The sequence below is a fragment of the Pseudomonas sp. GM_Psu_1 genome (assembly GCF_026544185.1).
GTDB lineage: Bacteria > Pseudomonadota > Gammaproteobacteria > Pseudomonadales > Pseudomonadaceae > Chryseomonas > Chryseomonas oryzihabitans.
Genome location: NZ_JALNUX010000006.1, coordinates 225,117 through 280,771, shown reverse-complemented (window position 1 = coordinate 280,771; position 55,655 = coordinate 225,117). Strand labels below are relative to the sequence as shown.

The 55,655-nt window shown below is 67.9% G+C and carries 50 protein-coding genes (3 of these 50 running past the window's edge); 18 read left to right on the top strand and 32 right to left on the bottom strand.

Translation table 11 applies throughout. The annotated features are described in order from the left end of the window. From OXS31_RS13010 to secA, 4 genes are all read right to left on the bottom strand, one after another. A protein-coding gene (locus OXS31_RS13010) for a Nudix family hydrolase (protein ID WP_267399394.1) crosses the window boundary here: on the bottom strand, positions 1 to 525 show its 5' portion. Its footprint begins 423 nt before the window's first position; the window shows 525 of its 948 coding nt (coding positions 1-525); its start codon is at positions 523 to 525; its stop codon lies beyond the left edge, outside the window. Then, the gene (locus OXS31_RS13005) at positions 522 to 1,160 is read right to left on the bottom strand and encodes a glutathione S-transferase family protein (protein ID WP_027598473.1); all 639 of its coding nucleotides are present in this window, start codon (positions 1,158 to 1,160) and stop codon (positions 522 to 524) included. Before OXS31_RS13005 ends, OXS31_RS13010 begins: the two co-directional genes overlap by 4 nt. 82 nt (positions 1,161 to 1,242) lie before the next feature. Continuing rightward, complete coding sequence (gene argJ, locus OXS31_RS13000) at positions 1,243 to 2,460, bottom strand: bifunctional glutamate N-acetyltransferase/amino-acid acetyltransferase ArgJ (protein ID WP_027602979.1); 1,218 nt, start codon at positions 2,458 to 2,460, stop codon at positions 1,243 to 1,245. A gap of 188 nt (positions 2,461 to 2,648) precedes the next feature. After that, positions 2,649 to 5,390, bottom strand: a complete 2,742-nt coding sequence (secA, locus tag OXS31_RS12995; protein ID WP_267399393.1) for a preprotein translocase subunit SecA — start codon at positions 5,388 to 5,390, stop codon at positions 2,649 to 2,651. A 234-nt stretch (positions 5,391 to 5,624) separates the two neighbouring features. On the opposite strand from secA, the gene OXS31_RS12990 reads away from it, so the two are divergent. Next, on the top strand, positions 5,625 to 6,101 hold the full coding sequence (locus OXS31_RS12990) for a DciA family protein (RefSeq protein WP_044341909.1): 477 nt from the start codon (positions 5,625 to 5,627) through the stop codon (positions 6,099 to 6,101). Here OXS31_RS12990 and OXS31_RS12985 read toward each other — a convergent pair. The 4 genes from OXS31_RS12985 to OXS31_RS12970 all read right to left on the bottom strand — a co-directional run bounded on the left by OXS31_RS12985 (position 6,098) and on the right by OXS31_RS12970 (position 9,812). Then, positions 6,098 to 6,277 carry a hypothetical protein gene (locus OXS31_RS12985; RefSeq protein WP_042136758.1) on the bottom strand — a complete coding sequence of 60 codons (180 nt, stop codon included), beginning with the start codon at positions 6,275 to 6,277 and terminating at the stop codon, positions 6,098 to 6,100. The two genes, OXS31_RS12990 and OXS31_RS12985, sit on opposite strands and share 4 nt — an antisense overlap. A 211-nt stretch (positions 6,278 to 6,488) precedes the next feature. Beyond that, a complete protein-coding gene (gene yjiA / locus OXS31_RS12980) occupies positions 6,489 to 7,481 on the bottom strand; it encodes a GTPase (RefSeq protein ID WP_267399391.1) in 993 nt (330 codons plus the stop codon). Between the two features lie 57 nt (positions 7,482 to 7,538). After that, complete coding sequence (locus tag OXS31_RS12975) at positions 7,539 to 7,742, bottom strand: YbdD/YjiX family protein (RefSeq protein WP_007162682.1); 204 nt, start codon at positions 7,740 to 7,742, stop codon at positions 7,539 to 7,541. Positions 7,743 to 7,754: 12 nt separating this feature from the next. After that, on the bottom strand, positions 7,755 to 9,812 hold the full coding sequence (locus OXS31_RS12970) for a carbon starvation CstA family protein (protein WP_027602975.1): 2,058 nt from the start codon (positions 9,810 to 9,812) through the stop codon (positions 7,755 to 7,757). Between the two features lie 165 nt (positions 9,813 to 9,977). Here OXS31_RS12970 and OXS31_RS12965 point away from each other — a divergent pair, with 165 nt between their 5' ends. The 3 genes from OXS31_RS12965 to OXS31_RS12955 all read left to right on the top strand — a co-directional run bounded on the left by OXS31_RS12965 (position 9,978) and on the right by OXS31_RS12955 (position 12,499). After that, positions 9,978 to 11,351, top strand: coding sequence for a cache domain-containing protein (locus OXS31_RS12965; protein ID WP_042136754.1), 1,374 nt, complete (start codon positions 9,978 to 9,980; stop codon positions 11,349 to 11,351). Then, positions 11,348 to 11,986, top strand: coding sequence for a response regulator transcription factor (locus tag OXS31_RS12960; RefSeq protein ID WP_027602973.1), 639 nt, complete (start codon positions 11,348 to 11,350; stop codon positions 11,984 to 11,986). Before OXS31_RS12965 ends, OXS31_RS12960 begins: the two co-directional genes overlap by 4 nt. A 147-nt stretch (positions 11,987 to 12,133) precedes the next feature. Next, positions 12,134 to 12,499 carry a PilZ domain-containing protein gene (locus OXS31_RS12955; protein WP_267399390.1) on the top strand — a complete coding sequence of 122 codons (366 nt, stop codon included), beginning with the start codon at positions 12,134 to 12,136 and terminating at the stop codon, positions 12,497 to 12,499. 409 nt (positions 12,500 to 12,908) lie between these two features. On the opposite strand, the gene OXS31_RS12950 is transcribed toward OXS31_RS12955, so the two are convergent. The 5 genes from OXS31_RS12950 to OXS31_RS12930 all read right to left on the bottom strand — a co-directional run bounded on the left by OXS31_RS12950 (position 12,909) and on the right by OXS31_RS12930 (position 16,148). Then, positions 12,909 to 13,619 (bottom strand): copper resistance protein B, encoded by a 711-nt coding sequence (locus OXS31_RS12950; protein ID WP_027602972.1) that lies wholly within the window; start codon positions 13,617 to 13,619, stop codon positions 12,909 to 12,911. Positions 13,620 to 13,705: 86 nt separating this feature from the next. Then, positions 13,706 to 15,067 carry a DNA repair protein RadA gene (gene radA / locus OXS31_RS12945; protein ID WP_027598463.1) on the bottom strand — a complete coding sequence of 454 codons (1,362 nt, stop codon included), beginning with the start codon at positions 15,065 to 15,067 and terminating at the stop codon, positions 13,706 to 13,708. Between the two features lie 119 nt (positions 15,068 to 15,186). Continuing rightward, positions 15,187 to 15,456, bottom strand: a complete 270-nt coding sequence (locus OXS31_RS12940; protein ID WP_007162689.1) for a hypothetical protein — start codon at positions 15,454 to 15,456, stop codon at positions 15,187 to 15,189. A 148-nt stretch (positions 15,457 to 15,604) separates the two neighbouring features. Then, the gene (locus OXS31_RS12935; RefSeq protein ID WP_058792900.1) at positions 15,605 to 15,814 is read right to left on the bottom strand and encodes a hypothetical protein; all 210 of its coding nucleotides are present in this window, start codon (positions 15,812 to 15,814) and stop codon (positions 15,605 to 15,607) included. A 94-nt stretch (positions 15,815 to 15,908) separates the two neighbouring features. Next, positions 15,909 to 16,148 carry a DUF465 domain-containing protein gene (locus tag OXS31_RS12930; protein ID WP_007162691.1) on the bottom strand — a complete coding sequence of 80 codons (240 nt, stop codon included), beginning with the start codon at positions 16,146 to 16,148 and terminating at the stop codon, positions 15,909 to 15,911. Between the two features lie 226 nt (positions 16,149 to 16,374). Between OXS31_RS12930 and mscL the strand changes: the two genes are divergently transcribed. After that, positions 16,375 to 16,824 carry a large-conductance mechanosensitive channel protein MscL gene (gene mscL / locus OXS31_RS12925; protein WP_108582976.1) on the top strand — a complete coding sequence of 150 codons (450 nt, stop codon included), beginning with the start codon at positions 16,375 to 16,377 and terminating at the stop codon, positions 16,822 to 16,824. 153 nt (positions 16,825 to 16,977) lie between these two features. Here mscL and OXS31_RS12920 read toward each other — a convergent pair whose 3' ends face one another. Together OXS31_RS12920 and OXS31_RS12915 are read right to left on the bottom strand one after the other, a co-directional pair. Next, the gene (locus OXS31_RS12920) at positions 16,978 to 18,531 is read right to left on the bottom strand and encodes a TerC family protein (RefSeq protein ID WP_027598462.1); all 1,554 of its coding nucleotides are present in this window, start codon (positions 18,529 to 18,531) and stop codon (positions 16,978 to 16,980) included. Between the two features lie 232 nt (positions 18,532 to 18,763). Then, the gene (locus tag OXS31_RS12915) at positions 18,764 to 19,540 is read right to left on the bottom strand and encodes a ferredoxin--NADP reductase (protein ID WP_027598461.1); all 777 of its coding nucleotides are present in this window, start codon (positions 19,538 to 19,540) and stop codon (positions 18,764 to 18,766) included. A gap of 72 nt (positions 19,541 to 19,612) precedes the next feature. Between OXS31_RS12915 and OXS31_RS12910 the strand changes: the two genes are divergently transcribed. The 3 genes from OXS31_RS12910 (at position 19,613) to OXS31_RS12900 (ending at position 23,178) form a co-directional block, all read left to right on the top strand. Continuing rightward, positions 19,613 to 20,743, top strand: coding sequence for a class I SAM-dependent methyltransferase (locus OXS31_RS12910; protein WP_267399380.1), 1,131 nt, complete (start codon positions 19,613 to 19,615; stop codon positions 20,741 to 20,743). A 28-nt stretch (positions 20,744 to 20,771) separates the two neighbouring features. Next, positions 20,772 to 22,211, top strand: coding sequence for a cardiolipin synthase (gene cls, locus OXS31_RS12905; protein WP_007162696.1), 1,440 nt, complete (start codon positions 20,772 to 20,774; stop codon positions 22,209 to 22,211). Between the two features lie 82 nt (positions 22,212 to 22,293). Then, positions 22,294 to 23,178, top strand: a complete 885-nt coding sequence (locus tag OXS31_RS12900) for a hypothetical protein (protein ID WP_267399378.1) — start codon at positions 22,294 to 22,296, stop codon at positions 23,176 to 23,178. Here the strand turns inward: OXS31_RS12900 and glsB are convergent. Genes glsB through OXS31_RS12885 form a run of 3 tightly spaced genes read right to left on the bottom strand, consistent with a single transcriptional unit; the run spans position 23,175 to position 26,175 of the window. Beyond that, positions 23,175 to 24,116: a glutaminase B gene (gene glsB, locus OXS31_RS12895; RefSeq protein ID WP_267399377.1), complete on the bottom strand. Its 942-nt coding sequence runs from the start codon at positions 24,114 to 24,116 to the stop codon at positions 23,175 to 23,177. The genes OXS31_RS12900 and glsB overlap by 4 nt on opposite strands. A 49-nt stretch (positions 24,117 to 24,165) precedes the next feature. Then, positions 24,166 to 25,482, bottom strand: coding sequence for an ATP-binding protein (locus OXS31_RS12890; protein ID WP_150340637.1), 1,317 nt, complete (start codon positions 25,480 to 25,482; stop codon positions 24,166 to 24,168). After that, complete coding sequence (locus OXS31_RS12885; RefSeq protein ID WP_267399557.1) at positions 25,483 to 26,175, bottom strand: response regulator transcription factor; 693 nt, start codon at positions 26,173 to 26,175, stop codon at positions 25,483 to 25,485. 153 nt (positions 26,176 to 26,328) lie between these two features. On the opposite strand from OXS31_RS12885, the gene OXS31_RS12880 reads away from it, so the two are divergent. After that, positions 26,329 to 27,471 carry an efflux RND transporter periplasmic adaptor subunit gene (locus tag OXS31_RS12880; protein ID WP_042136738.1) on the top strand — a complete coding sequence of 381 codons (1,143 nt, stop codon included), beginning with the start codon at positions 26,329 to 26,331 and terminating at the stop codon, positions 27,469 to 27,471. Continuing rightward, positions 27,471 to 30,569 (top strand): multidrug efflux RND transporter permease subunit, encoded by a 3,099-nt coding sequence (locus OXS31_RS12875; RefSeq protein ID WP_267399375.1) that lies wholly within the window; start codon positions 27,471 to 27,473, stop codon positions 30,567 to 30,569. The genes OXS31_RS12880 and OXS31_RS12875 overlap by 1 nt, the downstream gene beginning before the upstream one ends. Positions 30,570 to 30,571: 2 nt before the next feature. Here the strand turns inward: OXS31_RS12875 and OXS31_RS12870 are convergent, their stop codons facing one another. The 6 genes from OXS31_RS12870 to OXS31_RS12845 form a co-directional block, all read right to left on the bottom strand. Next, positions 30,572 to 31,957: an MFS transporter gene (locus OXS31_RS12870; protein WP_145250341.1), complete on the bottom strand. Its 1,386-nt coding sequence runs from the start codon at positions 31,955 to 31,957 to the stop codon at positions 30,572 to 30,574. Between the two features lie 77 nt (positions 31,958 to 32,034). After that, positions 32,035 to 32,961, bottom strand: coding sequence for a hydroxymethylglutaryl-CoA lyase (locus OXS31_RS12865; protein ID WP_027598452.1), 927 nt, complete (start codon positions 32,959 to 32,961; stop codon positions 32,035 to 32,037). Beyond that, complete coding sequence (locus OXS31_RS12860; protein WP_074584105.1) at positions 32,958 to 34,148, bottom strand: CaiB/BaiF CoA-transferase family protein; 1,191 nt, start codon at positions 34,146 to 34,148, stop codon at positions 32,958 to 32,960. Before OXS31_RS12860 ends, OXS31_RS12865 begins: the two co-directional genes overlap by 4 nt. Positions 34,149 to 34,258: 110 nt before the next feature. After that, on the bottom strand, positions 34,259 to 35,164 hold the full coding sequence (locus OXS31_RS12855) for a LysR family transcriptional regulator (protein ID WP_027602961.1): 906 nt from the start codon (positions 35,162 to 35,164) through the stop codon (positions 34,259 to 34,261). 72 nt (positions 35,165 to 35,236) lie between these two features. After that, entirely contained in the window at positions 35,237 to 35,707 is a 471-nt protein-coding gene (locus OXS31_RS12850) for a nuclear transport factor 2 family protein (protein WP_027598449.1), read from the bottom strand. 88 nt (positions 35,708 to 35,795) lie between these two features. Further along, positions 35,796 to 36,560, bottom strand: coding sequence for a LuxR family transcriptional regulator (locus OXS31_RS12845; protein WP_027602960.1), 765 nt, complete (start codon positions 36,558 to 36,560; stop codon positions 35,796 to 35,798). Between the two features lie 154 nt (positions 36,561 to 36,714). Between OXS31_RS12845 and OXS31_RS12840 the strand changes: the two genes are divergently transcribed. Beyond that, positions 36,715 to 38,097, top strand: coding sequence for an APC family permease (locus tag OXS31_RS12840; protein ID WP_144947485.1), 1,383 nt, complete (start codon positions 36,715 to 36,717; stop codon positions 38,095 to 38,097). Between the two features lie 26 nt (positions 38,098 to 38,123). Further along, complete coding sequence (locus OXS31_RS12835; protein WP_077171006.1) at positions 38,124 to 39,056, top strand: acetamidase/formamidase family protein; 933 nt, start codon at positions 38,124 to 38,126, stop codon at positions 39,054 to 39,056. Here the strand turns inward: OXS31_RS12835 and OXS31_RS12830 are convergent. Further along, positions 39,022 to 39,939, bottom strand: a complete 918-nt coding sequence (locus OXS31_RS12830; protein ID WP_077171007.1) for a DMT family transporter — start codon at positions 39,937 to 39,939, stop codon at positions 39,022 to 39,024. The two genes, OXS31_RS12835 and OXS31_RS12830, sit on opposite strands and share 35 nt — an antisense overlap. Before the next feature lie 138 nt (positions 39,940 to 40,077). Between OXS31_RS12830 and OXS31_RS12825 the strand changes: the two genes are divergently transcribed. Next, positions 40,078 to 41,004: a LysR family transcriptional regulator gene (locus OXS31_RS12825; RefSeq protein WP_267399368.1), complete on the top strand. Its 927-nt coding sequence runs from the start codon at positions 40,078 to 40,080 to the stop codon at positions 41,002 to 41,004. On the opposite strand, the gene modC is transcribed toward OXS31_RS12825, so the two are convergent. The 4 genes from modC to ettA all read right to left on the bottom strand — a co-directional run bounded on the left by modC (position 40,996) and on the right by ettA (position 45,291). After that, positions 40,996 to 42,072 (bottom strand): molybdenum ABC transporter ATP-binding protein, encoded by a 1,077-nt coding sequence (modC, locus tag OXS31_RS12820; protein ID WP_267399367.1) that lies wholly within the window; start codon positions 42,070 to 42,072, stop codon positions 40,996 to 40,998. The two genes, OXS31_RS12825 and modC, sit on opposite strands and share 9 nt — an antisense overlap. Positions 42,073 to 42,074: 2 nt before the next feature. Further along, positions 42,075 to 42,752, bottom strand: coding sequence for a molybdate ABC transporter permease subunit (gene modB / locus OXS31_RS12815; RefSeq protein WP_144956162.1), 678 nt, complete (start codon positions 42,750 to 42,752; stop codon positions 42,075 to 42,077). 4 nt (positions 42,753 to 42,756) lie between these two features. Then, the gene (modA, locus tag OXS31_RS12810) at positions 42,757 to 43,512 is read right to left on the bottom strand and encodes a molybdate ABC transporter substrate-binding protein (RefSeq protein WP_267399366.1); all 756 of its coding nucleotides are present in this window, start codon (positions 43,510 to 43,512) and stop codon (positions 42,757 to 42,759) included. A gap of 114 nt (positions 43,513 to 43,626) precedes the next feature. After that, positions 43,627 to 45,291, bottom strand: a complete 1,665-nt coding sequence (gene ettA, locus OXS31_RS12805) for an energy-dependent translational throttle protein EttA (RefSeq protein ID WP_007162716.1) — start codon at positions 45,289 to 45,291, stop codon at positions 43,627 to 43,629. 211 nt (positions 45,292 to 45,502) lie between these two features. Between ettA and OXS31_RS12800 the strand changes: the two genes are divergently transcribed. Next, complete coding sequence (locus OXS31_RS12800; protein WP_115946696.1) at positions 45,503 to 49,696, top strand: EAL domain-containing protein; 4,194 nt, start codon at positions 45,503 to 45,505, stop codon at positions 49,694 to 49,696. Positions 49,697 to 49,819: 123 nt separating this feature from the next. Then, the gene (glyA, locus tag OXS31_RS12795) at positions 49,820 to 51,073 is read left to right on the top strand and encodes a serine hydroxymethyltransferase (protein ID WP_027602952.1); all 1,254 of its coding nucleotides are present in this window, start codon (positions 49,820 to 49,822) and stop codon (positions 51,071 to 51,073) included. Positions 51,074 to 51,283: 210 nt separating this feature from the next. On the opposite strand, the gene trxB is transcribed toward glyA, so the two are convergent. Next, entirely contained in the window at positions 51,284 to 52,258 is a 975-nt protein-coding gene (gene trxB, locus OXS31_RS12790; RefSeq protein WP_267399356.1) for a thioredoxin-disulfide reductase, read from the bottom strand. 299 nt (positions 52,259 to 52,557) lie between these two features. On the opposite strand from trxB, the gene cysZ reads away from it, so the two are divergent. After that, complete coding sequence (gene cysZ / locus OXS31_RS12785) at positions 52,558 to 53,310, top strand: sulfate transporter CysZ (RefSeq protein WP_181086067.1); 753 nt, start codon at positions 52,558 to 52,560, stop codon at positions 53,308 to 53,310. 129 nt (positions 53,311 to 53,439) lie between these two features. On the opposite strand, the gene OXS31_RS12780 is transcribed toward cysZ, so the two are convergent. After that, the gene (locus tag OXS31_RS12780) at positions 53,440 to 53,925 is read right to left on the bottom strand and encodes a peptidylprolyl isomerase (protein WP_027598438.1); all 486 of its coding nucleotides are present in this window, start codon (positions 53,923 to 53,925) and stop codon (positions 53,440 to 53,442) included. Positions 53,926 to 54,150: 225 nt separating this feature from the next. Here OXS31_RS12780 and OXS31_RS12775 point away from each other — a divergent pair, with 225 nt between their 5' ends. Together OXS31_RS12775 and OXS31_RS12770 are read left to right on the top strand one after the other, a co-directional pair. Further along, a complete protein-coding gene (locus OXS31_RS12775; RefSeq protein WP_007162722.1) occupies positions 54,151 to 54,879 on the top strand; it encodes a GNAT family N-acyltransferase in 729 nt (242 codons plus the stop codon). Next, positions 54,876 to 55,655: the 5' portion of a lysophospholipid acyltransferase family protein gene (locus tag OXS31_RS12770; protein ID WP_074584094.1), read on the top strand. It continues 18 nt past the right edge of the window; only the first 780 of its 798 coding nucleotides appear in the window; its start codon is at positions 54,876 to 54,878; its stop codon lies beyond the right edge, outside the window. The genes OXS31_RS12775 and OXS31_RS12770 overlap by 4 nt, the downstream gene beginning before the upstream one ends. Beyond that, positions 55,616 to 55,655, bottom strand: the 3' portion of a protein-coding gene (locus OXS31_RS12765; RefSeq protein ID WP_044341930.1) for an ACP phosphodiesterase. It continues 548 nt past the right edge of the window; 40 of the gene's 588 nt are visible here — the last part of the coding sequence; its start codon lies off the right edge, out of view; it ends in the stop codon at positions 55,616 to 55,618. The genes OXS31_RS12770 and OXS31_RS12765 overlap by 58 nt on opposite strands.

The window sequence follows — 55,655 nt, the reverse complement described above, 5'->3', positions numbered from 1 at the left end:
GGCCAGATCGCGGTACTGGGGATCGAAGTTGTCCGGCGTGCGCAGCTGGACCAGGCGGATGCCGCTGTCCAGCGCCCGGTGCAGGCCATTGAGCAATTCCGCGGTGGTCAGCTCGCCGGGGGTGATGAGGTAGCGCTCGGGCAGCCGCGCCGCCTGGACGATGGGCCGGTTGGCCGCCGGGAAGTCGTAGTCGGCCAGTTCGCGAGGCGAGACCCAGGCCAAGGGCTGGCCTTCGGCGCCATGGGCGTCACCGGTGAAGGCGTCCACCTGCCAGACATCCAGCAGCACCGCCTGGTCGGGATAGTCGTGGCGCACCTGCAGCAGCGGCCGCGCCCTTGTCACCTGGATGCCCAGTTCCTCGGCCAGTTCGCGGGCGAGGGCCACGGCCGGAGCCTCACCGGCCTCGACCTTGCCTCCGGGGAATTCCCAGAGACCACCCTGGTGCTTGTGCGCCGGGCGCTGGGCGATGAGGATCCGGCCCTGGGGGTCGCGGATCACCGCGGCGACGACATGCAGACGAGTCATGCGCTCTGCTCCTCGGTTTCGGCCTCCGCCAGCCAGCGCTGGAAGGCCGGCCAGGCGTAGATGGTTTCGACATAGGCGGCCGCCTCGGCCGACAGTTCCACCCCGTAGCTGCGGAAGCGACTGGCGACCGGGGCATAGAAGGCATCGGCGATGGTCGGCGTACCGAACAGATAGGGACCCTGCTGGCCGTAGCGTTCGCGGCATTCGCGCCACAGGCGCTGGATGCGCTGGATGTCTTCCACCGCCTCGGCGGTGGTCGACTTCAACCGCTGCCGGCGACGCAGATCCATGGGCAGTTCGCGGCGCAGGGCCAGGAAGCCGCTGTGCATCTCGGCGCACAGCGCCCGGGCATGGGCGCGGGCCAGGGTCTCGGCGGGCCACAGCCCGGCGTCGGGATAGGCCTCGGCGAGGTATTCGACGATGGCCAGGGAATCCCAGATGGTGCCCTCGGCCAGCTTGAGCACCGGCACCTTGCCGGTGGGCGACTGGGCCTTGAGCAAGGCGCGGCTGTTGGGCGCATAGAGCGGGATCGACACCTCTTCAAAGGCGGCGCCGCTGAGCTCCATGGCCAGCCAGGCCCGCAACGACCAGGAGGAGAAATTCTTGTTGCCGATCACGAGTTGCAGCTGGGACATGCGGGGATTCCTCGAAACGATGCGGCCCGCGAGGACCGCCGCAGGCGCCCGCCGGAGCGGACGCCAAGGCGTCGGGTAGCCGTCAGGTACGGTACTCGGCGTTGATCTTCACATAGTCGTGGGAGAGGTCGGTGGTCCAGATGGTCTCGCTGTGGCTGCCGCGACCCAGCTCGATGCGGATCTCGATCTCGGCCTGGGCCATGACCCGCGCGCCCTGCTCTTCCGTATAGGTGGCCGCGCGACCGCCCTGCTGGCAGATCTGCACGCCACCCAGGAAGACGTCGATCAGGCTGACGTCCAGCTGGGGCACGCCGGCCCGGCCGACGGCGGCGAGGATGCGCCCCCAGTTGGGATCGGAGGCGAACAGCGCGGTCTTGATCAGCGGCGAATGGGCCACGGCGTAGCCGACGTCCAGGCATTCCTGGGCATTGCCGCCACCATTGACCTGCACGGTGACGAACTTGGTGGCACCCTCGCCGTCACGCACGATGGCCTGGGCCAGTTCGGCGAACACCGCGAACACCGCCTCGCGCAGCTGCTCGAAGGCCGCGCCGCTGGGCTGGGTGATCTCCGCCATGGCCGCCTGACCGGTGGCCACCAGCATGCAGCAGTCGTTGGTGGAGGTGTCGCCGTCGATGGTGATGCGGTTGAAGGAGCGATTGGCGGCGTCGGCCAGCAGATCCTGCAAGAGACCGCGCGCGACCTTGGCGTCGGTGGCCACGTAGCCGAGCATGGTCGCCATGTTCGGCTTGATCATGCCGGCGCCCTTGCTGATGCCGGTCACGGTGACGGTGGTGCCGTCCACCTGGAACTGGCGGCTGGCGCCCTTGGGCAGGGTATCGGTGGTCATGATGCCGGTGGCGGCGGCGGCCCAGTTGTCCTCGGCCAGGTCGGCCAGGGCGGCCGGCAGCGCGGCTTCGATCTTTTCCACCGGCAGCGGTTCGCCGATCACGCCGGTGGAGAACGGCAGTACCGCCTCTTCGCCGACGCTGGCCAGGGTGGCCAGGGTCTTGGTGGTGCGTTCGGCCGCGGCCAGGCCGGGCTGTCCGGTGCCGGCGTTGGCATTGCCGGTGTTGGTCAACAGGTAACGCACGGGGCCGGCGAAGCGCTGACGGGCAATGATCACCGGGGCCGCGCAGAAGGCGTTCAGGGTAAAGACCCCGGCCACGCTGGAGCCTTCGGCACAGCGCATCACCACCACATCCTTGCGCCCGGGGCGCTTGATGCCGGCGGAGGCGATACCGAGTTCGAAACCGGGAACCGGGTGCAGCGTGGAGAGCGGACCGAGACCGACAGCCATGGGAAAACTCCAGTGAAAGAAAAGGAAACGCCGCGAGCGGAAAACCGGTCGCGGCGTGGAAAGCAGCCTTCCAGCGCCCGCCTCGCCCAGCCGGGGCAAGGGGCGCAAACAGCCTAGCGAGTGGAGTTTACAACCTGTCGGCGGCTATGCCGACAGGTTGCCGTCGCCTCGACTGCCTGGGCAGGCCCTCAATCGAGCTTGCCGTGGCACTGCTTGTACTTCTTGCCGGAACCACAGGGGCACGGCTCGTTGCGACCGATCTTCTGGTCATTGCGCTGGGGCTGCAGGGGCACCACGGTGTCTTCGCCCTGCTCGTCCTCGAGCACCTCGGGGTCGACCAGCGACGGCGCCTCGGCATGCTGGAACTGCATGCGCTCGGCCATGGCCTCGGCCTCGCGGCGCATGCGCTCCTCTTCCTCGGCCGGATCCTCGCGACGCACCTGGACATGGGACAGGACGCGGATGGTGTCGCGCTTGATGCTGTCCAGCAGCTCCTGGAACAGGGTGAAGGACTCGCGCTTGTATTCCTGCTTGGGGTTCTTCTGGGCGTAGCCGCGCAGATGGATACCGTGGCGCAGGTGGTCCATGGTGGTGAGGTGGTCCTTCCAGAGGTCGTCGACCACCCGCAGCAGCATCTGCTTCTCGAAGTTGCGCAGGGCCTCACGACCGGCGAGGTCTTCCTTTTCCATGTAGGCGGCTTCGAGCTGCTCGAGGATCTTCACCCGCAGGGTGTCCTCGTACAGCTTGTCGTCTTCGTCCAGCCACTGGCCGATGGGCAGTTGCAGACCGAAGACGCTGTACAGCTCGGCTTCCAGGCCGGGGATGTCCCACTGCTCGGGCAGCGATTGCGGCGGGATGTGCTCGTTGATCACCTGGGTCAGGGTTTCCTCGCGGAAGCCCTTGATGGTGTCGCCGACGTCTTCGTTGGCCAGCAGGGTGTCGCGCATGTGATAGATCACCTTGCGCTGCTCGTTGGCCACGTCATCGTATTCCAGCAACTGCTTGCGGATGTCGAAGTTGCGGCCTTCGACCTTGCGCTGCGCCTTTTCGATGGCGTTGGTGACCATGCGGTGCTCGATGGCCTCGCCGCCCTGCATGCCCAGGGCCTTCATGAAGTTCTTCACCCGGTCGGAGGCGAAGATGCGCATCAGGCTGTCTTCCAGCGACAGGTAGAAGCGGCTGGAACCCGGGTCGCCCTGGCGCCCGGCACGGCCGCGCAGCTGGTTGTCGATCCGGCGGGATTCGTGGCGCTCGGAGGCGATCACGTGCAGGCCGCCGGCGTCGATGACCTGCTTGTGGCGCGCCTGCCAGGCGGCCTTGATCGCGGCGATCTGCTCCTCGGAAGGATTCTCCAGGGCCGCGACTTCCACTTCCCAGTTGCCGCCGAGCAGGATGTCGGTACCGCGACCGGCCATGTTGGTGGCGATGGTCACGGCGCCCGGACGCCCGGCCTGGGCGATGATCTCGGCTTCGCGTTCGTGGTACTTGGCGTTGAGCACCTTGTGCTCGATGCCGGCCTGGGTCAGCAGCTGGTCGACGTACTCGGAGCTCTCGATGGAGGCGGTACCCACCAGCACCGGGCGGCCTTCGGCCTGGCACTGCTTCACGTCCTCGATGATGGCCTGGTACTTCTCGGCCTGGGTCAGGTAGACCAGGTCGTTGAAGTCCTTACGGGCGATCTCGCGGTGGGTCGGGATGACCAGCACGTCGAGGTTGTAGATCTGGCGGAATTCGAAGGCCTCGGTGTCGGCGGTGCCGGTCATGCCACCGAGCTTGTTGTAGAGGCGGAAGTAGTTCTGGAAGGTGGTCGAGGCCAGGGTCTGGCTCTCGGGCTGGATCGGCAGTCCTTCCTTGGCCTCGATGGCCTGGTGCAGGCCTTCGGAAAGGCGGCGACCCGGCATGGTCCGGCCGGTGTGCTCGTCGATCAGCAGCACCTGGTCCTGCTGGACGATGTACTCGACGTTGCGATGGAACAGGGTGTGGGCGCGCAGACCGGCGAACACGTGGGTCAGCAGGCCCAGGTTGTGCGCCGAGTAGAGGCTCTCGCCCTCGGCCAGCAGCCCGGCCTCGGTGAGCATCTCCTCAATGTACTGGTGACCCAGCTCGGTGATCTCCACCTGGCGGGTCTTTTCATCGATGGTGTAGTGGCCGACCTGGGTCGGATTGCCTTCCTCTTCCTCGATGTGCTGCTGCAGACGCGGGATCAGCTGGTTGATCTTCTGATAGAGCTCGGAGCTGTCTTCGGCCTGGCCGGAGATGATCAGTGGGGTCCGGGCTTCGTCGATGAGGATGGAGTCCACCTCGTCGACCACCGCGAAGTTCAGCTCGCGCTGGTACTTCTCGGCCATGCTGAAGGCCATGTTGTCGCGCAGGTAGTCGAAGCCGAATTCGTTGTTGGTGCCGTAGGTGATGTCCGAGGCGTAGGCGGCGCGTTTCTCTTCCGGCGGCTGGAACGGCAGGATGATGCCCACCGACAGGCCGAGGAATTCGTACAGCGGCCGCATCCAGTTGGCGTCGCGGCGGGCCAGGTAGTCGTTCACCGTGACCACGTGGACGCCCTTGCCGGACAGCGCATTGAGGTAGACCGGCAGGGTACCCACCAGGGTCTTGCCCTCACCGGTGCGCATCTCGGCGATCTTGCCTTCGTGCAGCGCCGCGCCACCGATCAGCTGGACGTCGAAATGGCGCATGCCCATGACGCGCTTGCCGGCCTCGCGGACCACGGCGAAGGCTTCCGGCATCAGGGCATCGAGGGACTCGCCCCTGGCCACGCGCTGCTTGAATTCCTCGGTCTTGGCGCGCAGTTGCTCGTCGCTCAAGGAGGCAATCTGGGATTCCAACGCATTGGTGGCCACCACGACCTTGCCTAGGCGTTTGACATCTCGTTCGTTCTTGCTTCCAAAGAATTTCTTCAACAAAGGCGCAAACATATCGACTGGAATTCTTCCGCTGGAATGAGGGGAGCGAAACGGGCGGCAAGGCCTCTGCAGAGCCTGGCCAGACGCCTGGGCGCGGGGGTTGAGACCCGCGGTGTCCCGCGATGGTAATCGGGCATTCTACTCGGAAATGCCGATGAGGAAAGAACGACGGGCCCCCAGCCGCCAGGACGCCAGAGCGATCTGTTACCATCGGCGTCTTCTCTTCGCCCATCGCGAGTCCTGCGCATGGCCTTTCGCCCTCTCTCCGCCGTCGCTCCCGCTGCCCTGCTGCGCCAGGCCAAACCGCTCAAGTCGCTGTTTCGCGAAGCCGAGCGACTGGGGCGCCTGCAACAGTTGCTGGAAGAACAGCTGCAACCGGCTGCCCGCCCCCACTGCCGGGTGGCCAGCTGGCGCGAGGGCACCCTGCTGCTGGTGGTCAACGATGCCCACTGGGCGACGCGGCTGCGCTATCAGCAGCGCCGCCTGCTCAGACTGCTGCAGCAGGCGCCGGAATTCGCCGGCCTGATGCGCCTGCAATTCAAGATGCAGCCGAGTCCCGGCGTCGCCACCCGGGTCCGACCGGTGCGCCAGGTCAGTCAGGTGGGCGCCGACAGCCTGCGCGACGTGGCCGCCGGCATCCGCGACCCCAAGCTCAAGGCGGCCCTGGAACGCCTGGCCAGTCGCGCCGCGCCCAAGGCGCCTGCCGCGGACGACAACGCCTAGGGCCAGCCCACCAACAGCCGTCCAGCGATGCCGGCCAGACTGCCCATGACGACCAGGGCGATACGCCGCGCCCAGCGGCGCGCGCGTGTCTCCCGGTGCGGCAACAGGTGATCGATCAGCAAGGCGCCCAGCAGGATCAGGCCACCGGTGGCCAGGGCTTGCCATAGCAGGAGCATGCAGAGCGTCCTCGGTGAGGGATATTTCGTTCGGTGGCGCTACGCCTCGTCCGGCGTCATCGACCGGGTTGCCGCCACCCCATTGGCGCCGACACCGCGCTCAGGCATGGCCGGACACCCGGATCGCTGCAGCCCGTATCGAAGGCGCCTTGGGATTCTGCGCCCCGCGGCGCTATCCGTCCTGATTTTGTTGCTAACGATCCAGCCCGTCTCAGGTGCGTGCCACCGCCCGCTCGAAGGCGGCGCGGATGCGCTCCTCCGGCAGGTCCATGCCGATCAGCACCACGCGACTCTCGCGCTCCTCGTCGGCCAGCCAGTCACGCTCCCAGTCGGCGGCATAGATCTGCTGCACGCCTTGGAACAGCAGGCGGCGCTCCTCGCCGGCGATATTGAGCAGCCCCTTGTAGCGCAGCAGGTCGCAGCCGAGGGTGTCGAGCAGCATCTCCATGACCTTGCCGATCTTGTCCTGATCGTAGGGGCGCGACTCGCGGATGGCGATGGACTGGATGCGCTCGGTGAGGCTGACGGCTTCCGACACCGGGCGCAGCGGGCGAAACAGCGTGGGCGGCGCCAGGTCTTCGTCGTGCAGGTTGAAACCGCGGATGTCCAGCAATTCGGCCAGCTCGATGCGGCCATGATCGACATGGCGGATGGGCGCACGGCGATTGATGCGCTGCAGGCGATTCTCCAGCGCCTCGACGGCGGCCGGCTCGGCCATATCGAGCTTGGTCAGTAGCAGGCGATCGGCGAAACCGATCTGCGCCTGCAGCAGCGGATCGCTCAGTTGCTCGCTGGCGTGGACGGCGTCCACCAGGGTCAGTACCCCGTCGAGCAGATAGCGCTCGCGCAGCAGGTCGTCGGTAAAGAAGGTCTGGGCCACCGGACCGGGATCGGCGAGACCGGTGCATTCCACCACCAGGCGCTCGAAATCCAGTTCGCCGCTGTCCAGCCGCTCCAGCAGCACGGTCAGGGCATAGGCCAGGTCCTTGCTGCCGGTGCAGCAGACGCAGCCGTTGGCGACCTTCATCAGTTGTACGGCGCCAGCGTCTTCCAGCAATTCGCCGTCGACGTCGAGGGCGCTGAATTCGTTTTCGATCACGGCGATCCTGAGGCCGTGCTCGGCCTGCAGGATGTGCTTGAGCAAGGTGGTCTTGCCGGCGCCGAGAAAGCCGGTCAGGACGGTGACGGGGATGGGTTCGTGCATGGCAACTCCAGACAGAAAGAGGCCGGGCTCGAGGCCCGGCCTGGAGGAGACCCTGGGTCAGCAGCAGCGTATGGCGCCGGACTTGCCGCCACCGTAACGCGCTTCCTGGCGCTCGCGGAAGAAGGCTTCGTAGCTCATCACCGGCTGGTCCGGGTGCTTGCCGCGCATGTGCTCGACATAGGTGTCGTAGTCGGGCATGCCCACCAGCATCTTGGCGGCCTGCCCCAGATACTTACCCATGCGACCCAGGTCATTGAACATAGGGATTCTCCTTTAAACGCCCGCGGCCGGCTGGAACGGGGTCTCGCGATCGCTGCGCTCGGGCTTGGCCAGGGCGGCGCGACCGACCTTGATGGAAAAGAACAGGATGCTCATCACCACCACCAGGAACAGCACCGAGAGGGTGGCGTTGGTGTAGGCGTTGAAGACGATGTGCTGCATCTGCTCCATGCTCTTGGCCGGGGCGATCACCTGGCCCTGGGCCATGGCAGTGCTGTACTTCTTGGCCAGGGCCAGGAAGCCGACCGCCGGATTGGAATCGAACAGCTTGATCAGGCTGGCGGTGGTGGTGCAGATCAGCAGCCACACCGCCGGCACCAGGGTCACCCAGACATAGCGCTGGCGCTTCATCTTGATCAGCACCACCGAGCCCAGCATCAGGGCGATACCGGCGAGCATCTGGTTGGAGATGCCGAACAACGGCCAGAGGGTGTTGATGCCGCCCAGCGGATCGACCACGCCCTGGTACAGCAGCCAGCCCCAGAGGGCGACGCAACCGGCGGTGCCGATGACGTTGGCGGTCCAGGAGTCGGTGCGCTTCAGCGCCGGTACGAAGCTGCCCAGCAGGTCCTGCAGCATGAAGCGTCCGGCGCGGGTGCCGGCGTCCACCGCGGTGAGGATGAACAGCGCCTCGAACAGGATGGCGAAGTGGTACCAGAAGGCCATGGTGTTCTCGCCCGGCAGCACGTTGTGCATGATCTGGGCGATGCCCACCGCCAGGGTCGGCGCACCACCGGCACGGGCCAGGATGGTGTGCTCGCCGATCTCGGCGGCGGTGGCCTGCAGCATCTCGGGCGTCACCACGAAGCCCCAGGTGCTGATCTTGGCGGCCACCGACACCACGTCGGCGCCGACCACGGCGGCCGGGCTGTTCATGGCGAAGTAGACGCCCGGCTCGATCACCGAGGCGGCGACCATGGCCATGATGGCGACAAAGGACTCCATCAGCATGGCGCCGTAGCCGATGTAGCGGGCATGGGTTTCCTTGGCGATCAGCTTGGGGGTGGTGCCCGAGCTGATCAGGGCATGGAAGCCGGACACCGCGCCGCAGGCGATGGTGATGAACAGGAAGGGGAACAGGGTACCCTTCCACACCGGACCGGTGCCGTCGACGAACTGGGTCAGGGCCGGCATCTTCAGCATCGGCATGGTCACCAGGATGCCGATGGCCAGGGCGATGATGGTGCCGATCTTGAGGAAGGTGGACAGGTAGTCACGCGGGGCCAGCACCAGCCAGACCGGCAGCACGGCGGCGACGAAGCCGTAGCCGATCAGCATCCAGGTGATCTGCACGCCGGTGAAGGTGAAGGCCGGGCCCCAGACCGGATCGGCGGCGACCAGGCCACCCACCCAGATGGAGGCCAGCAGCAGCACCACGCCGATCAGCGAGATCTCGCCGATGCGCCCGGGGCGGATGTATCTCATGTAGACGCCCATGAACATGGCGATCGGCAGGGTGGCGATCACGGTGAACATGCCCCAGGGACTCTCGGCCAGGGCCTTGACCACGATCAGCGCCAGCACCGCGAGGATGATGATCATGATCAGGAAGCAGCCGAACAGGGCGATGGTGCCGGGGATGCGCCCCATTTCCTCGCGCACCATGTCGCCCAGGGAGCGGCCGTTGCGGCGGGTGGAGAGGAACAGGATCATGAAGTCCTGCACCGCGCCGGCAAAGACCACCCCGGCGATCAGCCAGAGGGTGCCGGGCAGATAGCCCATCTGGGCGGCGAGCACCGGGCCTACCAGCGGACCGGCGCCGGCGATGGCGGCGAAGTGGTGGCCGAAGAGGATGTGCTTGTTGGTGGGGACGTAGTCCAGGCCGTCGTTGTTGAGCACGGCGGGCGTGGCTCTTTTGGCGTCCAGGCCCATCACCTTGGTGGCGATGAACAGGCTGTAGTAGCGGTAGGCAACGAGGTAGATCGCCACGGCGGCGACCACGATCCAGAGGGCGTTGATCGCTTCGCCTCGACTCAGCGCCACGGTACCCAGCGCGAAGGCGCCCAGTACGGCAACGGCGAACCAGGCAAGATGGCTGGCCATTCGGGTCATGCTTGTTCTCCTGCCGCGCACCGGTGGCCGCGGCGATACTTGTTATTGTGAGAGCCCACAGCGGAGCCATATTACTATCGGCGGCTCGACGCGACAGCGAAATTCGCAGAACTACCCAAGGCCCGCTACGTAGTTCTACGTAGCCGCCAGCCCGGACAGGTGCCGATGCAGCTCAAATACAAGATGGTCGCCCTCGGACTGCTGCCGCTGCTGCTGGCGGTGGCCGCGGTCTGCCTGGTGGTCCTGGAACAGAGCCAGCGCCTGGGCGAGCAGCAGGCACGGCTGCTCGAACACAGCATCCTCGGCAGCAAGAAGACCGAGTTGCGCAACTATGTGGAGATGGGCGTCAGTGCCATCCAGCCGCTGTACGGTAGCGGTCGCGACGACGAGGAGACCAAGGCCAGGGTACTGGCGCTGCTGGCCAGCCTGAATTTTGGCAGCGACGGCTACTTCTTCGTCTACGACCAGCATGGCCGCAATCTCATGCACCCGCGCCAGCCCGAGCTGGTCGGCCAGGATCTCTGGCAACTCACCGACGGCAACGGCCTGCTGGTGATCCAGGCGCTGCTGCGCAGTGCCAGCCAGGGCGACGGCTTCCAGCGCTATGGCTGGCAGAAGCCCTCCAGCGGCCAGATGGCGGAAAAGCTCGCCTACGTGACCCAGCTGCAGCGCTGGGGCTGGGTGCTGGGCACCGGCCTCTATCTGGACGACGTGGACGCCGCCCTCGCCCAGGTGCGCCACGACGTGGCCGCTGGCATCCGCACCACCCTGCTGGCCAGCGCCGGGGTGGCCCTGGTGGCGGTGCTGCTGGTGTTCGCCGGCGGCCTGACGCTCAATGTCAGCGAGCACCGCCTGGCCGATCGCAAGCTCAAGCAGCTGACCCAGAGACTCATCACCTCCCAGGAAGAGGAAAGATCGCGGCTGTCGCGGGAATTGCACGACGGCATCAGCCAGCTGCTGGTGTCCATCAAGTTCCAGTTCGAACTGGCCAGCCGCGAACTGGGGACCGGCAAGCCCAGCGCCGGCGAGACCCTGCGCGAAGGCACCCAGCGCCTGGCCGCCGCCATCGGCGAGATCCGCCGCATTTCCCACGACCTGCACCCTTCGCTGCTGGATACCCTCGGCCTGCCCGCAGCGCTCGGCCAGCTGGTGGAGGAATTCCGCCAGCGCAGCGGCCTGGACGTGGACTATCGGCAGACCCTGGACGACAGCACCGCCGGCGGCGACATGGACGTCGCCCTGTTCCGCATCGTCCAGGAGGCCCTGACCAACATCGAGCGCCACGCGGCGGCGCGCAAGGTCGTCATCGACCTGCAGCGCCGCGGGCGCTGGATCTGCCTGACCGTGCACGACGACGGTCGGGGCTTCGATACCGGCCAGGTGGAACATCTCAGCGGCGGCATCGGCCTGCGCAACATCCGCGAGCGGGTGGAGCTGTTCGGCGGTCGCTGCGCCATCCAGTCCGGCCCCGGCGGCACGACCCTGGACGTGGTTCTGCTACGCTCGGACCTCCCGGCCGACGAGGAAAGCCCGACATGACGCCCATCCGCATCCTCCTGGTCGACGACCATGCCCTGGTCCGCGCCGGGGTGCGGGCGCTGCTGGGCACCATCGAGCGCTTCGTCGTGGTCGGCGAGGCCGGCAGTGGTGCGGAAGCCCTCGACCTGCTGGCGCGGCTCGATCCGGACATCCTGCTGGTGGACATCGGCCTCAAGGACATCAATGGCCTGGAGCTGACCGCCCTGATCGCCGAACGTGCCCCGCGCGCCCGGGTGCTGATCCTGAGCATGTACGACAATCGCGAATACGTGAGCACCTCGTTGCGGGTCGGCGCGGCCGGCTATGTGCTCAAGGATGCGCCGTCCGAGGAGATCATCGCCGCGGTGGAAGCCCTGGCGGTCGGCGGGCGCTTCTACAGCAGCGCCATCGCCGCCCGCCTGGGCGAAGGGGGCACCAGTGACGGCGACCTCACCCCGCGGGAGCGCCAGGTGCTGCTGCTCATGGCCCAGGGCCTCAACAACAAGACCATGGCCCAGCAGCTGGGGCTCAGCGTGCGCACGGTGGAAACCCACCGTCTGAGCATCCGCCGCAAGCTGGACATCCAAAAGCCGGCCGATCTGGTCCGCCATGCGCGCGAGTACGGCTGGCGCCCGGAGGGCACCTCCAACGTCTGACGAATTGGGCCGCTGCTCGCCCCCTGGCGACCAATGAGCCCTCTCGTCCTGGCCCCACCGGCCGACGCCGGCTACCCTGCCAGGCGCAGTCGATACGGGACGGCCACGGTCGTCTACAGTGATCAGGAAACCTCAGGAAGCCCTTCCATGAACGACACCAACGAGCGTCGCCGCTTTACCCGCTTCACCTTCGATGCCCCTGCCCAGTTGCACCAGGGTGAGCGCCAGTGGGCAGCGCCCGTGGACGACATCTCGCTCAAGGGCGTGCTGCTGGCGCGGCCTGCCGAGTGGTCGGCCCAGCCGAGCGCGACCTATCAGCTGCGCATCCTGCTGAACGACGAGGCCCAGGTGAGCATGGACGTGGAGCTGGTTCGGGAAACCGCGGAGCAGCTGGCCTTCGCCTGCCGCCAGATCGATCTGGATTCCATCAGCCACCTGCGCCGCCTGGTGGAGCTGAACCTGGGCGACGAAACCCTGCTGGAACGCGAGTTGGCGGCGCTGGGTACGCCCTAGGTCTTGGGGTCGACGGTACTGGCTAGCGCTTTATCGTCTGTGCCGACTGCGGCTTATCGCGGTCAATGGTGCTCCTACAGGTGTAGGCAGACAGCTGATCGCGATCCTGAAGCCGATGGAGATGAACACCTGCACGGATAGCCCCCTCTCCCCTCGGGAGAGGGTTGGGGTGAGGGTGTCCCTCGCCGCGAAGGCCCAGTGGAAAAGGCTGCGCCGTTTCCACGTTACTGCTCTGCTTGATCTCTATCGCGGCCATGCCGGTGCGACTTAGCGATCGCTCCTACAGGTACACGGAAAGCGCTGCAGGAGTGGCCCGTGGCCGCGATAGAACAGCCAGGTCACCTCTGCCTACCACCTGAGCGAGGGCGCCTGTCCGAAGCGAAGGGCGAAGTCTTCCGTAGGACCGGGCCTAGAACTCCAGGTGCAGACCCACCACCAGGCGGGCGTCGTGGGTGTCTTCGCCCTCTTCCCGCGCCATGGCGGCGGTGTTGCCGTGGGTGGCGTTCCAGGACACCCCGACATAGGGCGCGACCTCCGGGGTCACCTGGTATCTCAGGCGCAGCCCGGCTTCGCTTTCGGCGAAACCGGCGCCCTGGCCGCGGGACTCGTCGTTGCGACCGTAGAAATTGAGTTCGGTATGGGGCTGGAGAATCAGCCGCTGGGTAAGGGCCCAGTCGTATTCGGCTTCAAGGCGCAGGGCGGTCTGATTGTTTTCGCCGAAGAAGGCGGTGATCTCGATGTCGAGATCCTCGGGATCGTGTTCCTGGATGCCCAGGGCGGCCCAGGTCTGCGGCGAGCCGGGTTTGAAATCCTGGCGGATGCCGGCCACGCTGCCCCAGCCCTTGGCCAGGGCGTGCCCCCAGAGCGCCTGCACCTCGGCCTGCTCGGTGTGGCCGTTGGTGCGCTCGCCCTGGCTGCGAAAATCCAGGCGATTGGCGCCGCCGCCCAGGGCCCAGCCTTCCAGATCCCAGTTGAAGACGCTGCCTTCGTCGGCATGCTGCCACTCCAGCTGATCCACCTCCAGACTGGCCGGCGCGGAGCTGCTGGGATCGGCGGCCTGGACCAGGGCACTGGTAGCGAAGCCGGCAAGGAATACGGAAAGCGGGAGCAGACGAGACATGGCGGGTATCCAGGGTCATGGAAGCGCCTGATAGACCACCCTGCCCCGCCGAGAGTTTTAAAAAATATTACAAAAGCCGCCAAGGGCTATTCGAACAGGGCATCCAGCGCCTGCTCCAGACGCGTCACCGCGACCACCTGCAAGCCGGGTGGCGGGTCCTTGGGCGCATTGCCCTTGGGCACGATGGCCCGCTTGAAGCCGTGCTTGGCCGCCTCCTTGAGCCGTTCCTGGCCACTGGGCACCGGGCGGATCTCACCAGATAGGCCGATCTCGCCGAACACCAGCAGGTCGTGCGGCAGGGCGCGGTCCCTCAGGCTGGAGATCACCGCCGACATCAGCGCCAGGTCCACCGCCGTCTCCAGCACCTTGACCCCGCCGACCACGTTGATGAAGACGTCCTGATCGTAGGTGGGAATGCTGCCATGGCGGTGCAGCACCGCCAGCAGCATGGCCAGGCGATTCTGGTCCAGGCCCACGGTGACCCGCCGCGGATTGGCCAGGTGACTGGTGTCCACCAGGGCCTGCACCTCCACCAGCATCGGCCGCGAGCCCTCCCAGGTCGCCATGACCACGCTGCCGGCCACCGCCTCCTGGGCCCGGTTGAGAAAGATCGCCGAAGGGTTGGAGACCTCCTTGAGGCCCTTGTCGGTCATGCCGAACACGCCCAGTTCGTTGACCGCGCCAAAGCGGTTCTTGACCGCTCTCAGCATGCGCAGGCGGCCGTCGGATTCGCCCTCGAAATAGAGCACGGTGTCGACCATGTGCTCCAGCACCCGCGGTCCGGCCAGGGCGCCTTCCTTGGTGACGTGGCCGACCAGGAAGATGGCGGTGCCGGTCTGCTTGGCGAACCGCACCAGCAGCGCCGCGCTCTCGCGTACCTGGGCCACGCCGCCGGGCGCGGACTGCAGCTGCTCGGTGAAGATGGTCTGGATGGAGTCGATCACCATGACCCGCGGCTTTTCCTGGCGGGCGGTGGCGACGATGGACTCGATGCAGGTCTCGGTCATGACCTTGAGCTTGTCTTCCGGCAGGCCCAGGCGGCGGGCACGCATGGCCACCTGCTGCTGGGATTCCTCGCCGGTGACATAGAGCGCCGGCATGCGCGCGGCCAGGTGGCAGAGGGTCTGCAGCAGGATGGTGGACTTGCCGATACCGGGATCGCCGCCGATCAGCACCACGGAGCCATCCACCAGGCCGCCACCCAGCACCCGGTCGAGTTCGGTGGAATCGGTGGTGAAGCGCGGGGTTTCCTCGACGCTGACCTCGGCCAGGGTCTTGATGGTCGCCTGGGCTCCGGCCCAGCCGGCGCGTCCGGAAGGGACGGCGGAGGTCTCGACGACGGTTTCCACCAGGGTGTTCCAGGCGCCGCACTCACCGCACTGGCCCGCCCACTTGGGAAAGGTGGCGCCGCATTCGGTGCAGCCGTAGAGACGCTTGGCCTTGGCCATGGCGGAATTCTCCAGTCGAGAAGGGAAGACGCCCAGCATAACACGACTGGATGCATAGACAGTAAAAAGGCGCACTCCCGCGGGGGAGTGCGCCTTTTCTCGAACGGCAGGCTTGGGCCTTAGTTGCCCTCGCCACCCGGCTGACGCAGCATGGTCAGGGCCTGGTTGGCCTGCGCGATGCACTTCTTCTCGTCACCGGCTTTCTGGGCAGCCATGGCGTTCTTGCGGAATTCGGCGATCTGCTGGGCCTGGGAACTGCCCGGGCCGATCATGTTGGTCTTCATCTTGCTGGCATCGTCCAGCTTCTGCAGCTGGACCGCGCACAGATCCTTGGCGAATACGGGGGCGGCGGCAAACATCATCAGGGCGATCAGGGCGGTACGCTTCATGGGGACATCCTCGTTGAGAGGGCCAGGTAGGCCGGATAAACCTCGCTCACCCCGCGAAAGTAGCCTGGGGTAACCCATTGACCGCCGGGCACCGCTGGTCGTTCATCGCGCTGTCATCAGGCTCTGCAGGGGGTTCGCCGATCAGCCGCTAGTGCTTGAGCGTCGACACCATTTCCGCATCGCCACGCAACCAGACAGGCAGCGCCTGTTGCCAGCGCTGCTGTTCGAGCAGTTGCAGGTCGGCCAGCAACCGGCTGTATTCGGCGAATTCGAGCTGCACGCGACGGCGCTGGGCTTCCACGGCCGCCTCGGTGATCCACAGGTGCCACTGCTGGTACATCGCCACTTCGTCGGTCATCGGCTCCTCTCCTGGGAGGCCATGATGGCAACGCCAGCGGCTCTTGCCAATCGCGCCAGGCAGGGCTCGACGCTGCCGGTCGAGCCCGGCACGGCTAGGACGGGTATTTCAGCTGCTGAGCGATCTTGTCCTTGAGCAGGACGCGCTCGCGGCGCAGGCGACCCAGTTCCTCGTCGCCACTGGATTCTTCCACTTCCTCCAGATCGAGGATCTGCTGGTCGAGCTTGGCGTAGTCTTCCAGCAGCTTGGCGAACGCCGCATCGGTCTGGGGACGGCTGTCCAGCTGCTCGGCGTACTCGGGAAAGTCTTTGTGCAGGTCGTGTTTGGCAACCATCAGGGGCTCCTTGGGGACGAGAGGTGGAGGTCGCGAGGGTTGCTGCCCTCGGCGTACAAGGGTGGACCCGGCCCCTTCGACAAAGTGCGACAGCCGCGACCAGTTGCCGATCGCGCGGCGATTTGCCGCTTCCGGGGAACCTGGAGACCGTTAGCAGGGTTCCAAACCCGAGCGAAGCGAGCACAATCGTCTATCGTCTCTTCGAAACCATCCAAAGGAGTGCAGCATGAGCATCATTGCCGAGTTCAAGAAATTCGCCATGAGAGGCAACGTGGTCGACCTGGCGGTCGGCATCATCCTGGGCGCGGCTTTCGGCAAGATCGTGTCGTCCTTCGTGGCCGACATCATCACGCCGCCGCTGGGCCTGTTGCTGGGGGGTGTGGATTTCTCGCAACTGGCGATCACCCTGAGGGCCGCCGTGGGTGACCAGCCAGCCGTGGTCATGTCCTACGGCAAGTTCCTGCAGACCATCTTCGACTTCGTGATCATCGCCTTCGCCATCTTCATGGCGATCAAGGTGCTCAACCGCCTGCGCCTGCACCAGGATGCCGCCCCGGCCGGTCCGACCAAGGACCAGGTGCTGCTGACCGAGATCCGCGACCTGCTGAAGGAGCAGAACAGCAAGGCGACCGAGGCTCCCGTGGTGAAGCAGGAACCGCCGGTCAACCCGCTGTAAGCCTTTCAAAGGCGGCTGCGCGTCGGCCAACCTGCGTTGAAAATGGCTTCGGAATGCTCATTTACCACTTGTAAACTCCGCTTCCTCAGCCATTTTCGCCTTGTTTGACTCTAGCTCGCAGCCTTTGAACAGGCTTACAGAACGCCCGCCTCGCTAGGAGGCGGGCCGCTCCAGGCGGATCCAGCCGATCCGCCGATCCTTGACCGATTCCACGGTCAACTGCCAGCCCTGGTATTCCAGGCGATCACCGGCCACCGGCAGGCGTCCCAGCAGGTCCACCACCAGGCCGCCAAGGGTCTGGTAGTCCTCGTTTTCGGCGATCTGGAAACCGGTGCGCTGGGCCAGGGGATGCAGATTCAGGCCGCCGCTGGCGCGATAGCCGTTCTCCACCTTTTCCAGTTCCGGCAGGCTCTCCTCGCTGGCGTCCGGCAATTCGCCGGCGATGGCCTCGAGGATGTCGGTCAGGGTCAACAGGCCTTCGAAACCACCGAATTCATTGACCACGAAGGCCACGTGGGTCGAGGCGGCGCGCAGCTGTTCCAGAGCGCCCAGTACCGTGGCCTGGGCCGGCAGGTGGATGGGGGTGCGCACCCGGGCACGCAGATCCGGCGACTGGCCTTGCAGGATGTCGGCGAACAGCTCCTTCTTGTGCACATAGCCCAGGGGTTCGTCGATGTTGCCGTTGACCACCAGCGGCAGGCGCGAGTGGGCCGAGGCCAGCAATTGCTCGCGCAGCCGTTCCGGGGCGGCGTCGGCATCGAGGATGTCGACGTCGGCGCGGGCGGTCATCACCGTGCGCACCGGGCGCTCGCCCAGTTGCAGCACGCCGCTGATCATCAGGCGCTCGCGGCGATCGAAGACCGGGCCCTCGCCCTTCTCGCCTTCCATCAGCTCGGCGATGTCCTCGTCCACCTCGTCTTCGCGCAGGCGACCGCCCAGCAGCCGCAGCACGGCCTGGGAGGTCCGCTCGCGCATGCCGAGCCGCTCGTGCAACTGGCGCTTGCGCTTCCAGCGCACCACCTGGTTGGCCAGCTCGATGAGGATCGAGAAGCCGATGGCGGCATAGAGGTAGCCCTTGGGAATGTGGAAGCCCAGGCCTTCGGCGGTCAGGCTCAGACCGATCATCATCAGGAAGCCCAGGCACAGCATGATCACCGTGGGGTGGGCGTTGACGAAGGCGGTCAACGGCTTGCTCGCCACCAGCATCAGACCGATGGAGATGATCACGGCGATCATCATCACGCTCAGGTGCTCGACCATGCCCACGGCGGTGATGACGGCGTCCAGCGAGAACACGGCGTCAAGCACCACGATCTGCGCGACCACCGGCCAGAAGGCCGCGTAGGCGCGATTGCCACCGGTCTTGTGGGTGTGGCCCTCGATGCGTTCGTGCAACTCGGTGGTGGCCTTGAACAGCAGGAAGATACCGCCGAACAGCATGATGAGGTCACGGCCGGAGAAGGCCTTGCCGAAGACCTCGAACAGCGGCTCGGTGAGGGTCACCATCCAGGAGATGCTGGCCAAGAGGCCCAGACGCATGATCAGCGCCAGCGACAGGCCGATCACCCGTGCCTTGTCACGCTGCGCGGGCGGCAGCTTGTCGGCGAGGATGGCGATGAACACCAGGTTGTCGATGCCCAGGACGATTTCCAGGACGATCAGGGTGAGGAGTCCCAACCAGGCGGTGGGATCGGCGATCCATTCCATTAGCGGGATGCCTCCGCGATAGAGGGCCGAACGGCCGCGGAGGAAGAAAGACGGTAGGGGGTGTCAGCCGCACCTGGCCTGGGGGCCGGGGGCGGCTCGGATCTGTCACTGCTCATCGGGACTCGGAAAGTAGCCTTGGAAATTCCGATCCTAGAGCAAGGTGGGGCCAAAGCTAAAGGCCCAACCTTTTCCAATTGTGAAGAAAACGTAAAGACGCCGGTGGTGGCCCCTGTTACCAGTAGTTTTCCACCGCCACCTGCCCGGGTCGGCGACTCAGGGCCAGCTGTAGATCGCGGGTCTTGAGCAGCTGGCGGGTGTCGTCGACCATCTCCGGATTGCCGCAGATGAGGATGCGCGAGTGCTCGGGCGAGAGTTCGACGCCGGCGGCGCGTTCCAGCTCGCCGTTCTCGATCAGGGTGGTGATGCGGCCACGCAGGGCGCCGGGGTGATCCTCGCGGGTGACCACGGGGACATAGACCAGGCGGTCGGTGAGACCTTCGAGGTGCTCCACCTCGCCGTAACCGCGGATGACCTCCTGGTAGGCCAGATCGCGAGCTTCGCGCACGCTGTAGACCAGCACGATGCGCTCGAAGCGCTCCCAGGTATCGGGCTCCTGCAGCATCGACAGGAAGGGCGCGAGGCCCGTGCCGGTGGCCAGCAGCCAGAGATCGCGACCGCCGCCGAAGCGCTCCAGGGTGAGATAGCCATAGGGCTGCTTTTCCACCAGCAGTTCGTCGCCCTCGCGTAGGCGGCTCAGTTCGCTGGTGAAGGCGCCACCCGGCACCACGATGGAAAAGAATTCGAGGAAGTCGTCGTGGGGCGCCGAGACCATGGAGTAGGCCCGCCAGACGATGTCGCCATCGGCCTTGCGCACGCCCAGCCGGGCGAACTGGCCGGCGCGAAAGCGATAGCGCGGATCGCGGGTGGTCCTCAGGCTGAAGAGGTTGTCGCTCCAGGGCCAGACGGCGGTGATCGTCTCGCGGGTGAACTTGTCTTCGGTGGCGGTCATACTGGCCTCTTTTTCCCGATTGCTTGGCGCCATTGTCCCGCAGTGAGCCGCCGATAAACACCGACAGAAACCATGCCTTCTCTCGTCTCGCCCTTCGCCACCCTCGAACTCGACCGTCAGCCCCCGCGCCGCGACGATCCCCTGCAGGCCTTCGACGCCGCCGACGAATACCTGCTGCAGCAGGTCGCCGAGGACGGCCTGGCCCCGTCCGCCCGGGTGCTGGTGCTCAACGACGGCTTCGGCGCCCTGGCCGCCAGTCTCGCCGCTCATGCCCAGGTGACCTCCAGTGGCGACTCGCACCTGGCGGCCCTGGCGCTGGCGGCCAACCTGGCGCGCAACGGCCTCGCCGCCGAGGCGGTAACCTTCGTCCCAGCCAGCGAGGCGATCAGCGGTCCCTTCGATCTGGTGCTGGTGCGGGTGCCCAAGACCCTGGCGTTGCTGGAAGAGCAACTGATCCGCCTGCACGGCCAGCTGGCGCCAGGTGCCCGGGTGATCGCCGCCGGCATGCTCAAGCACCTACCCCGCGCCGCCGGCGACCTGCTGGAGCGGCATATCGGCCCGGTGCAGGCTTCGCTGGCGGTAAAGAAGGCGCGGTTGCTGTTCGCCACGCCCGAGGCACGACCGGCGGTGGCCTCGCCCTACCCGAGTCGCTATCGCCTGGATGCGCCGCCACTGACCCTGGTCAACCATGCCAATGTCTTCTGCCGCGAGGGCCTGGATATCGGCACCCGTGCCTTCCTGCCTCACCTGCCCCAGGGCCTGGGCCAGGCGCGGGTGGCCGATCTCGGTTGCGGCAACGGCGTGCTGGCGCTGGCCTGCGCCCTGGCCAATCCGGAGGCGCAATTCACCCTGGTGGACGAGTCCTACATGGCGGTGCAGTCGGCGCGAGAGAACTGGAGCGCGGCCTTCGGCGAGCGACCGGTGGCGATCCGCGCGGCCGACGGCCTGGCCGACCAGCCGCCGCGGTCGCTGGAGTTGATCCTGTGCAATCCGCCCTTTCACCAGCAGCAGGTGGTGGGCGACTTCCTCGCCTGGCGCATGTTCCAGCAGGCGCGGGCGGCGCTGACCGAGCAGGGCGAACTCTGGCTGGTGGGCAATCGCCACCTGGGTTATCACGTCAAGCTCAAGCGGCTGTTCGGGCGTGTCGAACAGATCGCGGCCACGCCGAAATTCGTGGTGCTCAGGGCGGTCCAACCCCTCTGACATCCACCCAGGAGCGAGAGCTGCCCGCGTGCCTTCCCTGCCCCTCGATCTCCACTACATCGCCCTGGTCCTCGAACTGATCGGCATCAGCGCGGCGATCCACGCCATCATCACGGTGCGTACCGCCCAGGGCGCCATGGCCTGGGCCATGGCGCTGGTGTTCATGCCCTTCCTCAGCCTGATTCCCTATCTGGTATTCGGCCGGCGGCGCTTCGACAGCTATGTGAAGGCGCGGCGTCAGGCCGACGAAGAGATGGCGCGCCAGGCCGCCGAACTGGACTGGCGGCCCTGGATCGCCGAGGCCATGGCCGCCCAGCAGTGCAGCGCGGCCAATCGCAAGCTCAAGGCCATGACCGCCCTCACCGGCACGCCCTGCGTGGCCAACAACCAGGTGCGCCTGCTGATCAACGGCGAGGAGACCTTCGCCGCCATCCTCGCGGCCATCCGCGGGGCGCAAAAGGTGGTGCTGGTGCAGTTCTTCATCATCCACGACGACGCCCTCGGCCTGGCCCTGCAGAACACCCTGCTGGACCGCGCCCGCGCCGGGGTCCAGGTCTTTCTGCTGTACGACGCCATCGGCAGCCATGCCCTGCCGCGCGCCTATGTGGAAAAGCTGCGCGAAGCCGGTTGCGAGGTGAAGGGCTTCAGCAACCGTCGCGGGCTGATCAACAGGTTCCAGGTCAACTTCCGCAACCATCGCAAGATCGTCATCGTCGATGGCGAGGTGGGCTTTACCGGCGGGCTCAACGTCGGCGACGAATACATGGGTCTCAAGCCGCCCCTGGCGCCCTGGCGCGACACCCACCTGGAATTGCGCGGTCCGGCCCTGGCCACCCTGCAGGAGACCTTTGCCCAGGACTGGTACTGGGTGACCAGAAAGCTGCCCACCCTGCTGCTGCCGGAACGCTACGAAGAAGGCGGCGTGCTCTGCCAGGTGGTGCCCAGCGGGCCGGCGGACGATCAGGAGACCTGCTCGCTGTTCTTTGTCGAGGCCATCCACTCGGCGCGCCACCGCGTCTGGATCACCACGCCCTACTTCATCCCCGACGAAGCCGTTTCGGCGGCCCTGCGCCTGGCCGCCCTGCGCGGGGTGGACGTGCGCATCCTGCTGCCCTCGCGACCCGACCACAAGGTGGTCTATGCCGCCTCCTACCTCTATGCCTTCGAAGCGGTGCATGCCGGGGTGCGGGTGTTCCGCTACGGCCCGGGCTTCCTGCACCAGAAGGTGGTGCTGATCGACGAAGACGTGGCCGCGGTGGGCAGCGCCAACCTGGACAACCGTTCCTTCCGCCTCAACTTCGAGGTCATGGTGATGGTGATGGACGTCCCCTTCGCCTGGGAGGTGCGCAAGATGCTGGAGCAGGACTTCAGTCGCTCCCGCGAACTCACCCCCGAGGACAATGCCGCCCTGCGCCGCTGGCGGCGGGTGGCCATGCGGGTGGCCCGGGTGTTTTCGCCGGTACTCTAGGGCCTGGAACCCGCTCGGCGGCGGCCTGGTCCGATGCCCCATGGCGCCTCACCCGGAGCGCCCCGCGCATCCCGGAGTCGCCATGTCGTGCCCCTCGCCCCTGCGTTGCGCCGGTCTGCTGGCGGGCTGTCTGGCCCTGGAGGCCACCGCCGCGCCGCGTAGCGTGCCGTCCATCGAAAGCGAAGACGCCGCCCTGGGCAGCGTGGAGGTCAGCGAAAACTCCGGGCGCTTCCATCCGCAACTGGGCACGGACGTGCGCAACGGCGACTTTTCCCGCGGCAACTACGATGACGACGCGGCCAGCCTCGACCGCGTCCCCTTGCACCTGCAGGCGGGCTTCGCCCTGGATCTGCACCAGGGAAGCGACGGCAGTGCCGATGCCTGGCTGGTGTTCAGCAGCAGCAACGGCCTGCACAGCCCGTCCAGCGAGGAACGGGTCAGCCCGCGGCGCTGGTACGAGAGCAACAACCTGCTGGGCCTGGTGGTGTCACCGGCCGAGGGCCTGAGGGTCGGCTTCGTCTACACGGTCAAGAGTAGTCCCAACGATGTCGCCGCCACCACGCAAGAGGCCAGCCTGACCCTGGCCTACCAGGCCGAGTCGGGCCTGGGTGCCTGGCGTCCGGGACTGGCGGTGACCACCCGCACCCAGGGTGACAGCGGTCTCTACACCCAGGGCAGCCTGGAACCCGGATTGGACCTCTCGGCGGGCGGCCTGCGCCTGAGTTTCCCCAGTGCCCTGGGGGTGGGGTGGAACGGCTTCTATGGACCGGATTCCGGCGATCGCCTCTATGCCCGCACCGGGCTGGCGCTGGAGCAGCCCTTTCGCTGGGGCGAGACGCGCTGGAGCGCTCGCGCCGAAGCCCTGGCGCTCTATCGAGACGGCGCCCTGCGCGAGTTGAGCGGTCCGGAGGGCGAGACCGACGGCGTGGTGCCCCAGGTGACCCTCAACCTGTCCATGGCCTACTAGCCGAGCGGCGCCACGCCCAGCCCTTCCACCAGGGTCTCTAGAGAACGCAGGCCGGCCACCGAGTTGCCGTAGCTGTCCAGCCGGGGCGACCAGACGCAGATGCTCATCTGTCCCGGCACGATGGCGACGATGCCGCCCCCTACCCCACTCTTGCCCGGCAGGCCGACGCGCCAGGCGAAGTCGCCGGCCGCATCGTAGAGGCCGCAGGTCAGCAGCAGCGCATTGAGCTGGCGGGTCTGCTGGGGCGTCACCACGGCCTGGCCATCCTGGGGATTGATGCCGCCGTTGGCGAGAAAGGCGAAGGCGCGAGCCACGTCGACGCAGCTCATGGCCAGGGCGCAGCCGTGGAAATAGACGTCGAGGACGTCATCGACCTCGCTGTGCAGATTGCCGTAGGCCTTCATCAGATAGGCCAGAGCGGCGTTGCGCGCCTTGTGGTCCATCTCCGAGCGGGCCACGCGGTCGTCGAAGTTGAGCGTCGGATTGCCGGCCAGACGGCGCGCCTGTTCGCGCATCATCCAGTGGATCGACATGATGCGCGACACCAGCAATTCGCAGACCTGCACGGCGCCGGCGTTGATGAAGGGATTGCGCGGCACGCCCTTCTCTTCTTCCAGCTGGGCCATGGAGTTGAAGGCATGGCCGGAGGGCTCGCGGCCGACGCGGGTCCAGATATCCGCCTCGTCCAGGCGCTGCATGGCGATCACCAGGTTGAGCACCTTGGAGATGGACTGGATGGAAAAGGCCGTGTCGGCCGCCCCGGCGCGCCACACCTGGCCGTTGACGTCGCAGACGGCGATGCCGAACTGATCCGGCGCCACCTCGGCCAGGGCCGGGATGTAGTCGGCCACCTCGCCTTCGCCGAAATGGCGCGGCGCGGCGGCGGCGATACGGTCGAGCAGGGGTTGCAGCTGGTGGCGGTCGAAGGGCTCTGCCATGACGATTCCGAAACGGGCGGGAGCGCCAAGTGTAGGGGCCACGGCGGCCTCAGGCGAGCCCCAGGCGCGGCGGCAATGGCAGGCGGATCTCGAATCGAGCGCCACCCTGGGCACCGGCGCTCAGGTCCAGCCGGCCACCCTGGTTTTCCACCGCGCGCCGGCTGATGGCCAGGCCCAGGCCGAAGCCGCCGGTGGCGCGGTCGCGACTGCGATCCAGGCGATAGAAGGGTTCGAAAACCCGCTCGCGCTCCGCCGCGGGAATCCCCTCGCCGTCATCCTCGACGGCGATCAGCAACGCGTCGCCGTCGCCACGGACCGCTACCCAGACCTCGCGCTGGCAATAACGCAGGGCGTTGCCGACGAGATTCTGCAGGGCGCGGGCGGTGAGGCGTGGCGCCAGTTCGGCCCGCCTGGGCGCCTGCGTCAGGTCCAGGTGCATCACGACGCCGCGGCGCTCCTGCTCTTCGGCGAAGTCGGCCAGCACGCTGTCGAGAAAGGCTTCGAGTTCCAGGCTCAGGCGTTCGGGCGGCTGCTGGCTGCTCTGCAGGCGGGCAAAGGACAGCAATTCGTCGACCAGGGCATCCAGTTCGCGGACGTGGCGCACCAGTTGTTCCAGCTGACGGTGGGTCTCGGCGGGCAGCGGATCGGCCTGCAACAGCGCCAGGCCGAATTCCAGGCGTGACAGCGGCGTGCGCAATTCATGGGAGACGGCGTTGAGCAGGTCGCGCTGCTGGACGATCAGCGCCTCCAGTTCCTGGGCCATGTCATCGAAGGCCCGCGCCACCTCGCCGATGTCCGAGCGCGGCGAGATGGCCGTTCGCTCGCCCAGATGGCCCTTGCCCAGGCGCGCCGCGGTACGCCGCAGCCGCTCCAGGTCGCGCCAGTGCGGTCGCAGCCAGACATAGAGGCAGACCAGCAGGGCCGCGCCGATCAGGGCGTTCATGGCCCAGTAGGTCAGGGCGATGTCGGTGGGCGCCTCGGGGATGCCGACCCAGAGCACCTGATCCGTCGGCAGCGGCACCAGGGCAGCGCTGGGTTCGCCATAGTCGCCCAGGCGTACCCGCCGCTGGCCAGCGGCCAGGTCGGCGCGCTCCTCCGGGGTGAGGGCCGGATCCTCAAGCGGGACCAGACGCAGGCTGATGGGCGCCAGCTCCGCGGCCAACTCCTCCTGCAGGGCTGGCCAGCGCGCCGGCGGCGCCTGGTTGAAGGTGCGCTGCACCAGGCTGAGCGGGCCGTGCAGTTGCTCGAGGGTGTAGCGACTGTAGCGCTCGTAGAACACCTGCAGCAGCGCCTCGGGCACCAGGTAGCTGGCGGCGCCATAGGTCACTAGCAGGATGAGGTAGAGGCGGACGAGGATCTTGAGCATCTATTCCCACTCGGCGCGGGAAAGGAGATAGCCCTTGCCCCAGACGGTCTTGATCCGCCGGGCGTCGCCGGGGTGCTCTTCGAAGCGCCGGCGCAGCTTGGAGATGGCCACGTCCACCGAGCGATCGACGCCGTTGAATTCGATGCCGCGCAATTGCTGGATCAGCTGGTCGCGGCTGAGCACCTCGCCGGCATGGCGCATGAGGATCGCCAGCAGGTTGAATTCGGTGGAGGACAGTTCCACCAGCTGGTCGCGCCACCAGATCTGGCGTTCACCCGGCAGCAGCCGCAGCTGGCCGATAGTGAGGCGGTCATCGGCGGGTGCCTCACCCAGCTGGCAGCGGCGCAGCAGGGTGCGGATGCGTGCCAGCAGCACCCGCGGTTCGCAGGGCTTGCTGACGTAGTCGTCGGCGCCGATCTCCAGGCCCAGCACCTGGTCGTGGCTGTCGTCCAGAGCCGTGAGCATCAGGATCGGCAGGCCTGGCTGGGCGGCGCGCAGCTGACGGCAGACCTGCAGGCCGTCCAGCCCCGGCAGCATGACGTCGAGCACCACCAGGTGCGGGCGCAGGCGCTGCACCGCGGCCAGGGCTTCGTCGCCGCGACCGATCACCGTCACGGCATAGCCCTGACGGCCCAGGTAGGTGGCGATGAGCTCGGCCAGGGCGGTGTCGTCTTCGACGATGAGCAAGGGGATCACGGCAGGTCTTCGCGGTGGAAAGTGCCGAGCATAGCCGAGCCCCGGGCAGGCGGGCGCGGGGCTTAACACTCTTTCACAAGAGACCTACAGACGTTTACAGGGAGGCCCGAGCGGGACGCCTACCATGGCGCTCTCCTGGAGGAAGCCCCGATGTCCCTGCCCCGCCCTGACCTCGGCAGCCTCGCGCTGCTCTGCCTGCTGCTCGCCGCCTGCGACCGTCCGGCCCCGGAAGCCGCCACCCCGCCCGCGCCCAGGGTGCAGGTGGAGACGCTGCACCCCTCGCCCCTGGCCATCGCCAGCGAACTCAGTGGCCGCCTGGTGGCGCCGCGGACCGCCGAGGTACGGGCGCGGGTCGCCGGCATCGTGCTGCAGCGGGTGTTTCACGAGGGCAGCGAGGTCAAGGCCGGCGCGGTGCTGTTCCGTATCGATCCGGCGCCGCTGCAGGCCGAGGTGGACAGCGCCGCGGCCGCCCTGCGCAAGGCCGAGGCCAGCGCCTTCCAGGCCCGCCGCCTGGCCGAGCGCTATGCGGCACTGGTGGAGAGCGAGGCGATCAGTCGTCAGGCGCAGGACGATGCCCAGGGTGCCAGTCTGCAGGCGCAGGCCGAGGTGGCGGCCGCCCAGGCGGCGCTCAAGCGGGCGCGACTGAATCTGGGCTATGCCACGGTCACCGCGCCCATCGCCGGGCGCATCGGCAAGGCCCTGGTCAGCGAAGGCGCCCTGGTCGGCCAGGGCGATGCCACGCCGCTGGCGATCATCCAGCAGCTGGACCCCATCCATGCCGACGTCACCCAGTCGACCCGCCAGCTCAAGGCGCTGCGAGATGCCCTCAACGACGGCCGACTGCAGCAGGTGGCGCCGGACCAGGCGCGGGTCACCCTGCTGCAGGAAGACGGCAGCCCCTACCCGGAGAGCGGCCGCCTGCTATTCGCCGATCTGGCGGTGGACGCCAGCACCGGCCAGATCACCTTGCGCAGCCAGTTTCCCAATCCACGGCGCGAACTCCTGCCGGGCAGCTTCGTGCGGGTGCGCCTGGAGCAGGCACGGCTCGACCAGGGTCTGAGCGTGGCGCAACGGGCGGTGCAGCGCAGCGCCGGCGGCCAGGCCCAGGTCTGGGTGGTGGATGCCGAAGACCGGCTCGCCCTGCGCGAGGTGCGCCTGGGACCGGTGGTGGACGGTCGCTGGGTGGTGGAATCCGGCCTGGCCGCTGGTGAGCGGGTACTGCTCTCGGGCCTGCAACAGGCGCAGCCGGGCCTGGTGGTGGAACCCCAGGCCGCCCCGGCGGAGGCGCGCTGATGGCCAATTTCTTCATCGACCGCCCGGTGTTCGCCTGGGTGGTGGCGCTGTTCATCCTGCTCGCCGGCCTGCTGGCCCTGCCGCAGTTGCCGGTGGCCCAGTACCCCAACGTGGCGCCGCCGCAGATCGAATTGACCCTGAGCTATCCGGGCGCCTCGCCGCAGACCCTGGACGAGAGCGTGGTCAGCCTGGTCGAGCAGGAACTCAATGGCGTCAATCACCTGCTCTACTTCTCGTCCAGCAGCAGCCAGGGCAGCGCCACCCTGACCGTGACCTTCCAGCCCGGCACCGATCCGGAGCTGGCCAAGGTGGACATCCAGAATCGCCTCAAGGTGGTGGAGCCGCGCCTGCCGCGGGCGGTCACCCAGCAGGGCATCCAGATCGAGGAGACTTCCGCCGGCTACCTGCTGTTCGTCACCCTCACCGCCACCGACGCGCGCCTCGACACCACCGCCCTGAGCGACTACCTGGCGCGCAACGTGGTCAACGAACTGCGCCGGCTGGACGGGGTGGGCAAGGCCCAGCTGTTTGGCGCCGAGCACGCCCTGCGCGTCTGGCTCGATCCCAGTCGCCTGGTGGCGGTCGGCCTGACCCCGGCCGACGTGACCCGCGCCATCGCCGAGCAGAACGTCCAGGTGGCGGCCGGCAGTCTCGGCGAATTGCCCGCCCCCGTGGGTCAGGAGCTGACCGCGCCGGTGCTGATCAAGGGCCAGCTCAGCGACCCGGCCGAATTCGCCGGCATCCTGCTGCGCGCCGGGGCCGATGGCTCCAGCGTGACCCTGGGCGATGTCGCCCGGGTCGAGGTGGGCAGCCAGAGCTACAACTTCGGCACCCGGCTGGACGGCAAGCCCTCGGTGGCGGTCGGCGTGCAGCTGGCACCCACCGCCAATGCCCTGGCCACCGCCAAGGCGGTGCGCGCCAAGCTGGCCGAGTTGTCCCGGTACTTTCCGCCGGGGATGAAGTACGACATCCCCTACGACACGGCGCCCTTCGTCGAGATCTCCATCACCCAGGTCATCCACACCCTGCTGGAGGCCATGGCGCTGGTGTTCGCGGTGATGTACCTGTTCCTGCAGAATCTGCGCTACACCCTGATCCCGACCCTGATGGTGCCGGTGGCGCTGCTGGGCACCTGCGCCGTGCTCCTGGCGCTGGGCTATTCGATCAATGTGCTGACCCTGTTCGGCATGGTGCTGGCCATCGGTATCCTGGTGGACGACGCCATCGTGGTGGTGGAGAACGTCGAGCGCCTCATGGCCACGGAAGGACTCGATCCGCGCGCCGCCACGCGCAAGGCCATGGGCGAGATCTCCGGCGCCATCGTCGGCATCACCCTGGTGCTGACCGCGGTCTTCGTGCCCATGGCCTTCATGAGCGGTTCGGTGGGCGTCATCTATCGCCAGTTCTCGGCGTCCATGGCGGTGGCCATCCTCTTGTCCGCCTTTCTCGCCCTGAGCCTGACCCCGGCGCTGTGCGCCACCCTGCTCAAGCCGATTGCCCAGGGCGCCCATGCCCGCGGCGGCTTCTTCGGCGCCTTCAACCGGGGCTTCGAACGCCTGACCGGCGGTTTCGAAGGCTGGGTGGCCCGCGCCATCCGCCGACTGCTGCCCAATCTCCTGCTGTTCGCCGTCCTGCTGGCGGCCCTGGTGGCGCTCTATGGCCGCCTGCCCGGCGCCTTTCTGCCCACCGAGGACCAGGGCTATCTGATCACCGACATCCAGCTGCCGCCGGGCGCTACCCAGGAGCGCACCCTCAAGGTGCTCGAGCGCCTGGAGCGCCATTACGCCGCGGAACCCGGGGTGGCCAACGACCTCGTGCTGCTCGGCTTCAGCTTTTCCGGCAGCGGCCAGAACGCCGCCCTGGCCTTCACCACCCTCAAGGACTGGTCCGCCCGCGGCCCGGCCGACTCCGCCGCGGCCATCGCCGAGCGGGCCAATACCGTCCTGGCGGGCGAGAGCGAGGCCCAGGGCTTCGCCGTGCTGCCGCCGCCGGTGGAAGGCCTGGGCACCTCCAGCGGCTTCGAGGTGCGTCTGCAGGACAGGTCCAATCGCGGTCAGGCGGCGCTCAAGGCCGCGCGGGACGAGTTGCAGGCCAGGCTGGTGGGCAATCCGATCATCGCCTACGTGCGGGAGACCGCCCTGGCCGACAGCGCCCAGGTGCAGCTGGTGGTGGATCGCCGCCAGGCCGCTGCGCTAGGAGTGAGTTTCAGCGCCCTCGGCGAGACCCTGGGCACGGCCCTGGGCTCCAGCTACGTCAACGACTTTCCCAATCGAGGCCGGATGCAGCAGGTGATCGTGCAGGCCGACCTGGGTACCCGCAGCCAGGTGGACGACCTGCTGCGCCTAGAGGTACGCAACGAGCGCGGACGCATGGTGCCGCTGTCCGCCTTCGTCAGCGCCGACTGGACCCAGGGCCCGGCGCAGTTGTCGCGCTACAACGGCTACCCCGCCATCAGCCTGGCCGGCGAACCGCTGCCCGGTCATACCACCGGCGAGGCCATGGCCGAACTGGAGCGCCTGGCCGCCGAGTTGCCGCGCGGTTTCGCCCTGGAGTGGACGGCGCTGTCGCTGCAGGAACGCCTTTCCGCCGGCCAGGCGCCCCTGCTGCTGGGCCTGTCGCTGCTGGTGGTGTTCCTCTGCCTGGCAGCGCTCTACGAGAGCTGGTCGATTCCCACCGCGGTGCTGCTGGTGGTACCCCTGGGGGTGCTCGGCGCGGTGCTGGCGGTGACCCTGAGGGGGATGCCCAACGACGTCTTCTTCAAGGTCGGCCTGATCACGGTGATCGGCCTCACGGCGAAGAACGCCATCCTGCTGATCGAATTCGCCAAGCGCCTGCACGACGAAGGCATGGACCTGCACCAGGCCACCTGCCGCGCCGCCCGCCTGCGCCTGCGACCCATCGTCATGACCTCGCTGGCCTTCATCCTCGGCGTGGTGCCTCTGGCCCTGGCCACCGGGGCCAGCTCGGCGAGCCAGCAGGCGGTGGGCACCGGGGTGATCGGCGGCATGCTCAGCGCCACCCTGGCGCTGGTCTTCGTGCCGGTGTTCTTCGTGCTGGTGCTGCGGCTGGTCCGGCGCTGGCGCGCGCCGGACCGTTAGCCTCAGGCGTTGTGGGGGCGCTTGTCGCCCAGCAGCGCGGCGTCCTCGACCGGCGCGGGCTCGGGCTTGCGGGCGCCGAGCTTGTCCGAGGTCCGCAGGCTCTGCGGCAGCGCCCAGAACATCAGGCCGGCGGCCAGCAGGCTGGTGCAGCCGATGAGATAGAGCGCCGGGGTGGTGCTGCCGGTCAGGTCCTTGATGTAGCCCACCATCACCGGACTGACGATACCGCCGACCTGCCCCAGGGTGTTGATCAGGGCGATGCCCCCCGCGGCGCCTGCGCCGGCGCCGGCCAGCAGTTTCGGCGGCAGCGACCAGAAGGTCGGGATGGCGGCGATGATGCCGGCGCCCATCAGGGCCAGGGACAGGATCAGGAAGAGGGTGTGGTCGGCGAAGAGTCCCGCGCTGAAGAACCCCAGGGCGCCGGCGATCACCAGGCCGCAGACGAACTTGCGCCGCTCGCCGCTGGCGTCCGACAGCCGTCCCACCACCACCATGGTGATGGCGCCGAAGACGTAGGGTACGGCGGTCAGCAGGCCGATGAGGGTGGGACTCTCGGTACCGGCGCTGCGGATCAGCTGCGGCGCCCAGAAATTGAGGCCATAGGAGGCGACCTGGATCAGGAAGTAGATCACCGCGAGCAGCAGGAAGCCCGGCAGCCGGATCGCCGCCAGCAGCGAGCCGTGGCTGTTGTTTTCATGGCGGGCGATGCGGCTGGCCAGGAAGGTCTTCTCGTCGGCGTTGAGCCAGGGCGCATCGGCGATGCGGTCATGCAGCAGGCGCAGCACCAGCACGCCCAACAGCACGCAGGGGATGCCACCGACCAGGAACAGCCAGTGCCAGCCGCGCATGCCGAGCAGACCGTCCATCTGCCCGAGGATCACCCCCGAGACCGGGGCGCCGATCAGTCCGGCAAAGGCCGAGGCGAGAAATAGCGTCGAGGTGATGCGGCCGCGATAGCTCTGCGGAAACCACAGCGTCAGGTAGTAGAGGATGCCCGGCGCGAAGCCGGCCTCCATGGCGCCGATCAGGAAGCGCAGCACATAGAACTGCCATTCGGCGGTGACGAACATCATCAGCGCCGTGGCGATGCCCCAGGAGATCATGATGCGGGCGATCCAGCGCCGGGCGCCGACCTTGTACAGCATCATGTTGCTGGGCACCTCGAACAGCACATAGCCCACCACGAAGAGTCCCGCGCCCAGGCCATAGGCGGTGTTGCTCAGCGACAGGTCGGCCTGCAGCTGGAACTTGGCGAAGCTGATGTTGATGCGATCGAAGAAGGCGAACAGGTAGCAGACCATGATCAGCGGCATGAGCCGCCAGGCGACCTTGCGGACGATGGCCTGTTCGGTGGCCGCCAGGGCGGCGGAGGTTGCGGATGAGGACATAGCGGTCTCCCGGGAGCGGCCAGGCTGGCGCTCCTTTGTTGTTGTAGTCAGGGCGAACGAATGAAAACGGGGGCGGCTCAGCCAGTGGCGGCGGGCGGCGGATGCAGATCGCAGTTGCGACCGGCCTTGGCCAGCTGACCGGGGGTGTCGTGGCCGAGCAGCGCCGGCAGGGTGCGCGACAGCGCGATCAGCCGCTCCAGGTCGATTCCGGTCTCCACTCCGGTTTCCACGCAGAGATTCACCAGGTCCTCGGTGCAGATGTTGCCGGACGCACCGGGCGCGAAGGGGCAGCCGCCGAGGCCGCCGAGGGCGGCGTCGAAGCGGCGCGCGCCGGCTTCATAAGCCGCCAGCACGTTGCACAGGCCGAGGCCGCGGGTGTTGTGGAAATGCAGGGTCAGGGCGGACGCCGGAATCAGTTCCAGCACCTGGCGGACGATCCGCGCGACCTGCCGCGGATTGGCCATGCCGGTGGTGTCGGCGAGGGTGATGCCGGTCATGCCCAGCGCCAGATAGCGCTGCACCAGCTCGAACACCCAGCCTTCGTCGATGCGCCCCTCGAAGGGGCAGCCGAAGGTGGTCGCCACCGTGCCGTTGAGCGAGACCGCCTGCCCCTTGGCCAGCTGCACCACCTCGGCGAAGCTGGCGAGGGACTGCTCGCAACTCATGCGCATGTTGGCGCGGTTGTGGGTCTGGCTGGCGGAGAGCACCAGGTTCAGCTCGTCGGCGCCGGCCGCCAGGGCACGCTGGGCGCCCTTGAGATTGGGCACCAGGGCGACGTAGGTCACCCCGGGCCGGCGGGCGATGCCCTGGAACACCGCCTCGCCGTCGCGCAGCATGGGTACCGCCTTGGGCGAGACGAAGGAACCGGCTTCGATCCGCGAGAAACCCAGCGCCGAAAGCTCGTCGATCAGAGCGATCTTGTCGGTGGTTTCCACCCAGCTCGGCTCGATCTGCAAGCCATCGCGGGGGGCGACTTCCTGGACGATCAGGCGTTCGGTACTCATTGCACCACCCCGCCCTGCCTGAGTCGCTGGATGTCCGCTTCGCTCAGCCCCAGTTCGGCCAGCAGGCCGTCGGTGTGCTGACCGAGGGTCGGACCCTGCCAGTTGACCTGGCCCGGAGTGGCCGACAGCTTGGGCACGATGCCCGGCATCTTCAGGGTGGCGCCGTCGGGCAGCGTGGTATCCAGCAGCATGTCTCGCGCCTGGTAGTGGGGATCGGCGACGATGTCGGCGGCCGAATAGATGCGGCCGGCCGGGACCTCGGCGCCTTCGAGGATCTCCAGCACCTCGTCGATGCCGCGACTGCCGGTCCAGGCGGCGATGGCCTCGTCGATCAGCTCGCAGTGGCGGGCCCGCCCGTCGTTCTGCGCAAGGTCCGGGCGCTCGGCCAGATCGGGACGGCCGATGGCCTGCATCAGCCGGACATAGATGGGATCGCTGTTGCCGGCGATCACCACGAAACCGCCATCGCCGGTGGGATAGGTGTTGGACGGCGCGATACCCGGCAATGCCCCGCCGGTGCGCTCGCGCACATGGCCGAGCATGGAGTATTCGGGCACCAGGCTTTCCATGACGTTGAACACGCTCTCGACCAGGGAGACATCGACCACCTGGCCGTCGCCCTGGCCGGTCTTGACCCGCAGCACCGACATCAGGGCGCCGATCACCGCGTGCATGGAGGCCAGGGAATCGCCGAGGCTGACCCCGACCCGCGCCGGCGGCACGCCCGGGGTACCGGTGGTGTAGCGGATGCCGCCCATGGCCTCGCCGATGGCACCGAAGCCGGGGCGATCACGATAGGGGCCGGTCTGGCCGTAGCCGGAGATGCGCACCAGGGTGAGCTTGGGATTGAGGGCGTGCAGGACGTCCCAGCCGAGGCCGAGCTTTTCCAGGGCGCCCGGGCGCAGATTCTCGATGAGCACGTCGGCGCCCTCGACCAGCTGCTTGACCAGGGCCACGCCTTCGGCGGAACGCAGATTCAGGGCGAGGGACTTCTTGTTGCGCGACTGCAGGTACCACCACAGCGAGGTGCCCTCGTGCAGCTTGCGCCACTTGCGCAGGGGATCGCCCTTGTCCAGGGCTTCGATCTTGATCACCTCGGCGCCGAATTCGGCCATCAGCCGAGCGGCGAAGGGGGCGGCAATGAGCGTGCCGATCTCGATGACACGGAGTCCGGTGAGAGCCGTCATGGCGGGCTAGCCTCTCTTTGTTATTGGAATGAGGCCGATGCTAGGACAATAGTGCAGTCGGTGGTTAACGTCTTTCGGCAAGGGGTCTTCGCAGATCGCGAAGACCCGATTCACACGTCCAGCAGGTGGTCGTAGAGCAGCCGGCTGACCGGCGACAGCGACTCGACGTCGCGCACCACCAGCGCCAGGCTGCGCTGGGACCAGTCGTCATCCAGCGCCGCCGCGATCAGTCCGAGCGGTCGCCCGATGAGCTCGAAGGCCTGCAGCGGCAGCACGCCCAGGCCGAAGCCCGCCTGCACCATGCGGCACACGGCATCGAAGCCGGGCACATGGATGCGCAGGCGCAGGGCCTTGCCGTGACTGCGTGCGGCCGCCTTGGTGCGCAGGTTGATGAAGCTGTCGGCGTGCAGGCCGACGTGGTCGTCGTCCAGGGTCTCGGCGAAGGCCAGCCGCGGGCGTGCGGCCAGGCGATGATCCGGACGCATCACCACCACTAGGGTGTCCTGCCGGTAGGGCACGGCCAGCAGGCCGCGGGTATCGGTGTCCGAGGAGCAGATGCCCAGGTCGGCAGCGCCTTCCAGCACCCCCTTCACCACCCCGGCGCTGGGTCGTTCGTCCAGGCTGACCTTGACCTGGGGATGGCCGACGGTGAAGGCCTGCAGGTCCTCGGGGAGGAATTCGATGATGGCGGAGATGTTGGCCATCATCCGCACGTAGCCGCGCACGCCCTGCAGGTGCTCGCCGACATCGATGCTGATGCGTTCGACGTCGGCGAGGATGCGCTTGGCGTAATGCAGCAGCGTCTCGCCGACCGGGGTGAGGGTGGTGCCCTTGGCGTTGCGCTCGAAGAGTTCGATGTCGAGCGAGCGCTCCAGGTCGTGCAGTCGCTTGCTGGCGGCGGACAGGGCGATCATCTCGCGCTCGGCGGCGCGGGTCAGGGTGCCCTCCTCGTGCACCGCCAGCAGCAGCTGCAGCGAGACCAGGTCGAGGCGGCGGAGCAGGTTGCGGTAGTGCATCGTCTTGGGGTCCAGGCGGCCAGAGGTCCTTGTACAGGACCCGGCGCGCCCGGGGTAGCCACCTGCCTCAGGTTAGAGACCCAGGTCGCTCAGGCCGGGATGGTCATCCGGGCGCCGCCCCTGGGGCCAATGAAACAGCCGCTCGGCTTCGGTGATCGGCAGGTCGTTGATGCTGGCGTGACGCTCGGCCATCAGGCCCTGGTCGTCGAAGTGCCAGTTCTCGTTGCCGTAGGCGCGGTACCACTGGCCGTCTTCGTCCCGCCATTCGTAGGCGAAGCGCACGGCGATACGCGCGCCGTCATGGGCCCAGAGTTCCTTGATCAGCCGGTACTCGTGCTCGCGCTGCCACTTGCGGGTGAGAAAGGCCTCGATGGCGGCGCGGCCCTGGAGGAAATCGCTGCGATTGCGCCAGCGACTGTCGGCGGTATAGGCCAGGGCCACCTTGGCCGGATCGCGGCTGTTCCAGCCGTCTTCGGCGGCGCGGACCTTTTGCCGGGCGGATTCGAGGGTGAAGGGCGGGACGGGAGGACGGGCGGCGCTCATGGGACACTCCTAGGCAGATGAGGCCCCAGTGTCGGGCCGCAGCGCGGGTGTCACAAGGTCGATCACCCCACGGATCCGGCCAAGTCGCTCAGACCTCGACCAGGCGATAGTGCAAGCCCCGCACCACCGCCTCGACCCGGTTGCGCGCGCCCAGTTTGCGGGCGGCGGAGTTGAGGTGCAGGTTGACCGTGGCGGTGGAGCGGTTGAGGGTCGCGGCGATGCGCTTGGCGGTGAGGCCCTTGGCCGAGTACTGCAGGCATTCGCGCTCGCGCGGCGTCAGGCGGACCTGACCGCAGCGGCGTTCGGCCGGCGCGAGCAGTTCGTCGGCCCGGGCCTGGAAGGCATGGGCCAGCACCAGGAAGGCGCCCAGGCAGGCTTCGCCGGCGGCCTCGGCGTCCCGCGCATCGGCATCGAGGATGCCGGTCAGGGTGGCGAAGGCACCGCCCGGCAGGTGCAGCGGCACCGTCACCCCGGTGGCCAGGCCGCTGTCACGCACATAGCAGGTGACCGGGCGGTGACTGTCACCCAGGTACTCGCGCAGGGCGCTGCGGGTTTCGCTGCGAAACGACCAGACGAAGGGCGCCGCGCGCCGACTGGCGCATTGCTGCACCGGGTCGATCTGGTAATAGCCGCGCTCGCACCAGAAGGCCTGCATGTCCGCCGGGGCGTTGCGCACCTTGAATACCGAGGGGGTGATGAGCACGCCCTCGTGACTGAGGGGCACCGGGGCATAGTCGTAGATCAGCGCCTTGCACCCCAGGTGGTCGGCGCTGGCCTGGACGGCATCCAGACAGGCGTCGAGCGTGGGCAGTCCGGCGAGGCGGCTGCTGACGGTAAGCAGATCGGCATGCATCTTGGAGCTCCTCCCCTGGATCGCGATGGGGAACGCGAAGCAAAGGTTCTGCCAGTCGCGACAGCACTGCTGCAAACCTAGCACTTTTGCGGATGGGGCCAGGCCCCACCCTGGCCTAGAGTCGAGCCTAACCCGCCCCTTCGAGGAAGCCCCCATGACTCAGCACGCTCCGTCCGGCGACGCCGCCGACCTCGCCCGCTTCGGCTACACCCAGGAACTCAGGCGCCAGCTCGGGTTGAAGGACCTGCTGATCTACGGCCTGGTGTTCATGGTGCCCATCGCGCCCTTTTCCATCTTTGGCGGGGTGTTCGATGCCAGCCACGGCATGGTGCCCCTCACCTACCTGATCGGCTTCGTCGCCATGCTGTTCACCGCGGTCAGCTACCAGCAGATGTCGCGCGCCTTCCCGGTGGCCGGTTCGGTCTACGCCTATGTCGGCCGCGGCCTGCATCCAGCCCTGGGCTTTCTCGCCGGCTGGGCCATCCTGCTCGACTACCTGCTGGTGCCCACGCTGCTCTATGTGATCGGCGCCAACGCCATGGCCAACGTCATCCCGGCGCTTCCCCAGCCGCTGTGGATCCTCTTCTTCGTCGGCCTCAACACCCTGGTCAACCTGCGCGGCATCGAGACCACCGCCCGCGCCAACCGGCTGTTCCTCTATGGCCAGCTGGCGGTGCTGCTAGTGTTCGTGGTGCTGGCGTCGCTGGCCATCAGCCGCGGCGTGAACGGCGCCGAGTGGAGCCTGAAGCCGCTGTACAACCCTCAGGAATTCTCCCTGCCGCTGATCTTCAGCGCCCTGTCGGTGGCGGTGCTGTCCTTTCTCGGCTTCGACGCCATCTCCACCCTTTCCGAGGAAACCCGCGGCGGCAGCCGCGTGGTGGGCCGCGCCACCCTGCTAGCACTGACCCTAGTGGCGGCGCTGTTCATGGTGCAGACCTGGCTGGCCGCGCTGCTGCAACCCAACCTGATCCAGTATCCCGATGCCGACGCCTCCAACAACGCCTTCTACGAGATCGGTCGGCTGATCGCCGGCCCCTGGCTGCAGGTGGTGATCGCCCTGGCGGTGGCCATCGGCGCCGCCATCGCCAACGCCCTGGTGGCCCAGGCCGCCACCTCGCGCCTGCTGTTCGCCATGGCCCGTGATCGCCAGATGCCGCAGTTCCTGCGGCAGATCCATCCCACGACCCGGGTGCCGCAACGCGCCATCCTGCTGGTGGCGGCCCTGAGTCTGGTGCTGGGACTGTTCTTTGTCGGCCAGATCAATCTGCTCGCCTCCATGTGCAACTTCGGTGCGCTGACCGCCTTCCTGCTCCTGCATGTGGCAGTGGCCTGGCATCACCGCGGCGCCGGTCGCCCGCTGCTCCATGCGCTGGTCCCGCTGATCGGCTTCATCATCCTCGCCTATGTGCTGTTCAACGCCGACGTCTACGCCAAGGTCGGTGGCAGCTGCTGGATGGTGCTGGGCCTGGCCGTGCTGGCCTTCCTCAGGCTCAGCGGCCGGACCACGGAATTCAAGGCCAACGACGCCGTCCATTAGGCACAGACCCGCCGCGGAGGCTTCAGATGATCAAGACCCTGCACAGCCAGCACTGCCATTGCGGCTGGGACCACAGCCTCCCCCCGGCGCTGGAGGTCGCGCCGGGCGAAACGGTCAGCTTTGCCTGCCGCGACGCGGCGGACGGCCACTTCCACGGCCACTCCAGCGCCGCCGACATCGCCACCCTGCCCTTCGAGCGGGTCAATCCGGTCTGCGGTCCGCTGTGGATCGACGGTGCCGAGCCGGGCGACGTGCTCAAGGTGACGCTGGACAGCTTCACCCCCAGCGGCTTTGGCTGGACCGCCAACATCCCCGGCTTCGGCCTGCTCGCCGACCAGTTTCCGGACCCGGTGCTGCAACTCTGGCAGTACGACCGCAGTGGTCAGACGCCGGCCGCCTTCGGCGAGCTGGCGCGGGTCCCGCTCAAGCCCTTCGCCGGCACCCTGGGGGTGGCGCCCGCGGCGCCGGGTCTGCACTCGGTGGTGCCACCGCGACGGGTGGGCGGCAATCTGGATATCCGCGACCTGGCCGCCGGCACCAGCCTCTACCTGCCGGTGGAGGTCACCGGGGCGCTGTTTTCCATCGGCGACACCCATGCCGCCCAGGGCGATGGCGAGGTCTGCGGCACCGCCATCGAAACGGCCATGGCGGTCACCGCCACCTTCGAGCTGATCAAGGGGCAACCGCTGGCCATGCCGCGCTTCAGCACCCCGGGGCCGGTCACCCGCCACCTGGACGGCGCCGGCTACGAGGTCTTCACCGGCGTCGGACCGGACCTGCTGGCCGCGGCGCGCATGGCCGTCAGCGGCGCCATCGACTGGCTCGGGCAGAGCCGCAACCTGCCGGCGGAACAGGCCTATCTGCTCTGCTCGGTGTGTGGCGACCTGCGCATCAGCGAGATCGTCGACGTACCCAACTGGGTAGTCAGCTTCTACTTCCCGCGGATCGTGTTCGAATAGCTGGTTCCGAATAGTCCGGCGCCCGCCGTGGCAAGGTCCCCCACAGCGAGGCGATGACGATCAGCAGGCCGCCCAGCCAGCCCCAGAGGCCCAGGCGTTCGTCCAGCCAGACGCTGGCGAACAGCGCGCCGAACAGCGGCTCGGCGCCCATCAGCAGGGCGACGCGGGTGGCGCTGGTGCGGCTCAGGGCAAAGTTCTGGGCGAGAAAGGCGCCCAGGGTGCAGAACAGCACCAGGTAGCCGGTGGCCAGCCAGAAGCCTGGCTGTACGGGCAGCGGCGCCAGGCCCGGGCCGAGGGCGAACAGCAGCAGGCAGGCCAGGCCGACCACCCCGGTCTGTACCGCGGTCAGTGCCAGGGCCGGCACCGGGGCACTGGCCCGCTGCAGACGCCGGCGCACCACGCAGACATTGATCGCGCGCAATACGGCTGCCAGCAGGATCAGGCCATCACCCAGGTTGAAGCTCAGGGTCACGCCACGGGTCAGCAGCCCGGCGCCCGCCACCGCCAGGGCCGCGGCGCCCAGGGCACGGGCCTCGGGGCGCTGGCCGAGCAGCCACCATTCGGCGAAGGGCGTCAGGGCCACGCACAGGCTGATGAGAAAGGCGGCGTTGCTGGCGCTGGTCAGGGCCACGCCATAGGTCTCGGCGAGAAAGATCGCCAATAGCAGCAGACCGGTCGGCACCCCGGGCCGCCAGGCCCGTCGGCCTTCGCCCCTCAGGGTGGGCAGCAGCAGCGCTGCGGTGAGACAGAAGCGCAGCGCCAGATAGCCGAGCACCGGATAGAGCACCACGGCGTCCTTGACCACGGCGTAGCTGGTTCCCCAGACCAGGGCGGTGGCGAGCAACAGGCCTTCGGCAAGGCCGAAGGTGGGGCGTGACGACATGACGGCTTCTCCCTGGATCAGGCCGCCAGTGTGCCCGTCTCGCGGTAGGCGCGATAAGCCTGTTCGCGTGCACAGCTCTTGTTCCGCCAGGGAAGCAATGCCAGTCTTTCCAGCCCCATTGCTTCCCACGGACTTGGCATGGATCTCGTGCGCGCCCTCCCCCTGCTGCCCTGCCTGGTCGCCTTCGCCAAGGTGGTGGAGACCGGCAGCTTCACCGCCGCCGCCCGGCTGCTGGACGCCACCCCCTCGGCGATCAGCCGCCAGGTCGCCCGCCTGGAACGGGAGCTGGGCGTACGCCTGCTGCAACGCACCACCCGTCAGCTGCGCCTGAGCGAGGCCGGCCGCGAGGTGCTCGGCCACTGCCGCCAGCTGCTGACCGCCGCCGGCGCGGCGCTGGACAGCGGTCTGCAGCATCGCGAGGAGCCCCGCGGCCAGGTGCGCCTTGCCGTTCCCAAGGCGGTCGGCTACCGGCTGATATCTCCGCTGTTGCCGGACTTCTTCCAGCGCTATCCCGAGGTGGATCTGCAACTGCGCCTGGACGATCGTCCGCTGGACCCCATCGCCGACGATCAGGATCTGCTGGTGCGCATCACCGAGCAGCCACCCGCCGGCTTCGTCGCCCGGCCATTGCGCGAGATGGACTTCGTGCTCTGCGCCAGCCCGGCCTATCTCGGGCGCCGCGGCACGCCGCAGCAGCCCCAGGCGCTGGCCGAGCACGATTGCCTCTACCTGGGCGAAACCCCGGGCGACCAGCGCTGGCAACTGCGCCGCGGCGACCGGGTGGAAAGCGTGACGGTGCGGGGCCGCCTGGCCTGCAACCACAGCGGCGTGCGCCTGGAAGCCACCCTCGCCGACCTGGGCATCGCCTGCCTGCCGGCCTTCGCCGCCGAAGCCGGTCTGGCCGACGGCCGCCTGCGGCGGGTGCTATCCGACTGGCAATACCTCGGCCCCTACCAGGGCACCGCCTGGCTGCTCTATCCGCCGGATCGCCAGTTGCCGGCGGCGGTCAGGGCGCTGGTGGACTTTCTGCTGGAGCGGCTCGGCTCAGCCCCAGGCTCAGGCTAGCACCGCCACCGACTTGAGCTGCGCCCACACCCGGCTGCCCGGCTGCAACGCCAGCCGCTCCAGCGAATAGCGGGTGATCCGCGCCAGCAGCGCCGCGCCGCCCAGGTCCAGGCGCAAGAGCACCTGGGCCGGCGAACGGGTCGGGGCGATCTCGGCGACGGTGGCCGGCAGTACGTTGAGGATACTGCTGTGCTGACGCTCCAGGCTGAGGCTGACATCCCGCGCCAGCACCTTGATGCGCAGCGCCTGCCCGGGCGGCAGCGGGGCATGGGCCAGCAGCACGCGCTGGTCGCCCGCCAGCCCCAGGCTGAGCAGGCCGTAGTCCGGGTCATGGCCGAGCACCCGCCCTTCCAGCACCACCCCGGCGTCGTCGGCCAGGGCGATGGGCAGGTCGAGGCGCGCCAGTACCTCGGTGGTCGGCCCACTGGCCAGCACCCGCCCCCGCTCCAGCAGCACCAGGTGATCGGCCAGCCGCGCCACCTCGTCGGGGGCATGGCTGACATAGAGGATCGGCAGCGCCAGCTCCCGGGTCAGGCGCTCCAGGTAGGGCAGGATCTCGGCCTTGCGCTCGGCGTCCAGCGCCGCCAGGGGTTCGTCCATCAGCAGCAGCCGCGGACTGGTCAGCAGCGCGCGGGCGATGCCGACCCGCTGGCGTTCGCCGCCGGACAGGCGCGCCGGCATCCGCGCGAGCAGTCCTTCGATGCCCAGCAACTCGACGACCTGCTCCAGTTCCAGTCGACGCGCGGCGGGCGCCACCCGCTTCCAACCGAACAGCAGGTTGCGGCGCACGTCCAGGTGCTCGAACAGATTGGCGTCTTGGAAGACGTAGCCCAGGGCGCGTCGGTGCGGCGGCAGGAACAGGCCGCGGTCGCTGTCCTGCCAGGTCTCTTCCGCCACCACCAGGCGGCCACGGGCGGCGGGCTCGAGTCCGGCCACGCACCTCAGGCAACTGGTCTTGCCCGAACCCGAGGGACCGAACAGCGCGGTGACGCCCCTGCCGGGCAGGGAGAGGTCCACGTCCAGCGTAAAGTCCGGGTGTGAGAGTTCGAATCTCGCCGTCAGACTCATACTCATGTCCAGGCCGACCGCCCACGGCGCCCATAGAGCAGCAGCAGGATCACGAAGGAGAAGGCCAGCATGCCCCCGGCCAGCAGGTGCGCCTGGGGATACTCCATGGCTTCCACATGATTGAAGATCTGGGTGGAGACCACCTGGGTGCGCCCGGGAATGTTGCCGCCGATCATCAGTACCACGCCGAATTCGCCCACGGTATGGGCAAAGCCGAGGATGGCGGCGGTGACGAAGCCCGGCCGCGCCAGCGGCAGCACCACGTGGAAGAAGGTATCCAGGGGACTGGCCCTGAGGGTCGCCGCCGCTTCCAGCGGGCGCGGACCGATGGCCTCGAAGGCGTTCTGCAGCGGCTGCACCACGAAGGGCAGCGAATAGCACAGCGAACCCACCACCAGCCCGGCGAAGGTGAAGGGCAACCGCCCCAGCCCCAGCGCCTCGGTCAATTGCCCTACCCAGCCCTCCGGCCCCATGGCCAGCAGCAGGTAGAAGCCGATCACCGTGGGCGGCAGCACCAGCGGCAGGGCCACCAGGGCGCCGACCGGCCCCTTGAGCCGGGAGCGGGTGCGCGCCAGCCACCAGGCGAGGGGCGTACCCAACACCAGGAGCAGCAGGGTGGTCACGCTGGCCAGTTCCAGGGTCAGGCGGATCGCCGCCCAGTCCGCCGCGCTCAGGCTCATGGCGTCACTGCCGGTAGCCGTAGGCCTTGAGCACCGCGGCCGCCTGGGGGCCCTTGAGATAGGCCAGCAGCGCCTTGGCCGCCGGCTGGTCCTGGCCCTTGTCCAGCAACACGGCGTCCTGGCGGATCGGCGCATAGAGTTCGGCCGGCACGATCCAGGCCGAGCCTTCCTTGATCTTGCCGTCCCCGTAGATCTGCGACAGGGCGACGAAGCCCAGCTCGGCATTGCCGGTGGCGACGAACTGGTAGGTCTGGGTAATGTTCTGGCCTTCCACCCGCTTGGCCGCGACCGCCTCGGTCAGGCCCAGTTTGGCCAGCACCTGGCTGGCGGCCAGGCCATAGGGCGCGGTCTTGGGATTGGCCACGGCCAGGTGGGTGAAGGCGTTCCGCTTGAGCACCGCGCCGTCACCGTCCACATAGCCGGGCTTGGGCGACCAGAGCGCCAGGGTGCCGATGGCATAGGTGAAGCGCGAGCCCTTGACCGCCGCGCCCTCGCTTTCCAGCCTGGCCGGGGTGCTGTCGTCAGCGGAGAGAAAGACCGCGAAGGGCGCGCCATTCCTGATCTGGCCATAGAGCTGGCCGGTGGCGCCGCTGGAAATCACCAGCTGATGGCCGGTGTCCTGGGCGAAGCGCTCGCCGATGGCCTTGAGCGGCGCGCTGAAATTGGCGGCCACGGCGACCTGGACCTCATCGGCCAGGGCCGGGGTGGCCAGGGCCGCGGTGAGCAGGGAAAGCAACAGGCGGGAACGGCTGGATGGCATCGGGCTTTCTTCCTCGGGGGCTGGCAATCCCTCCGCAGCCGCAGGACGCTGGCGGCTGCGGAGGGCACAAAAGAAAACGCCGGCAGGTGGCCCCGCCGGCGTTGGTTCTGGCGCTTAGGCCAGCTTCTTGTACTTCACCCGCTTGGGCTGGGCCGCGGCCTCGCCCAGGCGCTTCTTGCGATCGGCTTCGTACTCGGTGTAGTTGCCTTCGAAGAACACCACGTTGGAGTCATCCTCGTAGGAGAGGATGTGGGTGGCGATGCGGTCGAGGAACCAGCGATCGTGGGAGATCACGATGGCCGCGCCGGGGAAGTCCAGCAGGGCGTCTTCCAGGGCGCGCAGGGTTTCCACGTCCAGGTCGTTGGAGGGTTCGTCCAGCAGCAGCACGTTGCCGCCCTGCTTGAGGGTCAGCGCCAGGTGCAGACGACCGCGCTCACCGCCGGAGAGGTCCTTGACGAACTTCTGCTGGTCGGCGCCCTTGAAGTTGAAGCGACCCACATAGCTGCGCGAGGGTACCTCGTAGTTGCCGATCTTGATCACGTCGGAGCCATCGGAGACCTGCTCCCAGACGGTCTTGGTGTCGGACAGGTTCTCGCGGCTCTGGTCGACGCTGGCCAGTTGCACGGTGTCGCCGATCTCGATGCTGCCCGAATCCGGCTGCTCCTTGCCCATGATCATGCGGAACAGGGTCGACTTGCCCGCGCCGTTGCCGCCGATGACACCGACGATGGCGCCCTTGGGCACCACGAAGCTCAGGTCGTCGATCAGCAGGCGATCGCCGTAGCCCTTGCTGACGTTCTTGAACTCGATGACCTTGTCGCCCAGGCGCTGGCCGGCGGGGATGTAGATCTCGTTGGTCTCGCTGCGCTTCTGGAATTCCTGGGACTGCATTTCCTCGAAGCGCTGCAGGCGGGCCTTGGACTTGGACTGGCGGGCCTTGGCACCGGAGCGCACCCATTCCAGTTCGGCCTTCATGGCCTTGGCATGGGCGGCTTCCTGCTTGGCTTCCTGGGTCAGGCGCGCGGCCTTGGATTCCAGCCAGCCGGAGTAGTTGCCCTCGAAGGGGATGCCCTGGCCACGGTCCAGTTCCAGGATCCAGCCGGCGACGTTGTCGAGGAAGTAGCGGTCGTGGGTGATGGCCACCACGGTACCGGGGAAGTCGTGGAGGAAGTGCTCCAGCCAGGCCACCGAGTCGGCGTCCAGGTGGTTGGTGGGTTCGTCCAGCAGCAGCATGTCGGGGGCCGACAGCAGCAGGCGGCACAGGGCCACGCGGCGCTTCTCGCCACCGGAAAGCACCCCGACCTTGGCGTCCCAGGCCGGCAGGCGCAGGGCGTCGGCGGCGACTTCCAGCTGGCGGTCCAGGTTGTGACCGTCGGCGGCCTGGAGGATGGCTTCCAGCTTGGCCTGCTCGGCGGCCAGGGCGTCGAAGTCGGCATCCGGCTCGGCGTAGGCGGCATAGACCTCGTCCAGGCGGGCCTGGGCCTGCTTGATCTGACCGACCGCTTCCTCGACCACCTCACGAACCGTCTGCTCGGGATCAAGTTTCGGTTCCTGCGGCAGATAACCCACATTGATACCGGGCATCGGACGCGCTTCACCTTCGATCTCGGTATCGACGCCGGCCATGATGCGCAGCAGCGTCGATTTACCCGCACCGTTCAGACCGAGCACGCCGATCTTGGCGCCGGGAAAGAACGACAGGGAGATGTTCTTGAGGATTTCACGCTTGGGCGGCACGACCTTGCCGACCCGATGCATGGTGTAGACGTATTGAGCCATGGTGGGACCTTGGGACCGGAATGAAAAACAGGGGACACAGTATGGCGTCAGCAGCGAACGCTGTCGAAACCCCGCGCGACGAAAGCGCCGGCGCTGATCACGCGGAAAAAACCGGCGGAGACACCGTCCGGTCCCTTATCATAGGCCATCCCTGCCCCGCGGAATCGGGCGCAGCCGAACGGCCATCGCCTCTGCAGGAACGCAGTCCGTCGTGAACAGCCCGCCCTCCTCGCTGCCGGAAGCGCCGCTCGCCCCCGCCTCGCGACGCCTCACCCGCGGCCTGCTCGTCCTTTCGCTGGTGGCCATGCTGGCCCTGATGTTCTGGCAGGCCTTCGCCAGCGTGGCCGAGCGCGAGGCCCTGCGGCGCGAACAGCTGGACAGCCTGACCCAGCAACTGGCCAACACCGTCGAATTCGGCCTGGCGCTCAAGGCCCAGGCGGTGCGCAGCACCCTGCGCTGGTCGCTGGACCCTACCCTGCCGCTGGCTCCCAACCTGCTGCTCGGCCTCCAGGACTTCTTTCCCGGGCTGCAACAGGTGCGCTGGCTGCCGGCCAACGCCACTCTGCGCGCCGCCCGCCTGGGCGATACGCCGGACGCCGCCTTCATCCAGCAACTGATCGCGCGCGCCGGCCAGGCCGATTTCCGCTACGGCTACAATGCCGAGGCCGCGGCGGCGCCCCTCTATGTGCTGCTGGCCGGCGATCGCGAGGAGCAGCGGGGCTGGTGGGTGCTGACCAGCGCCCCCCTGCTCGAACCCCTGTGGCGGCCGACCCGGGTCCCGTCCGGCCTCGACTGGCGCCTGGAAGATCGCGCCCAGGGCACCCTGCTGTTCCGCGGCGGGGCGACCCCGGCGGCGGACAGCCGCGATGAAGTACGCCAGGAGCTGGCCTACAGCAACTGGCAGGTGGTGGGCAGCCATCCCGCCGAAGACATGGGCACCACCCTGCTGGGGGCCTCCTTCGGCCGCCTGGCGCTGTTCGGCCTGTCCGGCCTGGTGGCGGTCATCCTGCTCTACCTGCTGCTGCGCGAAGAACGTGGCCTGCGCGCCCTGACCCTCGCCTCGCGACGCGGCCTGCGCCTGGCCGGCATCGCCCTCAACGGCATCGAGGAAGCCGTCTGCATGACCCAGGCCGACGGTCGCCTGGTCCATGTCAACGCCACCGCCGCCCGTCTGCTGGGCATCGCCGCCGATGACGCCCAGCAGTTCTTCCTCGCCAGTCTGTTGCCCGAGGTGGTGGCCCTGACGCCCGCCGAACGTGATGGCGGTGCCCTGGTCACCCTGGTGGTGGAAGGCCAGCCGCGGCGCTTCGCGGTCAGCTGCCATGCCCTGGCGGCCAGCCAGCCCAGCGCCCGCGTCCTGCGCGACCGCACCCAGACCCAGGACGGCTTCGTCTGGGTACTGCGCGACGTCACCGAGCAGCAGCGCAACCTGGAGACCATCCAGACCACCCGGCAGCGCTACGAAAGCATCTTCAACGGGGTGCACACCGGCATCTGCGTGGTCGATCTGAGCGCCGTCCATCCCCACATGCACGCACTGGGCCTGGAACGTCCCGAGCAACTGGCGGAGCTGTTCGCCCGCCAGCCCGAGGCCCTGGATGCCCTGGGCCGTCAGGTGCGCATCACCGAGATCAACCAGCGCGCCCTGGAAATGCTCGGCATCGGCCACCTGGACCAGGCCTGGGCGCGGCTGGTGGGTGACTCCCGCGTCCAGCTCGGCGGCAAGCGCTACCGCCTGCTGGCCGGTCTGCTCTCCGGCCAGCAGGTGCTGGAACTCGAGACCTGCATCGACACCGCCGAGGGCGAGCGCCATCTCTGGCTGACCATGCACCTGCCGGCCGATCCCCAGCACCTCGATGCCACCCTGCTCAGCCTCACCGACATCACCCAGCGCAAGCTCGGCGAATTGCGCCTGCTCGAGCGCGACAGCTTCTGGTCGAATCTGATCAGCGCCATCCCCGACACCCTCTACACCTACGACGTGGCCAGTGGCGAGCTGACCTACGAGAGTCATTCGCTGGCGCTCAAGCTCGGCTATCCGCCGGAGGCCTTCGCCAGCCTGGGTCGCGCGCGCCTGCACCCGGACGACGTCGAACTGCACGAGCGGGTGGTCAGCATGCGGCCGACGCTGTGCGACCAGCCCAGCAGCAGCCTCCTACGCTGGCAGCACCGCAATGGCGGCTGGCGCTGGTTCGACGTGCGCGAGCAACGCCTCGCCAGTGCGGCGGACGGCAGCGCGGCGAGCGTGGTGGGGCTGGCCCTGGACGTCACCGACATGGTCCGCGCCAGCGAGCGCCTGCGCGAGAGCGAGAATCGCTACCGGCAGCTGGCGGAAAGCATCAGCGACGTCATCTTCACCACCGACGCCCAGCTGGTGCTCAACTACCTCAGCCCCTCGGTCGAGGAATTGCTCGGCTATCCCGTCGCCGAGCTGCAACAGCGCACCCTGGCCGAGCTGGTGGTGCATTCGCGCCAGCTGCAGGAATTCCGCCGCACCCTGCAGCGGCTGTTGCGCAGCCTCGACGATCCGCGCGCCCTGGCCGAGCTGCGCCGGGAACACTTCGCGCCCCTGCTGCTGGATTGCCTGCACGCCCAGGGTCACACCCTGCAGATCGAGCTGCGCCTCAAGCCGCTGTGGGACGACCACGAGCGCTTCGCCGGCCTGCTCGGCATCTGCCGCGACATCTCCGCCCAGCGCCGCACGGAAAAGGACATGCGCATGGCGGCCACGGTCTTCGACCACTCCGCCGGCGCCATCCTGGTCACCGACCCGGCCGGCTACATCGTGCGGGTCAACCGCACCTTCACCCGCATCACCGGCTTCAGCCCCGAAGAGGTGTTCGACCAGCAGCCGATGATGCTCTGCGCGGACAAGCAGGAAGCCAACCAGCTGCAGCACGTGATGCAGCAGCTGCGCACCCAGGAGAGCTGGGAAGGCGAACTCTGGCAGCGACGCCAGGACAACGAGCCCTACCCCTCCTGGGTCGGCATCACCGCCATCCGCGACGACGACGGCGACCTGATGAGCTATGTCTGCTTCTTTGTCGACATCAGCGAGCGCAAGGCCAGCGAAAGACGCATCCATCGCCTCGCCTACTACGACGCCCTGACCCTGCTGCCCAACCGCACCCTGTTCCAGGACCGCCTGCACAACGCCCTGCAGCAGAGTCGCCACAACGGCAGCTGGGTGGTGCTGATGTTCCTCGACCTCGACCGCTTCAAGCCGATCAACGACAGCCTCGGCCACGCCGCCGGTGACCGCCTGCTCAAGGAGGTGGCCATGCGCCTGACCGCCTGCGTGGGCACCGAGGACAGCGTGGCGCGCATGGGCGGCGACGAATTCACCCTGCTGCTGTCGGGCCTGGAAACCCGCGAGGTGGCCCTGGCCCAGGCGATCCGCGTCGGCGAGCAGATCCTCACCCAGCTGTCCGAGGCCTTCGTGCTCGAAGGCCGCGAATTCTTCGTCTCCGCCAGCATCGGCATCGCCCTCTCGCCGCAGGACGGCCATGAGCTCAGCCAGCTGATGAAGAACGCCGACACCGCCATGTACCACGCCAAGGAGATGGGCAAGAACAACTTCCAGTTCTACCAGGCCGAGATGAACGCCCGCGCCCTGGAACGCCTGGAACTGGAAGCCGATCTGCGGCACGCCCTGCTGCAGGGCGAATTCCGCCTGCACTACCAGCCGCAGTACCGCTGCGACAACCGGCGCCTGACCGGGGTCGAGGCCCTGCTGCGCTGGGAGCATCCGGTGCGCGGCCACGTCTCGCCGGCGGAATTCATCCCGGTGCTCGAAGAGATCGGCCTGGTGGTCCAGGTCGGGGACTGGGTGATTCGCGAGGCCTGCCGGCAGATGCGCGAATGGCACGCGGCCAGGGTGCGCATTCCCAAGGTCTCGGTGAATCTCTCCGCGCGGCAATTCAGCGACGGCCAGCTCGGCCAGCGCATCGCCGCGATCCTCGCCGAGACCGGCCTGGCGCCGGCCTGCCTGGAACTGGAACTGACCGAGAGCATCCTGATGCGCGACGTCGGCGAGGCCCTGCAACTGCTCGGCGAACTCAAGAGCCTGGGCCTGTGCATCGCGGTGGACGACTTCGGCACCGGCTATTCCTCGCTCAACTACCTCAAGCAGTTCCCCATCGACATCCTCAAGATCGACCGCAGCTTCGTCGACGGCCTGCCCCACGGCGAGCAGGATGCGCAGATCGCCCGGGCCATCATCGCCATGGCCCACAGCCTCAATCTCTCGGTGATCGCCGAGGGCGTCGAGGAACCGGCGCAACTGGAATTCCTGCGCCTGCATGGCTGCGACGAGGTGCAGGGCTTCCTCTTCGACCGTCCGCTGCCGCCGGATCTGCTGCGCGAACGGCTGGAGCACCAGGGGCTGTTTCCGGTCCTGACATGAGACCGATGGCGCCACCGCATGACCGGCGCTCATACCTCAGAGTTCCCGCGATGGGGTAGAATACTGCCCCTCACGAGCCCGATCGGGCTCGCTCTTCGCCATGCCTCAGGGGACCCTGCCGCCATGTTCAGCCGTGAAACCACCCTCGCCCGCTTCGACGCCGACCTGTATGCCGCCATGCAGCAGGAAGCCCAGCGTCAGGAAGATCACATCGAGCTGATCGCTTCGGAGAACTACACCAGCCCGGCGGTCATGGAAGCCCAGGGCAGCGTGCTGACCAACAAGTACGCCGAAGGCTATCCCCACAAGCGCTACTATGGCGGCTGCGAATACGTCGACGTGGTCGAGCAACTGGCCATCGACCGCGCCAAGCAGCTGTTCGGCGCCGACTACGCCAACGTCCAGCCGCACTCCGGCTCCCAGGCCAACTCGGCCGTCTACCTCGCGCTGATCGAAGCCGGTGACACCATCCTCGGCATGAGCCTGGCTCACGGCGGTCACCTGACCCACGGCGCCACCGTGTCCTCTTCCGGCAAGCTGTACAACGCCGTGCAGTACGGCATCGACGAGCAGGGCCTGATCGACTACGCCGAGGTCGAGCGCCTGGCCCAGGAGCACAAGCCCAAGGTCATCGTCGCCGGCTACTCCGCCTACTCCCAGGTGCTGGACTTCGCCCGCTTCCGTGCCATCGCCGATGCCGTGGGTGCCTACCTGTTCGTCGACATGGCCCACTTCGCCGGCCTGGTCGCCGCTGGCGTCTACCCCAACCCGGTCCCCTTCGCCGACGTGGTCACCAGCACCACCCACAAGACCCTGCGCGGTCCGCGTGGCGGCCTGATCCTGGCCAAGGCCAACGAAGCCATCGAGAAGAAGCTCAACTCGGCGGTCTTCCCCGGTGCCCAGGGCGGCCCGCTGATGCACGTCATCGCCGGCAAGGCGGTGTGCTTCAAGGAAGCCCTGCAGCCCGAGTTCAAGACCTACCAGCAGCAGGTGATCAAGAACGCCCAGGCCATGGCCGGCGTGTTCATCGAGCGTGGCTTCGACGTCGTCTCCGGCGGCACCGACAACCACCTGTTCCTGCTCAGCCTGATCAAGCAGGAAATCACCGGCAAGGACGCGGACGCCGCCCTGGGTCGCGCCTTCATCACCGTGAACAAGAACTCGGTGCCGAACGATCCGCGCTCGCCCTTCGTCACCTCCGGTCTGCGCATCGGCACCCCGGCCGTCACCACCCGTGGCTTCCAGGAAGCCGAGTGCCGCGAACTGGCCGGCTGGATCTGCGACATCCTCGGCAACATGGGCGACGAATCGGTGATCGACGCCGTCCGTGAAAAGGTCAAGGCCGTCTGCGCTCGCCTGCCGGTCTACGGCAAGTAAGAGGCACGCCTTCCCCCTCTCCCCCTGGGAGAGGGCCGGGGTGAGGGAACCCCCAGAACAAAGAGCCCCGACCAATCGGCCGGGGCTCTTTGCATTTCCAGAAGGGTCGTCAAGGCAGCCAGGCCAGCTCTTGCCGCACGCCGGAAGCTTCCGAAAACGAAAAACCCCGGCCAGTGCCGGGGTTTTTCTTTGTCAGGCGTTGATCAGGCCTTAGAGGACCTGGAGATCGCCCAACCCATCCAGGTAGCGCTCGGCGTCCAGCGCCGCCATGCAGCCGGCACCGGCCGAGGTGATGGCCTGGCGGTAGGTGTGGTCGGCCACGTCGCCGGCGGCGAACACGCCCGGCACGTTGGTGGCGGTGGCATTGGCCTCGCGGCCGCCCTTCACCACCAGATAGCCGTTGTGGGTCTCCAGCTGGCCTTCGAACAACCCGGTGTTGGGGGTATGGCCGATGGCGACGAACAGACCGGCCACCTGCAGCTCTTCGCTGCTGCCATCGTTGTTCTTGATGCGCACGCCGGTGACGCCCATGTTGTCACCCAGCACCTCGTCGACGCTGGCGTTGAGTTTGAGCGCCATCTTGCCCTCGGCAACCCGGGCACGCAGCTTGTCCTGCAGGATCTTCTCGGCGCGGAAGGTCTCGCGGCGGTGGATCAGGGTCACCTTGCTGGCGATGTTGGCCAGGTACAGGGCTTCCTCGACCGCGGTGTTGCCGCCGCCGACCACCGCCACCTCGCGGTTGCGATAGAAGAAGCCGTCGCAGGTGGCGCAGGCGGACACGCCCTTGCCCATGAAGGCCTCCTCGCTGGCCAGGCCCAGGTAGCGGGCGCTGGCACCGGTGGCGATGATCAGGGCGTCGCAGGTGTAGGTGGCGCTGTCACCCTTGAGGGTGTAGGGCTTGCCGCCAAAGTCCACGGCGTTGATGTGATCGAAGACGATCTCGGTCTCGAAGCGCTCGGCGTGCTCGCGCATCCGCTCCATCAGCGCCGGACCGGTCAGGTCGTGGGGATCACCCGGCCAGTTGTCGACTTCGGTGGTGGTGGTCAGCTGGCCGCCCATCTGCATGCCGGTGATCAGCAGCGGCTTGAGGTTGGCACGGGCGGCATAGACCGCGGCCGTGTAACCGGCCGGACCGGAACCGAGGATGATGAGACGCGAATGGCGCGAGTTGCTGACTTCAGACATGACATTCTCCCTGCCGGGGTCTCCGGCAGACCTAAGAGTAGAGTGGCCGGCGCGCCCTGGGGGCATGCCGGCCGGTGTGCGTGCGGAGCCGTTCCGCAAGCGCCGGTCGCTCCTGGCGACGGCGCGACCGGCGCCGAAAGGCGGACACCGGGTCCAGGGATGGGGCTCAGCCTAACGGGTGCCGCCCCTCCACAGAAGCGACCATTCTAAATCCAGACCATAGGGCGCGCCTATGTCGACCGCTTCGGCCAGGGAGCCCTGAGGTAAGCTGTGCCTCCCGCCACCTGTCAGGAATCTTCATGGCCGTCGCTCCGCTGTCCGGCTCCGCCTACTTCGCCGAAGGGCTGCGCCTGGTGACCCGCCCCGGCATGCGCCGCTTCGTGGTCATCCCGCTGACCATCAACCTACTGCTCTACGCCGCCATTCTCACCTCTGCCGTGCGCGGCTTCGAGGGTTGGCTGGAGCAGCTGATGCCAAGCCTGCCGGCCTGGGCGAGCTTCGTCGAATGGCTGCTCTGGCCACTGTTCGTGCTCCTGCTGCTGGCGATCATCTTCTTTACCTTCACGATGCTGGCCAACCTGGTGGCGGCGCCCTTCAACGGCTTTCTGGCGGAAAAGGTCGAGGTCATGGTGCGCGGCCAGGACGACTTCCCGCCGTTCAACCTCACCGAACTGGTCACCATGGTGCCACGCACCCTGCAGCGCGAACTGCGCAAGCTGGGCTACTACCTGCCGCGCGCCCTGGGCCTGCTGGTGCTGACCTTCATCCCCGGCCTCAACCTGATCGCCGCGCCGCTGTGGATCCTGTTCGGCGTCTGGATGATGGCGGTGCAGTACATCGACTTTCCCGCCGACAACCACAAGCTGGACTTCCGTGCCATGCTCGCCTGGCTGCGCACCCGCCGCCTGCGCTGCCTGGGCTTTGGCGGGGTGACCTACCTGGCGCTGCTGGTCCCTGGCCTGAACGCCCTGTTCATGCCCGCCGCAGTGGCCGGGGCGACGCTGTTCTGGGTGCGGGAAGGGGGCGACAAGGCCCTGGTGGTGCGTCCCTAAGGCACCCTACCAGCCCCCTCTCCCCCTGGGAGAGGGTTGGGGTGAGGGCCACCCCGCATGGACGCCACAAACGACAACGCCCGCGCCGGCAAGGCCGGACACGGGCGTCGCAGGAGCCTGAGGCCAGGCTTAGTGGTGGTGACCACCTTCGCCATGGATGTGGCCGTGGGCGATTTCTTCGTCGCTGGCCGCACGCACGTTGACCACCTTGACGTCGAAGTTCAGACGCTGGCCAGCCAGGGGGTGGTTGCCGTCGACGGTGACCTGGTCGCCGTCGATGTCACGCACGGTGACGATCTGCATGGCGCCGTCCGGGCCGGAGGCGTGGAACTGCATGCCCACTTCCAGCTCGTCCACGCCTTCGAACATTTCCTTGCCCAGGGTGGCAACCAGTTCGGGGGTGTATTCGCCGTAGGCGTCTTCCGGCTCGATGGCCACCTTAAGCTCGTCGCCGGCCTGCTTGCCGGACAGGGCGCGCTCGAGGCCGGGAATGATGTTGCCCGCGCCTTGCAGGTACACCAGCGGAGCACCACCAGCGGAGCTGTCGATGACTTCGCCGGCGTCGTTGGTCAGGGTGTAGTCGATGGATACTGCCGTGTTCGCCGCGATCTGCATGGCCAGAACCTTCATGCTGGGAAAAAATAGGATTGACGCATCAGTCTACGCGTCCAACCTAGCAATTGCGAATGCGTTCGGTCAGTCCCCTGGCGCCCGGAGGCATCTGGAGGGCGCCCCTGCAACGGTGCCCGACCGCTCGTCACGAGATCGCCACGGCCGCTTCACGGGGCTGTCATCCCGGCTACCTAGGGTTTGCTGCATACCCACTGCCGGAGCCCTGCCATGCCGATTCCAGTGTCCGCACCGCCCGCGCTGCGCGCCGAACGCCTGTCGACCGCCGCGGATATCCGCGCCGCCCAGCGCCTGCGGGCCGCGGTCTTCGGCAGTACCTACGGCGTGCATTTCGCCGACAACCTCGACCAGGACGCCTACGACGCCCACTGCCTGCACCTGGGGGTGCGCGACCTGCGCAGCGGCGAACTGATCGCCACCACGCGACTGCTCGACGGGCGCCGCCGCGAGCGTCTGGGCAGTCTCTACAGCGAAAGCGAATTCCAGCTGGAAGGCCTGGACGGCCTGCAGGGTCCGCTGCTGGAAATCGGCCGCACCTGCGTGGCGCCCGGGCATCGCACCGGCGCGGCCATCGCCCTGCTGTGGGCGGAACTGGCCGAGATCATGGCCTGTGGCGACTATCGCTACCTCATGGGCTGCGCCAGCGTGCCCATGGCCGATGGCGGCCTGCAGGCCGCCGCCCTGCTGCGCCAGGCCGCGCGGGACGAACGCATCCCGGCGATCCGCGCCACGCCGCGGCGCCCGCTGCCCTTCGTCGCCGTGCCCGACAACCTGGTGGTGCAGCTGCCGCCCCTGCTCAAGGCCTATCTGCGCCTGGGCGCCCAGGTCTGCGGCGCGCCCTGCTGGGATCCGGAATTCGGCGTGGCCGACGTCTTCATCCTGCTCAAGCGCGAAGACCTCTGCCCGCGCTATGCCCGCCACTTCAAGGCCGCGGTATGAGGCGACTGCGCCTCGCCCTGCGGCTGCTGCCGGTGCTGGCCGCGCTGCTGCTCGGGGCGCTGTTCGCCCTGACGGTGGCGCTGGCGGTAACGCTCGGTCGGCGGCCCTGCCTGGGGCTGCGGCAACGGCTGACGCGGCGCTTCTTCCAGCTGCTGGCCCGGGCGCTGCGCCTGCGCCTGGAGGTCCGGGGCGAGGTGCCGCGCGGCACCCACCTGTGGCTGGCCAATCATGTGTCCTGGCTGGACATCGTCGCCCTCGGCAGCCTGCGGCCGCTGGGTTTCCTGTCCAAGGCGGAGGTGGCGGACTGGCCCTTCGCCGGCTGGCTGACGCGTCAGGCCGGCACCCTGTTCATCCGCCGCGGTGCCGAACGCGGCGACGCCCTGGGCGAGGCCTTGACCACGCGCCTGACCCAGGGCCTGTCACTGGCGCTCTTTCCCGAGGGCACCACCACCGACGGCAGCGTGCTGCGCACCTTTCATGGTCGGCTGCTGAGTCCGGCCATCGCCACCGGCACCCCGCTGCAACCCGTGGCCCTGAGCTACTGGCGCCACGGCGAGCCGGATCGGGACGCGGCCTTCATCGGCGACGACGACCTGGTGAGTCATCTGCTGCGGCTGCTGGACAACGGCGGGACCACCCTGAGGATCGAGTTGCTGCCCGCGGTGCTGCCCCAGGGCCAGGCGCGCCAGGTACTGGCGGGTCGCTGCCAGGCGGCCATCGCCGGCCGCCTCGGGATTCAGCTGGAAACCCGCGCCGCCCGCTCGGCGGCGGCAAAG

Excerpts from the sequence above, each read along its gene's own strand:
- OXS31_RS12855 (WP_027602961.1), bottom strand. The coding sequence starts at position 35,164 with ATGCACTACCGCAACCTGCTCCGCCGCCTCGACCTGGTCTCGCTGCAG.
- OXS31_RS12775 (WP_007162722.1), top strand. The coding sequence starts at position 54,151 with ATGCCGATTCCAGTGTCCGCACCGCCCGCGCTGCGCGCCGAACGCCTG.
- OXS31_RS12975 (WP_007162682.1), bottom strand. The coding sequence starts at position 7,742 with ATGTTCAATGACCTGGGTCGCATGGGTAAGTATCTGGGGCAGGCCGCC.
- modC (WP_267399367.1), bottom strand. The coding sequence starts at position 42,072 with ATGAGTCTGACGGCGAGATTCGAACTCTCACACCCGGACTTTACGCTG.
- OXS31_RS12920 (WP_027598462.1), bottom strand. The coding sequence starts at position 18,531 with ATGGAATGGATCGCCGATCCCACCGCCTGGTTGGGACTCCTCACCCTG.
- OXS31_RS12930 (WP_007162691.1), bottom strand. The coding sequence starts at position 16,148 with ATGGTTGCCAAACACGACCTGCACAAAGACTTTCCCGAGTACGCCGAG.
- OXS31_RS12840 (WP_144947485.1), top strand. The coding sequence starts at position 36,715 with ATGACTCAGCACGCTCCGTCCGGCGACGCCGCCGACCTCGCCCGCTTC.
- OXS31_RS12845 (WP_027602960.1), bottom strand. The coding sequence starts at position 36,560 with ATGCATGCCGATCTGCTTACCGTCAGCAGCCGCCTCGCCGGACTGCCC.
- OXS31_RS12965 (WP_042136754.1), top strand. The coding sequence starts at position 9,978 with ATGCAGCTCAAATACAAGATGGTCGCCCTCGGACTGCTGCCGCTGCTG.
- OXS31_RS12880 (WP_042136738.1), top strand. The coding sequence starts at position 26,329 with ATGTCCCTGCCCCGCCCTGACCTCGGCAGCCTCGCGCTGCTCTGCCTG.
- modA (WP_267399366.1), bottom strand. The coding sequence starts at position 43,512 with ATGCCATCCAGCCGTTCCCGCCTGTTGCTTTCCCTGCTCACCGCGGCC.
- OXS31_RS12860 (WP_074584105.1), bottom strand. The coding sequence starts at position 34,148 with ATGACGGCTCTCACCGGACTCCGTGTCATCGAGATCGGCACGCTCATT.
- secA (WP_267399393.1), bottom strand. The coding sequence starts at position 5,390 with ATGTTTGCGCCTTTGTTGAAGAAATTCTTTGGAAGCAAGAACGAACGA.
- OXS31_RS12910 (WP_267399380.1), top strand. The coding sequence starts at position 19,613 with ATGCCTTCTCTCGTCTCGCCCTTCGCCACCCTCGAACTCGACCGTCAG.
- OXS31_RS12970 (WP_027602975.1), bottom strand. The coding sequence starts at position 9,812 with ATGACCCGAATGGCCAGCCATCTTGCCTGGTTCGCCGTTGCCGTACTG.
- mscL (WP_108582976.1), top strand. The coding sequence starts at position 16,375 with ATGAGCATCATTGCCGAGTTCAAGAAATTCGCCATGAGAGGCAACGTG.
- glyA (WP_027602952.1), top strand. The coding sequence starts at position 49,820 with ATGTTCAGCCGTGAAACCACCCTCGCCCGCTTCGACGCCGACCTGTAT.
- modB (WP_144956162.1), bottom strand. The coding sequence starts at position 42,752 with ATGAGCCTGAGCGCGGCGGACTGGGCGGCGATCCGCCTGACCCTGGAA.
- OXS31_RS12940 (WP_007162689.1), bottom strand. The coding sequence starts at position 15,456 with ATGAAGCGTACCGCCCTGATCGCCCTGATGATGTTTGCCGCCGCCCCC.
- argJ (WP_027602979.1), bottom strand. The coding sequence starts at position 2,460 with ATGGCTGTCGGTCTCGGTCCGCTCTCCACGCTGCACCCGGTTCCCGGT.
- glsB (WP_267399377.1), bottom strand. The coding sequence starts at position 24,116 with ATGGCAGAGCCCTTCGACCGCCACCAGCTGCAACCCCTGCTCGACCGT.
- OXS31_RS12900 (WP_267399378.1), top strand. The coding sequence starts at position 22,294 with ATGTCGTGCCCCTCGCCCCTGCGTTGCGCCGGTCTGCTGGCGGGCTGT.
- OXS31_RS12825 (WP_267399368.1), top strand. The coding sequence starts at position 40,078 with ATGGATCTCGTGCGCGCCCTCCCCCTGCTGCCCTGCCTGGTCGCCTTC.
- OXS31_RS12935 (WP_058792900.1), bottom strand. The coding sequence starts at position 15,814 with ATGACCGACGAAGTGGCGATGTACCAGCAGTGGCACCTGTGGATCACC.
- OXS31_RS12990 (WP_044341909.1), top strand. The coding sequence starts at position 5,625 with ATGGCCTTTCGCCCTCTCTCCGCCGTCGCTCCCGCTGCCCTGCTGCGC.
- OXS31_RS12865 (WP_027598452.1), bottom strand. The coding sequence starts at position 32,961 with ATGAGTACCGAACGCCTGATCGTCCAGGAAGTCGCCCCCCGCGATGGC.
- OXS31_RS12830 (WP_077171007.1), bottom strand. The coding sequence starts at position 39,939 with ATGTCGTCACGCCCCACCTTCGGCCTTGCCGAAGGCCTGTTGCTCGCC.
- OXS31_RS13005 (WP_027598473.1), bottom strand. The coding sequence starts at position 1,160 with ATGTCCCAGCTGCAACTCGTGATCGGCAACAAGAATTTCTCCTCCTGG.
- OXS31_RS12915 (WP_027598461.1), bottom strand. The coding sequence starts at position 19,540 with ATGACCGCCACCGAAGACAAGTTCACCCGCGAGACGATCACCGCCGTC.
- radA (WP_027598463.1), bottom strand. The coding sequence starts at position 15,067 with ATGGCCAAGGCCAAGCGTCTCTACGGCTGCACCGAATGCGGCGCCACC.
- OXS31_RS12870 (WP_145250341.1), bottom strand. The coding sequence starts at position 31,957 with ATGTCCTCATCCGCAACCTCCGCCGCCCTGGCGGCCACCGAACAGGCC.
- OXS31_RS12960 (WP_027602973.1), top strand. The coding sequence starts at position 11,348 with ATGACGCCCATCCGCATCCTCCTGGTCGACGACCATGCCCTGGTCCGC.
- OXS31_RS12835 (WP_077171006.1), top strand. The coding sequence starts at position 38,124 with ATGATCAAGACCCTGCACAGCCAGCACTGCCATTGCGGCTGGGACCAC.
- OXS31_RS12850 (WP_027598449.1), bottom strand. The coding sequence starts at position 35,707 with ATGAGCGCCGCCCGTCCTCCCGTCCCGCCCTTCACCCTCGAATCCGCC.
- OXS31_RS12955 (WP_267399390.1), top strand. The coding sequence starts at position 12,134 with ATGAACGACACCAACGAGCGTCGCCGCTTTACCCGCTTCACCTTCGAT.
- OXS31_RS12890 (WP_150340637.1), bottom strand. The coding sequence starts at position 25,482 with ATGCTCAAGATCCTCGTCCGCCTCTACCTCATCCTGCTAGTGACCTAT.
- OXS31_RS12985 (WP_042136758.1), bottom strand. The coding sequence starts at position 6,277 with ATGCTCCTGCTATGGCAAGCCCTGGCCACCGGTGGCCTGATCCTGCTG.
- cysZ (WP_181086067.1), top strand. The coding sequence starts at position 52,558 with ATGGCCGTCGCTCCGCTGTCCGGCTCCGCCTACTTCGCCGAAGGGCTG.
- ettA (WP_007162716.1), bottom strand. The coding sequence starts at position 45,291 with ATGGCTCAATACGTCTACACCATGCATCGGGTCGGCAAGGTCGTGCCG.
- OXS31_RS12780 (WP_027598438.1), bottom strand. The coding sequence starts at position 53,925 with ATGCAGATCGCGGCGAACACGGCAGTATCCATCGACTACACCCTGACC.
- OXS31_RS12875 (WP_267399375.1), top strand. The coding sequence starts at position 27,471 with ATGGCCAATTTCTTCATCGACCGCCCGGTGTTCGCCTGGGTGGTGGCG.
- trxB (WP_267399356.1), bottom strand. The coding sequence starts at position 52,258 with ATGTCTGAAGTCAGCAACTCGCGCCATTCGCGTCTCATCATCCTCGGT.
- OXS31_RS12950 (WP_027602972.1), bottom strand. The coding sequence starts at position 13,619 with ATGTCTCGTCTGCTCCCGCTTTCCGTATTCCTTGCCGGCTTCGCTACC.
- yjiA (WP_267399391.1), bottom strand. The coding sequence starts at position 7,481 with ATGCACGAACCCATCCCCGTCACCGTCCTGACCGGCTTTCTCGGCGCC.